We start from the raw sequence: 57,671 nt of genomic DNA, 5'->3' as shown, positions 1-57,671 counted from the left end.
GGTATAAACTACTACTTCAGGTCCTTCGAATTCTACTTTTGAAACCTGAATCTTATTAGGTAGTTTTTGCAAAATCTCTTTTTTAATATCTTCTAAAATATCTGAAGCCATATAATCCCTTCAAAAAAAGTTAGTGTATTAGAATAGTTTATGAAAAGCTTTAAGCCATAATTAGTTAAATTTCATAAACTATATACACATTTTATATAAAAAAATAGTTAGTTATGAAAAATTAGTTTTGCTTATATTTTATCCAAAATCTCTTTTACTTTTTCATTATCTAACATTTCAAAGCCGTCTTTATCTACTTTAGCGACTAAAAATCCGTTTCCAGAATAAGTGTCACGTTCGGCAGCAGCTCTGATAGCTCTTATAGCTAATTCAAGTCCTTCATCAACTGATAAATCATCTCTAAATCTGTCTTCAAGAACACCGTAAGCCACGATGGATCCTGATCCAGTTGAAATGTAATTATCTTTAATCATACCGCCAGCAGGATCTAATGAATAAATGGATGGTTCATCTTCATCCATACCTCCAAGTAATATTTGAACATACATTGGTCCTGAACGTAAAATGTTTGCAGTTAATGATGCTGCGGCTTTAACACTAATCTCATCATTGTTTCTCATTTGATATAATGAGGTTTCTGCACCAATTACTTTCATTAAACTTTGCGCATCTCCAACAGAACCTGCAATGGTTGTTGCAATGTGATCATCAATTTTAAATATTTTTTCTGCTACTTTGTGAGCTACTAAATTTCCCATAGTTGCTCTTCTTTCAGTTGCGAATACAATCCCATCTTTACAAGTAATTCCGACGGTTGTTGTACCTTCTACGATTTTATCTTTCATTTAAATACACCTCATTTAAGTATTTAAAATATCTTATTTCAACTACTCATAGGTTAATATAACAAAATAAATTAACACGACTGTATTAATTTTATTTAAAATCAGAATCAATAATTAGTATAAACTAACAATACTATATTATTCAATTAGAATATATAAACTTTTCTTTCTAAAGGTGACTAAAATGAAATATAAAAAAATTGGTGATATTTTAATTTTAGATAATAAATACTCAGATAATAATTTTGATGAATTATCTAGGAAGCATAATGTAAAAACTATAATGAAAATTGACCATATTCAAGGAACTAAAAGAGAACCAATTTATAAAATTCTTTATGGGGAAGAAACTGAAACAATACACAGGGAAAATGGTTGTTTATTTAAATTAGATTTAAGTAAAGTAATGTGGTCTAAAGGTAATAATAATGAAAGATTAAGAATTGCTAAGTTAGTTGATGATGATGAAACCGTACTTGACATGTTTGCAGGTATTGGCTATTTCTCCATTCCCATTGGTGTTCACTCAAATCCAAAAAAAATTATTCCAATTGAAATAAATCCAAATTCTTATCATTTTTTATGTGAAAATATTAGATTAAATAAATTAACTAATGTAACTCCTATTTTAGGAGATTGTATGATGAAAACTCCTAAATTTAAGGCGGATAGGATTTTAATGGGATATGTAAAAACAACTCATCATTATTTAAAAATAGCTATTGATAGTCTAAATAAAGGAGGAATTCTTCATTATCATGAAACAGTTCCAGAAAAATTAATAAATACCCGGCCCATAGAAAGAATTAAAGCTCAAGCCGGAAATAGGGATGTTGAATTATTAAAAATAAATAAAATAAAAAGATATGCTCCTGGAGTAGAGCATGTTGTTATTGATGCTTTGATAAATTAGATGCTTTTTTTAATAAATTATCATTTAACCATTCGCTATTAATGTATTTTTCATAAATACATAATCTTTCAGTTAATTTAAAACCTGCATCAATTGTTAATTTTTTAAGTTCATTAATCCCTGGCCATGGAGATGTGATATTCACATAATCCCGACTTACTGGTGAAACTCCACCCCAATCATCAGCACCACATAATAAGAATATTTGTGCAGTTTCATTGTTTAAGTTAGGGGGAACTTGAATACTTACATCAGTATCTCCAAATAAAAGAGTTCCTGCAATTACAGTCTTAATCATATCTAAAAAACTTGGTTCTGGCCAATTTTCCATTTCAATTCCAGGTATTGGTGTGAAATTTTGGATAATTACTTCTTGAATATGTCCATATTTGTCATACAAATCTCTAATTGCAATTAACGATTCGGCAATTTCTTCTTTTGTTTCTCCAATTCCAATTAATATTCCCGTAGTATATGGAATTTTAAGTTTTCCAGCATTTGATATGGTTTCAAGTCTTAATTTCGGATTTTTTCCAGGACTTTTATTATGTGCAGGCAATTCCATTAATCTATTTGATGTGTTCTCAAGCATTAATCCTAGAGATGCATTGACTTCTTTTAATCTTTTCAAATCATCAAAACTAAAGTTTCCACCATTTGTATGTGGCAGTAGACTTGTTTCATCTAAAGTCATTTGACATATGTCTATGATGTAGTCTATCATTTTTTCATAGCCATACTCGGCTAATTTGAGTTTAACAACTTCTTCTTTATCAGCATCTTCACCAAAAGTAAAAAGAGCTTCTTTACAACCATATTTCTCAGCTTCTTTCAAACTTTCCAAAACTTCCTGTTTTGTTTTAAGAATTATAGCTTCAGGATCGTCAGATTTTTTTTTAAAATTACAGTATCCACAGTCATTTCTGCAAATTTCAGTTAATGGTATGAATACATTTTTAGAATAAGTAATAAGGTGATTCTCCCTATATTGAACAGTTTTTAACATATAATTGATTATTTCATTATCTGTTGCATTTAAAATATGGAGAATATCTTCTTTGTTTAATTTATTTTGCATTTTAATCTTCATGTTCTGAAACAGTCACTTCCACATATAATGGAGGTAGTTCGTTTCTATCTTCCCATATGGCAATTACCACATCAAAGCCTAAGAGTTCAAACACTTTATATGCAACTACAAGCCCCATTGATTCAAGTTCATCTTTCATTCTGGTAAATCCATGTTCATCAATAGAGGTAGTATTTCCTTCACTTTTTTGGATGTTTTTGTCTCCATACTGCAATATTTCAGAAATCTTTTCAGAGCTTGCATTTAATTCGGTCCCTCCAAGAATTTCTCCGATTTCACTAAGTTTGGAGTCAAATTCATTTATTGGAATGATTTTCCTTGATCTTCCTCTAACAATGAGTATTCTATCATTGTTAATTGCAGGTCTTGAACCTTTAAATGATTCAAAAAATCCCATTACTTGTCCTGCAATTTCATAACTTTTTTTCATTAAATCAGATCCTATTAGATATCTAGTTCAGATTTTAATTCGCCCATTGTAGTTACTTTTTCAGCATATGCATTATGTCTATGGATACTTTCTTGATTTTCCTGACGTGCTGTGATTAATGTGTCATCTGGCAAATTAGCATATTTATTAGCAATTTTTTCCATCATATTTCTAACACAATCTTCAACAAAAACAGGTTTTCTATGTGCATTCATAACAGTTGCATTTTCATCAGGTCTTTTGAGTAATTCACAAACAGGCGAACTCATTGAACTTTCGATAATGTCTATAAGGTCTTCCGCTTTAACTTTTTTATCTTCTGGAACTTCAATTAATAATGTTCCAATGCCTCTTTGGTTATGTGAAGCAAAAGTAACAGTATCTAAAACTTTTTGTGTAGTCTCTTCATCTAAGAATTCTAATAATTTATTTTTATCAGATTCTCTTACAGATTCTTGTGCACATGGACAAACAGTCATTCCAATAACTTCTGCACCAACGCTTTTTCTGATTTTAATGTTTCCCTTTTCATCTCTAAATCCAATAGCTTTTGCTATTAATTTACTCATTTCCTGAGTTTTATTTTTGGTAACAGGTGACTCTTTCATAAACATGTAGTCTGTTGTCATTGAAATTTCAACACGTTTTGCATATTCATGTTTGGTCATCATTTTTTCAACAATTTTTGCACATAATGATTCAATGTCTACAGTTGGATCTTTAGCAACACTTTCAAGTACTTCACTAATAGCTTCCGGGTTTCTAGACATGTGTACTCCTTTTTGATCATTTGGCAAGTCTACAAATGCATCAAATGTAGGTAATAAAATTATTGGTCTTTTATTTGTTCTATCTAATTGTAATAATTTTTTAACTCCTGTAACACCTACTCTAGTTAATTTTATAGGTATACTTGGAGCATCGTCTTGAGTATCGGGTAAGCATACTGCCAATTTCATAACCTCTAAGTTTTATTTCTAATATTATATTGTATTGTGTTTTTTATTTATATAGTTTAACGAAATTTGGTTGTTTTTAGTTATATTTTCATTAGAATTGTAGTTTTATTTTACAAATTTACAATAAAATAAATATATTAAAAAAATTTGAAAATTTTTATATTAAGTAGAAACTATCTTTCAAAAGTAATTTATAAAATGTTTGAAGATCCCATATCTTCTTTAATAACATCTAAAACAGTTTGTGTATAAGTTCTTTCTATGATCGGATCTTTTAGCAATTCTTTAATAAATCCGTTTAATTCGTTTGTGTTTCTGAATTTTGCAATTAAGAATGCATCGTATTCTCCAGTAACGTCATAGATTCCAACTACATTTTTGTTAAAAAAGGTTTTTTCTTCCCAATTTTTGAGTTTTCCACCTTTTACTCTTACTCCGATAATGGTGGTTAAAACGAAACCTAATTTTTCATGATCAATAACTGGTGAGAATTTTTTAATAACTCCAGATTTTACCATTTTATCAATACGGTTATGAACTGTTCCTACTGATACATCTAAGCTACGTGAAATTTGTCTATATGAAGTTCTCACATCCTCATTGATTATTTTTAAAATTTTGATATCAGTATCATCTAACTTGATAACATTATCCTTTGTTTTTACCATTGTTATATACCTCTTATTTTATTTAATATAAAATTGGTTAATTTATTTTAATCAACCTTATCATTCATAATATATTTTTCATGATATTTAAAACTTTATAATATATTTTTTATTTTTTATTTATTTTTTTTAAAAATTAATAATATTTATTTATTTTTTTAGTATTTCTTATAAAAATATAGTTCATTATATTATATTTTTTAAATTTTACTTTGTAATTGGATAAGAATGTTTTTAATATTCTCAATAGATGCATCTGTTTTCATACCTAATGGTTTAAAATGGGTTTTCACTGCTATAAATCCTTCTTTTTTAAGTTCATCTAAAATCAAGTCGAACTTTGGAGCACTAATCTTTAATGTTTTGCAGATGAGGTGAATATCAAAGAATGTTGCCGGAGCATTAGCTTCATCATGACATTTATTTAATAATTTCAAAGCTTCTTTTTCACTATTGATTTTTTTATTTTCAGTTTCTTCAATCATTTTTTGAATAAATTCTCCATTTTGGATAGGGCCTAACCATAAAGGGCCTGCATGAATTAGTTTTTCACCACAAACTGGACAAATTGCATCAATAGAACTAGCTAGGCCATTACTTGTTTGTCTGTGAAGACAATTTTTACAATGGCTAATATAACCAATATTGTTCAATGTTTCATCTGTTCTTTTTGAACCTTTTTTAATTTCAAGGTATAATCTCATGTAATGTTCAGTACTATGAGACATTTTTACATCAATGCATTTTGCATATTTTGAAAGAGTTAGTGCAACAAAACCTGCTAATATTCTAATTCCTGTTTCATGACAGTATTCACTTTTGTAGGGTTTTGCATTATATTTACGTATACACGGTTCTTTATAGGTTCCACATAGGGCAGATGTATCTGTTGCTGTAACACATAATAGGGAATTTCTTTTAGCACAATAACCGGATGAATCAAGAAATGGGGATGGTGTTCCAAACGGATCAATATCAATTACATCAAATTCTCCACGTTTCATTCTTAAAAACATACTTGCATCATGTTGGTATACTTCAATATCTTCTAAATTGTTTAATTTTATGTTGTGTTTTTCGTAATGATTTGCTGTCTCACTTATATCATTAATGGAAATTTCACCTACTCCGTCAATTTCATTCTTATAACGGATGCCTCGTATTCCACTTCCTCCAAATAAATCACAAATATTTATTTCTCTTTTTTGTTCTTTTTGGAATACTTGTATTGCAAGTATTGATAAATCCCTATTTAATTCCATATGGGGATTGTAAAAAACTGGAGCATCAGAAGATACCTTATCAAATTCTGGAAATTCAATTTTTGTTAATCCTTCTTCAATAGTTTTGATTTTATATTCTTCCATTAATTCTCACTCTTAAATTGTTTTATTTTATTAAGTAATGTTTTAAATATTATTAGATTTAAAGATTAGTATAGATAATTTTAATTTATATTAATTGGTGATTATGGTGTCAAACATTAAAGTTCCTATTGCAAAACCAATAATTGGAGAAGAAGAAATAGAAAATGTGGTTGAAGTTTTAAAATCTGGAATGATTGCTCAAGGACCAAGAGTTGCTGAATTTGAGCAAAAATTTGCTGATTGGGTTGGAGCTAAGTATGGTATTGCTGTTAACTCCGGAACTGCTGCATTGCATGTTGCATTGCTCTCTTGTGGTATTGGTGAAGGGGATGAAGTAATTACAACTCCATTTACATTTATTGCAACCGGAAATTCAATTTTATACACTGGTGCAAAACCGGTTTTTGCAGACATTGACTTAAAAACATATACTATGAATCCTGAGTCTATTGAAGCATTAATAACTGAACATACAAAGGCTATTTTACCAGTTCAGTTATATGGACAATCTGCAAATATGGATAAAATCAATGATATTGCAGAAAAACATGGTTTAATGGTCATTGAGGATGCCGCACAAGCTCATGGTGCAACCTGTAATGGTAGGAAGGTGGGCAGTTTAGGGGATATGTCATGTTTTAGTTTTTACCCTACTAAAAATATGACAACTTCTGAAGGTGGAATAATAACAACTGATGATGAAGAATTGGCTGAAAATGCTAAAATATTCAGAGCTCATGGTGCAAGCGTAAGATATCATCACGATGAAGTAGGTTATAACTTCAGAATGACTGATATTTCCGCAGCTATTGGTCTTGCTCAATTAGATAAAATTGATGGATTTAATGATAAAAGAATTAAAAATGCAGCATATCTAAATGAAGGTTTAAAAGATGTTGATGGAATTATCACTCCGTATTGTGCATATGACTCAAAACATGTATATCATCAATACACTATCAGAGTTGAAGGAAATAGGGATGATTGGGTAGATATTATTAATGAATGTGGTGTTGGAACTGGAATCCATTATCCAATTCCATTATATAATCAACCAATTTATAAATCATTAGGAATCACTGGCAATTGTCCAAGAGCAGAACTTGCTGCAAATAGTGTTATTTCTCTTCCAGTTCATCCATCTTTAACAAAAGAAGATTTAGATTTAGTTATTGAAGCTGTTAAAATGGCTTCAGAAAAATTAGCTTAATTGCTAATTTTCTTTTTTTATTTATTTTAACATTTCCTCTACTGTACTTACTTTAGCATCTAAAGTTCTATTTTCAAGGTCTCTTCTATCATCTACTTTTATAACTGTATACACTCTACCAATTCCAAGTTTGAAAATTGCTTCCTGTGCTTTAGCTATTGCAGTGTAAAGTTCTTCTAAATCATCTGCTTCAATTTGTGTTCCCATTCCGGTTAATTGGTAGCTAAGTCCAGAATCTTTTATAGATTGGACTGCTGCAGTCACATACTCTTTACATTCAGTAGTTTCGGTTCCGACAGGCAATATTGCAAAATCACATGTTATCATTTTTTCACCTACTAAAATTATTTATTTATCTTTCTATAAATCAATTTAGTAATGTCTAAATTAAACAAAGATGAATTTAATGATTATATTTTTACAAGGATTAATACATTAATTCATGACTATGAATTGATTAGGGAAGGGGAATTAATTGCTGTTGCATTGTCCGGTGGTAAGGATAGTGTATTAACTTTACATGCACTAAAAAATTATCAAAATCAATTGGATTTTGATTTAGTAGCTATTAGTGTGGATGAAGGAATTGAAGGTTACAGGCAACATGGCATTGATTCTGCTGTTAGTAATGCTAATGAGTTGGGCATTGAATTAATTCAAAAATCATTTAAAGAGGAAGAGGGATTCGCATTAGATGATATCTATCAAGACTTTAAAAGTGCATGCATTCCATGTGGCGTTTTTAGAAGAAATATTTTAAATAAAACTGCATATGAGATAGGTGCAGTTAAAATAGCTACTGGGCACAATTTAGATGATGAAATACAATCTTTTTTAATGAGTTTTGCACGAGGGGATACAATTAAATTCTCAAAATTTGGGCCTGAACTTGATGTTATACATCCAAAATTGGTTCCGAGAATAAAACCATTATGGAACACACCTGAAAAAGAAGTTGGAATGTGGGCTATAATTAATGATATTAATATACATTTAGATGAATGTCCGTATTCTCATTTGTCTCTAAGAGCTAAAATTAAAGAATTTTTAAATGTTAGTGAAGATAAATATCCTGGTGTTAAAAATAATGTGATGGAATCTTTCCAAAAGATATTAACTTTTGAAAATGATATATCTGCAAACCTTAATGAATGTGAATTATGTGGTGAGCCAACTTCATCTAATATTTGCAAGGCTTGCGAACTAAAAGAATTAATTTCTCAGGATTGCGAAAGCCATATATGCAATAAATAATGCTATGAATATAATACCTTCTTTTTTGTCATATTTTTCTTGTGTTTTACCAAATATGAAACATAATAATGTAATAAATATCATAAACATGACATCAACAAGTAAACTTGAATCGAGTGGTATTTCACTTATTGCACTACTTGCACCTAAAACAAATAACATGTTGAAAATATTTGATCCAATTACATTACCTATAACTAATTGATTTTCTCCTTTTTTTAAAGCAGTAAGTGAAGTTACAAGTTCAGGTAATGATGTACCGATTGCTACAATGGTCAATCCTACTAATGTTTCACTCATTCCAAAGGAGATTGCAATAGTTGAAGCACTTTTTACAACTAAATCTCCACCAAGAATAATTCCCACCAGTCCGATAATGATAAAGGATATGCTCTTTTTAGTGCTTAATTTTGGTTTATCTACATCATGTGCATGACTATCTTTTTTTGAAGAATGAATAAGTGAAAATACATAAACAACAATAATTGCAAGTAAAATTATTCCTTCAATAGTGGATATGTTCCATCCAATAATGATAAATGCAGTTAATAGCAATGTAACTCCTATTAGGATAGGCAAATCTCTGTTTAAAACATTTTTTTCCATTAATAAATCGCCAAGTAATGTACCAACACCTATGATGATTAATATATTGAATATGTTACTTCCAATGATATTGCTAACTGCCATTGCATTATTTCCATTAATTGAAGATATTATTGAAACGGCTGCTTCGGGAGCACTTGTTCCAAATGCCACAATAGTTAAACCAACAATTATTGTCGGTACTTTTAGAAGTGATGCAATGCTGCTTGAACCATCAACAAAAATATCCGATCCTTTAATTAAAAATACAAACCCTACAATTAATAATACAACTTGAATAATTATTCCGCTATCCATTTTATTCCTCTTCAATATCTTCTTGTGGTCCTAAATCAGTTACAAGAACTTTATCAATTTGGTGGCCATCAATATCAATAATTTCAAATATGAATCTTCCACATTCATATTTATCTTCTTCATCAGGGATTGTTCCACTGATGCTGAGGATAAATCCTGCAAGAGTAGTATAATTGTCTTCCTCTTCATCAGGTAATGGATCTTCAAATTTAAATAGTTTTTTAAATTTATCAATAGGGTATCTTCCATCAATTAACCAAGTTCCATCTTCTCTTTTAATTGCTTCAGGTTCATCTTCTTCATCAATTCCAGGAATATCTCCTACAATACCTTCAAGCAAATCGTTTAATGTTATTAAACCTTCAACACTTCCGAATTCATCGATTACAAGAGACATATGTACATATCCTTGGTTTTCTTTGAATTCTTTTAATAATTCTAAGGTTTCTAGGTGTTCGGATACAACCAAAGGTTCTTTTATTATAGTATTGATATCAAATTCTTCTTCACTAAACATCACTGAAAGAATGTCTTTTGCTTGCACAACTCCAATAAAATCATCTAATTCTCCTTTTGCTATTGGAAAAATAGATCTTTTACTTTCAACAATTTTTATTTTGTTGATGTCCCTACTATCTTCAAGGTTAATCCAAATAATCTCATTACGTGGAGTCATTATGCTTTCAACTTTTTTATCGTCAAGTTTGAAAACTCTTTTTATAATGTCTTCTTCTTCTTTTTCAATAGTTCCGTCTTCCCTTCCTTCTTTAATCATTAATTCTATTTCTTCTTCGGTAACTATTTCATCATTTTTGTTTTCGATTCTCAATACCCATAGAAGAAAACTACTTGACTTTGCAAGAACAAAACTAGCGGGTTTTGAAATTTTAGAAAGAATTACCATGCTTTTAGCAACTTTAAGAGAAACTTTTTCAGGGTCGTTTAGAGCAATGACTTTAGGTACAATTTCCCCTATTACTAATGTTAAGTATGTAGTTACAAGAACAACCAACACCACACTAATCATGTCACTATATGGTATGAAATAGATTATTTTAGCTAAAGGTTCTGCAAGTGTTATTCCACCAAATGCACCAGTTAAAACACCAATAAGTGAAATTCCAATTTGAACTGTGGATAAAAATTCATTTGGATCTTCTAATAAATCAAAAACAATTTGTGCATTTTTATTTCCATCTTCTAAGTATTTTTGCATTTTTGCTTTTCTTATAGATACAACAGCAAGTTCGGCCATTGATAAATATCCAGTAAGAATAATTAGTATTATAATTATAACTATTTTGAGTGTCGTTCCAATCATTTTAACAAACCATACACTATTATAAATCACTGGCTTTCATAAATCCAGTGTTTCCATATATTTTATCTTGCATTTCTTGAACGGCAAGTGATGCTTCTTCTCTTGTAGCTACTTTTTGAAATATGCGTCTGGATTTTACTTTTATAGTTTTACCACAAACACATTTGCGTGTTGCTACTCCTTCTTTTGCATAAAGTGCACGTCCACAGTCACAACGAAATATAAAATACATGATTTTTTTCCTAAAATTAATAGTAATAATAATATAATTAGTTTAATATATAAAAACTTTCTTTCATCCACCAAATATTTTCATGAATAATGGAATGAAAACTTTTGATGGTAAAATTACTAATGTAGCTATACTAACTCCCAAATTTGTTCCAATAACTACAAGCAATATTCTAAATATATTATTGTTCCATAAATCTTTAAACCCTTCAATTTTAACTAGATTTTTAATATCACTTTGTTTTACTTTTCTGTATTTTGCTTCAGTTAGCCCTGAAAACCATCCTGCGGCAAGTAATGGGTGGATAATAGTTAATGGCGCCACGATACCACCAACAATTGCTGATTGTATTTTGGAACCTGAAAGAATTGATCCAATAAAACCCATTATTACACTAATGACTATAAATTCATAAATATTTCCAGTAATATTTATCCCATTAAAATATGCCAGAAAAAATATCACAACAAATAATATAGGTATCAATGCCAGAAATATTTTAAGCCAAGGGATTCCTTTTTTATCATTTATGATTTCTAGTTCCTTTAAATCAGGCAATGTTTCTGGGTTATCCAAGTATTTTTCAATTCCAGGTTTATGTCCTGCTCCAACGACTGCAATAACTTTATCATAAGGTATTTGCATTATTTTCCCTGCAAGGTATGCATCTCTTTCGTGTACAAGAACTTCATAAACACTAGGGGCTTCATCTTTAAACATTTCCATCATGTCATCAATATTTTCGGAGTTTTTTAGCTCTTCAATATCTATTTCCTCTTCGTCATTATCAAAACCTAATATTGAAGCGATTAGCCCATATGCAAATTTAGCTTTTTCCATAAATCCCATCTTATTCAATGCTCTTTGCAAGGTGGTATTTATTTCACGATCAATAAGAGCAATTGGAATACCTAAATCTTTGCTTGCTTCAATAGCACCAATCATTTCGGAACCTGGGTCTACATCGACTTCTGCTCCAATTTTTGATTGGAAATATCCAAGAAGAGTACTTACTAAAAATAATCCAACTTTATTTTCTTTAATTATTCTAGTAACAGAAATATTGTCATCTTCTTCGATACCATGCATTTTATTTCTTATTTTTGCATATCTTCCCCTATCCAGTTCGATAGCAACAATATCTGGGTGTTGTTCATAAATTGCATCCTTTACTTCATTAACACTTTCTTCAGATACATGAGCAGTACCAATTATTGTTAATAATTCTCTTTTCATTAAAAAAACACTTCTTTGTTAATTATGTTATCATATTATTATTAAATTTGAATATATAAATTTAATCTTTTAATAATGTTAACTCTTGATTTTCATATATGGCGACATTGTTGGAGATATTTTTCAAACTGCAAAGTTCCACATCACTTTCATAGCCCAGTTCGATTAATCGTTTACCAGACCTAGAATTAAAAAATGATTCTTTTAAGGATTCATAATTTCTACTTGCCAATACTGCCGCTTTTGCATATTCACTTAAATTACAATCTGGTAATTCCTGTAAAATCCAGTATAATATTTCACCTGCTGCTAAAAAGTCTTCTATTGCAAATTCTCCTTTAACTCCTGCCATCACAACATCAATGTGGTTATTTGCGATTTCAATACTTTTATTAGCTACTTCACAAGCATTTATAATTGATCCTATAAGAACAGTAGATTTCATGTTTTCAAGTATTCTAGTACCGTTGCTTGTTGTTAAAATGAGGTGATCACTAGTATAATCTTTTATATCGGCTGGTGAATTTCCAAGGTCAAATCCATTGATTTTTTTACCATCACGTTCACCTGCAACAATCCCACCAAGTTTTTCTTTTAGTTTAAATGCTTCTTCTGGTGTAAAACATGGAATCACTTTCTCGAAGTTATTTAAAGCTAATGTTATTGTAGAACTAGCTCTTAGTGCATCAACCATTATTGAGACATCTGAACTTTCACTTTTTTCAAAACTTAATGTAACTTTCATGAGTTAATTTATATCAAAGATTAATATATAATATTATTATGAAAATAGTTACAACACCTATGTGTGAGGAAATTGTTAAATTAGCAGGTATTTCTGATTATTCTATAAATAAAAATCCTGATGATGAAAAAGGGGATTTGGCTATCTTATTATCAGAAAGTAATGTTAAAATGGATAGTTTAACTATTAAAATCAATACTCCTTCACAAGTTTTTGAAAGTATCAAAAAAGTTTCTAAAATCACTAAAAATGAACTATCTGATGAAGAGGTGCTGGTCTTTTTTGAAGATTATAGATTATGTAAAAAATACTTAACTTCTAATTTTAAAAGAGATATCAATGTTAAAGTCTATTCCAATTTTTTAAAGGATATCCTTTTAGATATGGGATTTAATATTGTATTCACTGATTTTAAATATGTAGTTTATCCGGATTATTTAAAAGATAAAGTTGTTGAAAGTGAAAATTTAGTTGAAATTCAGTCTCATGATAATATTTCTAAAAATCCTTTTGAGAAAATTGAGATTAGATATTCCATATTAGAAAATTTAATATAATATATGATGATATAGTTATTAGTAATATTTATTGCATTTTTGAGAGTTGTTGACATGTATGAAACATTAACATTTACTGGTGGAGTTCACAAAAGCGAAGAATTTAAAGAATTAATTGAAGATTTAGGAGGATTTATTCTTCAGGAAAATATTCAACAAATGGAATTAGTTTTAAACATGGCTGTTCCTTTAGAAGATGTGGATAAAGTTGAAGAAAAAGCTAATGAACTTTTAGCAAAAATTTCAATCGCTCCAATGGCAGGTTCTGAAATAGCAATTGTTTCACCAACACTTGCAAGACACCATTTACCTCATGCTGCATGTGACATTTCAGAATATTTGCGTGAATTTGGTGCAAAGGATAACATGTTAGGCCTTGCAAGAGGTGATGGTAAAGGTACTTCTGGAATCACCGAAGAAGAAAAAGATTTAATTAATGAACATGATATTGCTATTTTTTCGTTAGGCAGTTTTGAAAATTGTATTAAAGAAAAAGCATTCTTATATGATGATATTGATATACCGGTGATTGTAACTGGCGCTCCGGATATTCCTGTCGAAGAGCTTCCCGGTGCAGATGCATATGTGGGTGGTTTAGGTAGAATTCCTAGAAGATTGAGAAGAGGACCGGATGTTCGTGCATTGGATAAATTAGTCGAAACATGTGAAAAAATTTTAAATGATAAAAAACGTGAAATGGCTCTTGATCCACCATTAGTTCCATCTATTGTTGTAAAAAATGCAATTGAAAATCAGGTTAGAGAAATTAAAGATGTTTTCTCTCCAGCTCCAGTAACTTCACAATTAGATGGTGTTCGTGTAAAATTGAATTATGATGATTATGCAGATGTAATAAGTAATGTTATTATTGATGATAAAAAATTATCTGAACTTGCTGAGATAAAAAAATCATTCATGTATGATTATATTTTAGTAAAAATTAATAGTGAAAGTTCTCTTGTTGAGAATTCTAACTAACTTCTATTTTTTTCAAATTCTTCTCATTCCAAAGAAATTAATGGCATCTGCTAAATCGTTAAATTGTTCTAGTTCTGTTTCTATGACATTTTCATCAGTCATATCAATACTTAATTCCCCATCAACACTTAATGTGTCTGGGCCACGACCAACAAGTCTTTCAATACCATCAGCACTTAAGATTCTTTCTGCATCAAGTTGATGAACAAAAGATCTTCCAGGAATGATTGCAACATCTTTTATTTCATTCAAATCAAGTTTTTCCAGGTCTTCTTTTGTAATCAAACAAGCTATTTCTTTTTCAACTGCCACTACATTAACACTATCCACTTCTAGTTTATTGAATATTTTGGAAATAAATGGTGCGGCAATTTTTGATGTAATTATAGTTGCTTCACCTGTAATTGGTTTGATAAATTGTAAGAATATTTCATTTTCATCTTTGGCTATTGCAAATGGCCCACCGGTTTCAGGGTCACACAATGGGGTTCCACTCACTCTAAAACTATATTCGCTATTAATTTGTCTAACAAGCTCTGCAAAGTCTTCAACAGGTTGCGATTCAATTCCTTTAAGAATTGGTTCATTTCCAAGAATTAATCCTTCGTTGAATGTATTTGCAAATCTCATTAAAAGCATTCCTTTTGCACCCCATTCTTCTAATATATTGCATGTTTGACGTAATATTTCGCCATCATTAACACCTGGGATTATTACGGCAGCACCAGTTAATTTAATATTTTCACAAAAGATCTTGCATGCTTTAAGAGCTTCTTCAGGGTGCTGATCTTTAACCCATTCTTTTCTAAGTTTAGGGTCTGATGAGAAAATAGTAAATGAAACTTCTTCAACTCCATTATTTATTAATTTTGAAGCAATTTCACTATTTGTTATACCCTTTCCACAAGTATAACTTAAAACAGATGGGATTGATATTTGATTTAAATTTGAGGTTAATGTTTCAAGGTGGGGATAACAACTAATATCTCCACCACCACTTATATTTGCAGTTACTTTGCCTCCATGCATATTCATCATTAACGAATTTCGCACTTCATTCATAACTTGTAATGGTGATTTAAATTCGCTTTGTGTTTCACTAACTCCTTTGCTGCACCTTTCACAACCTATTTTATTAGGTGGACAATATGCACACCCAAAGCTTTTGACTTTTTTTACTTTTCTAAAGTAACAGTATTTACAAAAACCATTACAATCCTTACCAGGTATTCCCCCAACATCTGCTACAATTTGCATATTTTATTATTTGTTATTTCATTTTATTTATAAATTAATAATGATTTTGCACATGGTTATTTGTATTACTTTTTGTATTATTTATTACTTAAATCCCTTAAAGTAATAATTTTTTATTTTTCCTTATTCTTATTAAAAAGCTTAAATATTTTATATTTAATTAAAATATTTATTAAATCAATGTTTTTCTAAAATTATTTTATTTAAATTTGGTTATATCTGTTCTTACTAAATTTAAACAACAATAAAAAGTATTACTTTGAATGTCATTTTTCTTAAATTTAAAATGATTTATTATACTTTATAAAGTTTTCTAAAAAAGTTCAGAGGTAATCTTTATATTATATTTTTAATAAAATAAAATTTGTATACCATATCGCTAGCTATTGCAAAAACATTGTTTTATAGCTTAACTCAATTTGGTAAAAAAGTTTTTTACCATTGGAGTGGTATATTAGTTAAACTCTATTTATTTAGGAGGGAAAAAATGGCAAAGTTTGATGATAAAGTCGATTTATACGACGATAGAGGATCCTTAATTGCATCTGACGTACCAATCGAAGCTATTAGTCCTTTAAGAAACCCAGCAATTCAAAGCATCGTTAAAGGTGTAAAAAGAACTGTTGCAGTAAACTTAGAAGGAGTAGAAAAATCCGTTAAAACCGGATCTGTTGGTGGAGACAAATCTAAAATTTTAGGAAGAGAATTAGATTTAGACATTGTTTCTAATGCAGAAGCAATTTCTGAAAAAATTAAAGGAACTATCCAAGTTTCTGAAGATGACGATACTAAAGTAGAACCTATTTCTGGTGGTAAAAGGTTATTAGTACAAGTACCATCTCAAAGAATTGATGTTTCTGCTGAGTACTCTGTAGCTCCTTTAGCTACTGCTACTGCTTTAGTACAAGCTATCATTGATGTTTGTGACGTAGATATTTACGATGCAAACTTCGTAAAAGCTGCTGTATTAGGTAGATACCCACAATCTGTTGAATACAAAGGATCTAACATTGCAACCATGTTAGATATTCCACAAAAACTCGAAGGACCAGGTTACGCATTAAGAGGAGTAAAAGCAAACGATTTCGCTGCTGCTACTTTGAAAAATACTTTCCAAGCTACTGCTTTAGCATCTATTTTCGAACAAACTGCTATGTTTGAAATGGGTGATGCAATTGGTACTTACGAAAGATTACACTTATTAGGTTTAGCTTACCAAGGTTTAAACGCTGATAATATGGTTATGGACTTAGTAAAAGACAATGCGGCTGAAGGTACTGTTGGTTCTATTGTACAAGCTACCATTGCTCGTGCAGAAGCTGACGGGGTAATTGCTCCACAAAAAGACTTAACCGACTTCTCTATCTACAACACTGATGATGCAGCTAAATGGAACGCATATGCTGCTGCTGGTGCTGTAGCTGCAACTATGGTTAACATTGGTGCTGCTCGTGCTGCTCAAGGTGTACCATCTACTTTATTATACTTCAACGATAACATTGAATTCGCTACTGGTTTACCAAGTATTGACTATGGTAGAGCAGAAGGTGTAGCTGTAGGATTCTCATTCTTCAGTCACTCCATCTACGGTGGTGGAGGTCCTGGTTTATTCAACGGTAACCACGTTGTAACTAGACACAGTAAAGGATTCTGTATACCTTGTGTAGCTGCTGCTATGTCCTTAGATGCAGGAACACAACTCTTTTCACCAGAAGCAACTTCTGGTTTAATTAAAGAAGTATACAGTCAAATTGATGAATTCAGAGAACCTATTAATGCTGTTGCAATTGCAGCTGAAGAAATTAAAGGTGACATCTAATTAATTTAAATAAGTCTAATTTCGAAGGTTAAAAAAATGGATATTGAAATATTTCCTCATAGAATTCTTGGAAGTGACACAACTGAATTATTATTAAATGAATTAGAATCTATTGATGATGTTCAAAGAACTGTCATTCATGGTCCAAGATTTCCAAAAGGCGAAGCTACTTTGCCTGATAAATATAAAGAACGTAGAGTCATTAATATTAATGGTGAAGATGTAGTTTTACAAGTTAAAACTGCTAGAATTTTCATTGAATTAACTATGGAATCTACAATCAAGGAAATTGAAGAAGTCTGTAAAAAGCATATTCCGTTTGGTTTTGATATTAATCAAGATAGAGCGAATTATATTAGAAAACATAAAACTGTTACTGATAGAATCAAATATGGTTCTGCAGATTTACCTGATGATTTAGTAGGTATGACTGATCAATATTCAGATTTTGAAAGCCATGTGAATATTATCAAAAGAGATAACTTAGATTAATATGATAGGACGCTGTACTCACGTAGTAGATTGTAGGGAAACAAGTGGTATGGGAAAAGGTGGAAGCCTTGCTCAAAGAGGAACTTTCGCTGAATGTGGCACTGATGTATGTGCAGTAGCTATGTCCCCTGGACGTAGACACATTACTAAACCAGTTTGTGAGATTACTTTCGGGTTACGTGAATCAAATGTTTTAACTAGTACCGTTGTTTTAAATGCAGGTGCTGGTGTTCCTCATGATGCTCCTGCTAGTGGAGGAACATTATTTGGAATTACAGAAAAGGAGATTGACCAATTAAATAATTTTAAATTGCTTGTTATTCACTTAGGTGGAGTTGCAAATCATATTATTTATAAAGCAAGATTAATCTTAAGGAATGTCAATAAACCTTGTGTGATTATTTGCGAATCACCAGTTGACTGTGAAGATTTTGCTAAAATTGGAGTAAAAACTTCAAAAGTCATGCCAGCAGATGAAGATATTAAAACTCAAGGAACTATTAAAGATATCGTAACAGGAGTTATTCGTGGTGAAACAATTTCACAAGAAAAATTAGATGAAATTATTAGAAAAGTTAAATTAGCATTAGGAGATGCATAATTATGGTACAATTTTATCCAGGTACTTCTCAGGTTGCTCAAAACAGAAGAAACTTCTGTAATCCAGAACATGAATTAGAAAAGTTAAGAGAAATCTCTGATGAAGACGTAGTAAAAATATTAGGTCACAGAGCTCCAGGTGAAGAATATAAATCTGTTCACCCACCATTAGATGAAATGGATGAGCCTGACGACATTGTAAGAGAATTAGTAACCCCTATTGATGGTGCAAAAGCAGGAGACAGAATTAGATATATTCAATTCGTAGATTCCATGTACTTCGCTCCAGCTCAACCTTACTTAAGAGCTAGATCTTACTTAAACAGATACAGGGGAATTGATACCGGTACTTTATCCGGAAGACAAGTAATCGAAGCAAGAGAAAGAGATATTGAAAAATTATCCAAAATCCTCTTAGAAACCGAATACTTCGATACCGCAAGAACCGGTATTAGAGGTGCAGGTGTACACGGTCACTCTTTAAGATTAGATGAAAACGGTTTAATGTTTGATATGCTCAGAAGACAAGTATTCAACAAAGAAACCGGTAACGTTGAAATGGTTAAAGACCAAATTGGTAAAGAATTAGATGAACCTGTTGTATTAGGTGAACCATTAGACGAAGAAACTTTAAAAGCAAAAACCACTATTTACAGAGTAGATGGTGAAGCATACAGAGAGGATGTAGAAGCTGTTGAAGTATGTCAAAGAATACATGTTTCCAGATCCTTTGGTGCATATGATCCAAACGCAGGATGGTAATTAATATGGCTGATAAAAAATTCTTAAATGCAATGAAACAAAAATTCAGTGAAGATCCAACTGAAAAGTCAACCCAATTTTATAACATGGGTGGTTGGACTCAATCTGAAAGAAAAACTGCATTTGTAAACGAAGGTAAAGAAATTGCTGAGAAAAGAGGAATTCCAATGTATAACCCAGACATTGGTACTCCTTTAGGTCAAAGAGCTTTAATGTCTTACCAATTATCCACTACTGATACTTTCGTTGAAGGTGATGATTTACACTTCATCAACAACGCAGCTATCCAACAAGCTTGGGATGACATTAGAAGAACAGTAATTGTAGGTTTAAACACTGCTCACAATGTTCTTGAAAAAAGATTAGGTATTGAAGTAACTCCTGAAACAATTACCAATTACTTGGAAACTGTAAACCACGCTATGCCTGGTGCAGCAGTAGTTCAAGAACACATGGTAGAAACTGACCCATTACTTGTAGCTGATTCTTACGTAAAAGTTTTCACTGGTGACGATGAATTAGCTGATGAAATTGATTCTGCATTTGTATTAGACATTAATAAAGAATTCAATGAAGAACAAGCTGAAGCTTTAAAAGCTGAAGTAGGTAGTGCGGTATGGCAAGCTGTAAGAATCCCTTCCATTGTAGGAAGAGTTTGTGACGGAGGTACAACCTCCAGATGGTCTGCTATGCAAATTGGTATGTCTATGATTTCTGCATACAACCAATGTGCTGGTGAAGGAGCTACTGGTGACTTCGCATATGCATCTAAACACGCAGAAGTTGTTCAAATGGGTACTTACTTACCTGTAAGAAGAGCAAGAGCAGCAAACGAACTTGGTGGAGTTCCATTCGGATTCATGGCAGATATCTGTCAAGGTTCTAGAGTTTACGCTGATGACCCTGTAAGACAAACCTTAGAAGTAGTAGCTTTAGGTGCTGCTTTATACGACCAAATTTGGTTAGGTTCTTACATGTCTGGTGGTGTAGGATTCACTCAATATGCTACCGCTGCATACACAGATAATGTATTAGATGACTTCACCTACTATGGTAAAGATTATGTCGAAGACAAATATGGTGATTTATGTGCTGCACCTAATAACATGGACACTGTTCTTGATGTAGGTTCTGAAGTAGCATTCTATGCATTAGATCAATACGAAGAATACCCAGCTTTACTTGAAACTCACTTCGGTGGATCTCAAAGAGCTTCAGTTATTTCTGCAGCTGCTGGTTGTTCCACTGCATTCGCTACTGGTAATGCACAAACTGGTTTAAGCGGATGGTACTTATCCATGTACTTACACAAAGAACAACATTCCAGATTAGGTTTCTACGGTTTCGATTTACAAGATCAATGTGGTGCTGCTAACGTATTCTCCATCAGAAATGATGAAGGTTTACCACTCGAAATGAGAGGACCAAACTACCCTAACTACGCTATGAACGTAGGTCACCAAGGTGAATACGCAGGTATTGCACAAGCTCCTCACGCAGCTCGTGGAGACGCTTTTGCTTTCAACCCATTAATCAAAATCGCATTTGCTGATAAAAACTTATCATTCGACTTCAGTAAAGTACGTGCAGAATTCGCTAAAGGTGCTTTAAGAGAATTCGAACCAGCTGGTGAAAGAACTGTTATTACCCCAGCAAAATAGATAGATAAATAAACACGTAGATAGGTGTCTTTTCACCTATCTATTTTTATAAATTCACGATTATCCGAATATTTATTCACAAAACATTTATATTAATAATTTAAAAAAATATACTATATAATTGTCAATTGCAATTTAGATTTTTGTATGGAACAAAAATCAAATCATTTCACGTTTATTAAATGATCAATTTAATAAAAAATATGGAGGAAAAAAATTATGGACCCTGTAACATTAGGTGTTGTTGCATTAATGGGTGCAGTTGCTACTATCGGAGGGGCTGCTGAGGATTTGGAATCTGATATTGGTTCTCAAAGTAACCCTAACTCTCAAGTTCAACTTGCTCCACAAATGGGACATTTACACCGTATGATAAACAAGGCGGCTTCTGGTGAACCAGTCGCTTATGGTGTTTGGTGTGGTGTTGCTGGTGCTATTGCATATATTGTAATGTCTTTAGGTATGTTACCTATCGTTGCTATCGCAATGGGTGCTTGTGTCGCTGCTTTTGTTCACGCTATTTATACTGTTACATCCCACATGGGAAGGATTGTTGGACAATCTCAATTTGAACAACCATTGTTTATGGATGTATTAACTCAATCTTTAGGACCTATCGTTGGTCACGGATTTATAACTAGTTTTTGTATTGTTGGAATTTCATACTTAATGACTATTCCAATTAATGGTACTGCATTACATGTATTCCCATTACCACTCTTAGCAATGCTTTGGGGTATTGCTCTTGGTGCTATCGGTTCTTCTACTGGGGATGTTCACTATGGTGCAGAAAGTGAATATCAAAAATTCGAATTTGGTGGAGGTACTCCTGTAGCTATTCAAGGAGATATTGTTACTAAAGCTCCTATGGGTGCTAAAAACTCTATGGATGTAGTAAACTTCTGTGCTAAATTCGGTGGACCATTAACTGGTTTCTGTTTCGGTCTCGTTGTATTCTTTAGTTTCTGGAATACAGTAGTATTTGGAGTATATGGTGGTATTATTGTAGGTATTATCATTGTTATCCTATTAGTTATTATGGATAATTATTTAGAAGTATTTGCAAGAAACCAATATGGACCATATGAGGAAGAATAAGGAGGTTTCGATTATGGATCCAATTAGTTTAATTTTATTCATCGCAATAGGCGGTATTATGATTGGTGCAGGTGTGCACTTTATTCCTGTAGGAGGAGCTCCTGCAGCTATGGCTACAGCTACTGGTGTAGGTACTGGTACTGCTATGTTAGCTGCTGGTGCTGGTTTAACAGGTCTTATTACTGCTGCAACTATGACAGGTGAACCATTTTATATAATCGGTATCGGTGGTGCAATAGGTGCTATGATTATGATGGGTATTACTATGCTCATTGCTAACATAATTTATATATTTGGTGTAGGTATTGTTCCTGCAGCATCTAAGGTACCTGTTGACTGGATTACAAAACGTAACCAAGAAGCTTACAAAACTCCTGGTACTGAAGGTCACGGTGTACCAGTTACTTCCTTTGTAAGTGGTCTTATCGGAGGTCTTCTTGGTGGTTTTGGTGGTGGATTAGTATACTATGGTATTGACACTGCTATTAACCAAAGTAGTTTTGTATCTGACCCTGCTGTAAGTATTGGTTTAGCTGCTATTATTGGTGTAGGTGTATTCTTTATTAACTCTGTAATTGCTTCTTACAATATCGGAGGTACTATTGAAGGTATGCACGATCCAAAATTCAAAAGAATTGGAACTGGAGCTATTGCATGTGCAATTGCATCTATTGTTGTAGCAATCTTTTGTATTATTTTAACTGGAGGTATCTAAATGTCTGCTGGTGGAAGTGCAGATGGTGCAGCTGCAGGTGCAGTTGACTCAATGCATTTATTAGTTTTAGGTATAGTTGGTGGATTACTCGGTATTTACTTAACTGCTTTCTTAGGAGAAACTATCGGATCATTATTCGCAGGTCTTGGTGCTGTATGTGCTATTGTCTGGGGTGCTGATGCTATCCGTAGAGTAGCAAGTTACGGTTTAGGTACTGGTGTACCATCTATTGGATATATGTCTTTATCTGTTGGTGTTATTTCTGCTTTTGCAGGTATCAGTTTAGCTGCTATCTTAAAAATGCCAATGGTAGGACCTATCGCAGCTTTATTAGTTGCTGTAATTATTGGTGCGGTTATTGCTCTTGTTGCAACTAAAATTGTAGGTATGAAAATCCCTATTATGCTTCAATGTACCATCGAAATCGCTGGTGCTGCTGCATTATCTATCTTAGGATTCTCTGCTGCAATTGCTGGTAGTTTCGATATGGCTGCAGTTTATGAAAATGTTGTTGCAACTGGATTTATTGCTGTATTATTTATTTTATGTACTATGGCTATCCAACACCCATTCAATGCATGTTTAGGACCTAACGAAGATCAATTAAGAACACTCAAATGTGCAGCATCTACTGCATTTTTATCCATGACTATTGTTGGTCTCATGTCCATCACTACTGGTGGATTAGGTTGGTTTATTGTATTCATCGTTGGTTTAATTGGTTGGATTATCTCATTCAAAGCATTTGTTGTTGCTTCTATGAATGATGCTGCATCAACCAAATGGGCTGGATTATGGCCTAAAGTTGAGAACTAGATTTGGAGGAATTAAATATGGCTCAAATGTTACCTATGGTACAAGTTGTACCTGAAATGAATTTCGCATATGACCCTGTCTCTGGGGTTATCGGATCATCTTTAGGTTCAGGAGTTGTTCTCCTATCTATGGATGAAGTAAACGAACAAGTAGCAAAAGTAGAATTGGCTGCTGATGAATTAATGGCTTCTTTAGACCCATACACAAGTCCTGTTGGATCTTATCCTGGAAGGGAAGGTTCCTATGTTACTGCAGGATTATTAACTAACATTGTATATGGTTTCTTATTAGCATCATTCATTATATTTGCTGCATTACCAATCTTACAAGCAATGGGGGTTTTATAGATGGCTGATAAAAAAGCTCCTGCAGATGGCTGGCCGGTTATTAGTGGGGATTACATAGTAGGTGATCCTGAAAGCCCTGTTGCAGTAACAACTTTAGCTTCTCATATTGAAGCTGAACTTTCTGGAGCAGCTATTGCAGGTCCATGTAAAACAGAAAACTTAGGAATTGAAAAAGTTGTTGCAAATATTATTTCTAACCCTAATATTCGTTTCTTAATATTAGCTGGTGCTGAAGTACAAGGTCACATCACTGGTCAAAGTTTTAAAGCTTTACACGAAAATGGTGCTGATCCTGACAAAAAGAAAATTGTTGGAGCAACTGGAGCTATTCCTTTCGTAGAAAATGTTCCACTTGAAGGTGTTGAAAGATTCCAACAACAATTAGAAATTGTTGATTTAATCGACACTGAAGATATAGGAGCAATTCAATCAAAAATTAATGAATGTGTAGAAAAAGATCCAGGTGCTTTTGAAGAAGAAGCTATGGTTATTTCTGTAGAAGGCGACGACGCTGATGAAGAAGAAGGAGAAGCAATTAGGGTTGTTTCTGCTGAAACTGGTCTCATCGAAGCAAGAATTAGGGATATTAACACTAAAATCGATATGGTCGGTGCTGTTCAAAGAAATATGGCTGGTAATTATGCTGGTAAAGTTCAAGGTATAATGATCGGATTAGCTTTCACTTTAATCATTGGAGTTTTATTCTTGTTATTCTAAGGAGGAATGAATTATGGTACAAATTTCTAATAAACCAAATATAGGTGGAATGAAAACTGCAGCAGATGATGCTGAATACAGTTCAAAACTCCTTGCAAGAGAAGGTAAATTATTCGCTGGTTTACTCGCAACCAGATTTAAAGGATTTGCTATTGGTATTTGTATTGCAACTCTTTTAATCGTAATTATTCCTTTCATTGCAAAAGCAGCAGGATTATAGAGGTGTTATTATGAGTGAAGAAAATTCAATACCTCAAGTAATGGTTTCCTCAGATGAATTTAACGATGTTGTAGCTAAATTAGATGCAGCAGAAGAAAAAGTTGATTTCACTGTTGGAGAATATTATCAACGTTTAGGCCAACAAACTGGTAGAGATGTTGGTATATTATATGGTATTATACTTGGATTAATGATTTTAATTGTAGCTATTAAATTCGGTGTAGCTTCAATGTTATCTACCTTATTATAGAGGAGGATTATACTTATGTTTAGATTTGATAAAGAACAACTCGTAGTTGATGTTGCTGGTATGAAAATGGGGGGTCAACCTGGTGAATACCCTACTGTGTTAGCAGGAACTATCTTCTATGGTGGACACAATATTATTAGTGATGAAAAAGCTGGGGTCTTCGATAAAGATGCAGCTGAAGAAAGAATTAAAACAATGGAAGAAATGTCTGATGTAACTGGAAACCCTTGTGTTGTACAAACTTTCGGTGCTACTGCAGAAGCTATGGTAAAATACTTAGAATTTGTAGGAGACGTCTGTGACAAACCTTTCCTTATAGACTCAACTGCAGCTGCAGCGAAAATTGCAGGTGTAGAATACGTACAAGAAGTCGGATTAACTGAAAGAGCTGTTTACAACTCTTTAAGTATGGCTGCTGAACCTGCAGAAATTGAAGCAGTTAAAAACTCTGACATCGATGCATCCATTCTCTTAGGTTTCAACCCAATGAATCCTGGTGTTGCAGGTAAAATTGAAATCTGGGAAACTGGTGGAGATGTTATCGACAAAGGTATTCTCGAAATGGCTGAAGAATGTGGAATTACTAAACCATTCATGGATGTAGCAGTAACTCCTTTAGGTCAAGGTGCTGGACCTGCTGTAAGAACTTCTTTCGCAGTTAAATCCAAATGGGGTTACCCAGTAGGATCAGGTATCCATAACGTTCCATCTGCATGGGATTGGTTAAGAGGATACAAAAAAGAACACAAAGAAGCATGGCCTGTTTGTGATATCGGTTCTAACATCGTTCAACAAATGGCTGGTGGAGACTTCGTACTCTTCGGACCTATCGAAAATGCAAGACTTGCATTCCCTGCTTGTGGTATGGCAGATATTATGATTGCAGAAGCTGCTAAAGATATTGGTACTGAACCAGTGGAAGACCACCCAATTAACAAATTATTATAAATAAATATATGGGGTCTTGATTAGATGATTAATTTCATCTAATCCTTTATTTATATTTATTAGACCATTAACTAATTTTAAAACACTTTTTTCAGGAATAATTTATTGCATTAAATTATTTTAATAAGATTTATATTATTATAAAAAGAGATTATAACTTAAGTATAATTGAGGTTATAATATGTCTTTTTTAAGTAAAATTTTTAACAAAGGTCCTAAACCTGTTATTGCTAAATCCCGAGAAGGCAATTTAGCTACATTAACTGCTCAAAAAGCAGGTCCTGCAAGTCCAGGTGTTGTTAAAAAACCTGACACTTTTTATGTAACTGCTTCTGTTGAATTGGGTAACACTACCACTAAGTGTATTGTCATGGCAACAAATTTGAACACTAGTGAGTCTTATTTACTTAATAAAACTGTTAAAATGACAAGGGATATTAGACAACCTAAACCTGGTGAAAAAGTATTTGGTAAAACTGTTTGGGGTATTGAACTTTCCAAAGAAGCTGTAACAGAGTTGGTTAAAGATACTGTATTGGAATCTTTAAGAAAATGCAATGTTGATAAAGATAAGGATTTGGATTTTGTTGTAAGATCAACTGGAGTAACAGCTGGTTTTGCAACTGCTGAGGAAGCTGGTCAACTTATTATTGCACTTGCAGACGGATGTCTTGAAGCAGACATTCCTCCGCGTAAAATGTCCCCTGCTATGAGTATTTCTCAACTTCCTGAAAGATTACAAAAGCATTCCCTTTTAGAGAATATCATGTTTGATGGGGCAGTTGTAAGTGTAGTTCCTCCTGAAGGAAAAGAAACTGTTGCAAATGAGATGGAGGGAGAACTTGTTACTGCAGGTATTAAGTTAGGTGCTAAATGGACTGATGTGGATTATAGGAATCCTTGTGTTTCCCTTGATTTCGGTTCTACGTTAGCAGGTCGTATTGTAAATGATCATGAACCATATGCTAATACTATCGGAAACTTTTTAGGTTTAGCAGGGGTTGTTAGTGATTCATTAGCTAAGGGCTCTGGTTTAATTGATAAAAAAAATGGTGCTGCACTTGATTTATATTCTGATAAAGCAATGAAAAAAGCTAATCATAAAAAAGCCCAAGTCAATGCCTTAGAAGCACATAAATTAATTAATATCCGTAAAGTTCCAATGGATGTTGAACGGTTCGGAACTGTTCCATTAAATCCTGAAGCTGCTGAAAAAGCAGGAACTACTTTAATAGGTTGTGATGTTGGTTTTAATGGTGATAAGTTAGATGAATTAATGGAATTGGGTGCGCAATTCTATGATTCTGATGGTCTTCCAACATTACTATCTACTTTGGATTATGTAAGTACTAATATTGTTACAAGATTATTGGATGTTGCATTTGAAGAAGATGTAATTGTTCCAGGTTCTTCTTTAGGAATTACAGGAAGGGCAGGGATTACTGGTCGCAAACCTCAGCTTATTTTGGAATCTGTCCAAGATAAATTTGAGAATGTTGTATTTGTTGAAGATGGTCTTGCTTTGGGTTCTGCAATTATGGCTCGTTGTATGAATTCTATGGGCACTCCAAAAGTTCCTATTGGTGGAAAACAGGGTGGTAGATGTATTCTTAAAGACCGTATGAAAATGAATGGTGGCAAATTCGCTTAAATTTATTGTGGTTTTTCATGATTTATGCAATTTTGATGGCTGGAGGTAAAGGAACTAGACTTGAGACTCCATGTGAAAAGCCACTTTTTAGATTACATGATAAGCCTTTAATAAAATATGTGCTTGATAATTTAAAGGAATCCAAATTAATTGATAAGATTGTCATAGCTGTTAGTCCCCATTCTTGTGAAACTACTAAATATTTAAAATCATTAAATGACGATTTTGAAATTTTAGATACTTCAGGTAAAGATTATCTGGTTGATTTATCATATATTTTAGATTACTTTGAGCAAAGATCTAAAGAAGATATTTTACTTTTTATTAATGCAGATTTACCATTTATTTCTGCTGAAACAGTGGATATTGTTTTGGAGTATTATTTAAAATCAGATAAAGATGCACTTTCTGTTTTGGTGCCAGTAGAAATTTTTAATGATTTGGGGTTGGATTATTCTTATGAATTTGATGGTAATGTTCCCTCAGGATTAAATGTTTTGAAAAGTATGAATATAATTCAGGATGAAAATCAAATTGTTATTCCAAAAGTGGAATTGGCATTAAATATTAATACTCTTTTGGATAGTAAAGTTGCAGAAGAATTATACAAAGAATATTATATTTAAATATAATGAAATTAAATATTTATATAACTAAATTTAATTTTTATCAGGTGGTTTAATGGAAAATAAACAAATTCCTAGAAGAGAAGAGAAATTATGGAGCGAAATTAAAAACTATCAAGTAGCTACCAACAATGCACGTATTCTTGGTGTTCTTGATGAATTAATTATTAATGAAAAAACTGGTAAAATCGTGGATATTGCTATTAGAGTTGAAAGTGATCGTAATATTCATGTTAAAGGTGCTAAAAGAAACGGTGATTTGTTATTAGTTCCTTTCGCTAAAGTTGAAAAAGTTGGCGAATTTATCATTGTAACTGAATAATTTCAGTTATTCTTTTTTTATTTATTTTACTTTTTTTAATTTATTTTTAATGTTTTCCTCTTATGTGATAACTATTTATAGGTTATAATCTAAAAACTATATTATTAAAAGTTCATATTTATAAAAGGTGATTATATGTTACTTGAAATAGAAAATTTGGCTGTTGAAGTAGCCGGAAAAAGAGTTTTAAAAGGTGTTAACCTTTCAATTGCTGAAGGCGAAACTCATGTTCTTTTAGGACCGAATGGTGCTGGTAAAAGTACATTATTCTTAACTATTTTAGGTTTTCCACAATATGATGTTGTAGAAGGATCTATTAAATTTAAAGGTCAAGATATAACTAACTTAACTACTGCTGAAAGAGTTCAATTAGGCATTGGTGTGAGTTTTCAAACTCCTCCTGCAATTAGGGGAATTTCTGTTGGAGATTTATTAAAGATTATATCTAATCAAGATGTTAGAGAAGAATTAAACCCAAGAATGAAAGAATTAGCTAATCAGCTTAAATTTAGTGATGAATTTTTAGATCGTGATGTTAATTTAGGATTTTCAGGCGGTGAAGTAAAACGTTCTGAAATATTACAATTACTTGCTCAAATGCCTGATTTCACCATGTTTGATGAACCTGATTCTGGTGTGGATATTGAAAATGTAGAGTTATTAGCTTCTGAAATTGGAACTTTATTAGATAAGGATAAACCACAACGTATTAGACAAAGAAGTGGTCTTTTAATTACTCATTTAGGTTATATTTTAAACTTTGTTAGTGCAGATAAAGCGCATGTTTTAATTGATGGAGTAATTTCCTGTTCTGGAAACCCTAATGAAATTCTCGAAGATATTAGAAAAAGCGGTTTTAACGGATGTGTTGAGTGTGCGCAATGTTTATGAAGATGCTGAAAGGGCAAAAGATAAAAAAGCAGCAATTGGTGCTGATATCACTATTGAAAATTTTACTGATGAAACAATCAATGCAATTGATATGATTGATGATTTAGATGATTTAAGTAAACAGACTAAAAAAGATTTATTAAAAGTTGGTGTTGACACTAATGAAGAAAATAGGGCGGGTTCATTTTTACAAGTTGATCAAAGTAATATTTTTACCAACAATTCCATTTCAGATTCAATTGAAGTAATGAATATGGGTATAGCATTGGAAAAATATTCCTGGTTAGAAGATTATATGTGGAATGTTGTTAAGCCAGATGCTGATAAATACACTGCTAAAACTGCATTAAGAGAAAAAGAAGAAGGTGTTACAAGCGGTTATTTTGTTAGATCTCTTCCAAGCACTAAAGAAGTAATGCCTGTTCAAGCTTGCATGTTTATTAGTGATGCAGATATTATGCAAACTGCTCATAATGTAATAATTGCCGAAGAAAACTCTGAATTACATTTAATCACCGGTTGTGCTACTGGTGATGACATTTCATCTGCAATGCATGTTGGTGTTTCTGAAATGTATTTAAAACCAGGTTCAAAAATTACTTTTACAATGGTTCACAATTGGGCAGAAGAAGTAGAAGTACGTCCAAGAACTGGTATTAAATTAGAGGATAATTCAACTTACATTAATAATTATATTTTAACAAGTCCTGTTAGCACTATTCAATCTTTCCCTACTGCATACTGTGATGGTAAAAATTCTCGTGCTATTTTCCAAAGTATTCAAGGTGGTAAAAAAGATTCCATCATTGATGTAGGATCTAGAGCATTATTAAATGCTGAAGGTGCTAAAGCAGAAGTTATTTCAAGAGCAGTTGCTCAAGATGAATCTAAAATATATGCTAGAGGACATTTAGCAGGTATTGTTCCTAATGTTAAAGGACACTTAGAATGTCATGGTTTAGTTTTATCAGATGACAGTTTTATTTATGCAGTTCCTGAACTTGAAGCTAGTTCCACCAATTTGGAAATGTCTCATGAAGCTGCTGTGGGTAAAATTTCTGAAGATGAAATTAATTATTTAACATCTCGTGGAATACCTGAAGAGGAAGCCGAATCCATGATTGTTAGAGGATTTTTAAACATGGACATCACTGGCCTTCCTGATGAATTAGCACAACAAACTCAAAACATGATTGACATGAGTCTTGATGGAATGTAATTCCATCTTGTTTTTCTTTTTTTATTTATTTCTAATTTTATTTTCATTTTTCCAAAAACCTTTTTTAGTATATAAAGTTTTTGGCTTTATTCTCTAAGTAACCTTTATATTAATTATAAATGAAATATATTATTCAGTACATAATGTAATGCTGAGCTAGCTCATTACGTACAGAAATTGTGTTTTTAAGGCGTACCTAAACGGTATTCTTTAAAAAAAATTTTAAAATTTTTTAAAAAAGTTTAAAATTGATTTAGAATGACAAAAATGTTTTTCTAAATTGGAGAAATATTTATAGAGGAGGAGAAACTCTATGGCTGATGATGTAAAAATTGTAATGTTTTGTTGCAACTGGTGTTCCTATGGAGGAGCAGACACAGCAGGTACTGCACGTATGCAATACCCACCGAATATCAGAGTTATTCGTGTAATGTGTTCTGGAAGAATTGACCCACAATTTATTTTAAAAGCATTTAAAGAAGGTGCTGATGGTGTATTTGTAGCTGGATGTCACATGGGTGACTGCCACTATGATGCTGGTAACTATAAATTAGATCGTAGAATGAGATTAGTTTATAAATTAGTCGAAGATATGGGAATTGGAAAAGAAAGACTTCACCACGATTGGATTTCCGCATCTGAAGGTGAAAAATTCTCTGAAGCTGTTAAAATGATGGTTAGCAGAATCAAAGGATTAGGTCCAGCTCCATTGAAAAAACAATTAAATGCTGAAGGATAAATTGGAGGAATGAATATGGCAGATAAAGTAAAAATAGGAACTATGTGGTTTGGCGGATGTTCCGGTTGCCACTTATCCATTGCAGATTTCCACGAATCTTTAATTGATGTTATGGAATTCGCTGACTTCGAATTCTCTCCTGTACTCATGGATACTAAATATGATGAAGTACCAGAATTGGACATTATTATTGTCGAAGGTGGAATCAGAAATGATGAAAACAGAGAATTATCAGAAATGTTAAATGAAAAATCAAACATGGTTATTGCTTATGGAACTTGTTCTTGCTACGGTGGTATTCCAGGTCTTGGAAACTTATGGACTGTTGAAGAATTAGAAGAAGAAGCATACATTAATTCTGTATCTACTGTAAACCCTGAAGGAATTATTCCTCATGAAGATGTACCTCATCTCGAAAGCAGAGTAAGACCTATTGGTGAAACTATGGATATTGATTTAATGATTCCAGGTTGTCCACCTCGTTCAGATGTTGTAGCTGAAGCTATTCTAACATTATTAAAAGGGGAAACAATTGAACTACCATCTACTAACCTTTGTGAAGTATGTCCTAGAGAAAAACCACCTGCTGGTTTAGCTATGGACTTCATTAAAAGACAATTTGAATTAGGTGCTCCTGAACCTGATTTATGTTTAATTAGTCAAGGATTAGTATGTATGGGTCCTGCAACAGTATCTTTATGTGGAGCAGAATGTCCTGCAATTGGTATCCAATGTAGAGGATGTTATGGTCCTACTGCAAAAGTATTGGATCAAGGAGCAAAAATGATCAGTGCAATTGCATCTGATTATGGTGTACAAGAAGATAAAACTGTTGATCCTGAAACTGTTGCTGACCAATTAGATGATATTGTAGGTACTTTCTACACTTATACATTACCTGCAGCATTAGTTCCAATGAAAATGCAGAAAGGAGGAGAATAATATGGTTAAACTTACTATGGAACCTGTTACTCGTATCGAAGGACACGCTAAAATTACCGTGCATCTTGATGATGCTGGAAACGTTGAAGAAACAAGATTACATGTTATGGAATTCAGAGGATTCGAAAAATTCTTACAAGGTCGTCCTGTAGAAGAATTAGCAAGAATCGTACCAAGAATCTGTGGTATTTGTGATGTACAACACCACTTAGCAGCAGCTAAAGCAGTTGACCAAATTTTTGGATTTGATGATTATGACATTTTACCTGCTGCATACAGAATGAGAGAAATTATGAACTGGGGTTCATACATGCACTCCCATGCTCTTCATTTCTACTTCTTAGCTGCACCAGATTTAATTATTCCTAACGGAACCAGAAAAACTAGAAATGTTTTCCAAGTTATTAAAGACATGCCTGAAGTTGCACTTCAAGCTATTAATATCAGAAGAAACGGTTTAGAAATGGTTAGAAAAATAGGTGGTCGTCCAATTCACCCTACTTCTTCTACTCCTGGTGGTATTTCTACCGAATTAGATGATGAAACTCAAAAAGATTTACTCAACAGAGCTAAACAAAATGTTGAATTAGCACAAGCTACTTTAGATTTAGCTATTCCTGTATTTGAAGAAAATATTGACTTAATTTCTTCATTAGGTAATTTTGGAGATACTAGACACTGTGGTCTTGTAAAACCTGATGGAACTTGGGATGTATACAATGGTAATGTAAAAATCAAAGATAAAGATGGAAGTGATCTCTTAGAATACAGAAATGAAGAGTACACTGACATTGTTGCTGAGCATGTAAAACCTTACTCCTGGTTAAAATTCCCATACATTAAAGAATTAGGTTATCCAGAAGGTATTTACAGAGTTGCACCATTATCAAGAATTAATGTTTGTGATGACATGCCTAAAGAAGCACCTCTTGCAAGAGATGCTCTTAAAGACTTCCGTTCAGCTTTCGGATATGCACAAGCACCATTATTATTCAACTATGCTAGACTCATTGAATTATTAGCATCTGCTGAATGTGCTGCTGCTGCATTAGAGGAAGATTTATCTGGTCAAAAATTCCCAGAAGAATTAGAAAGAACTGAAGGTAAAGGTGTAGGTATTGTAGAAGCTCCTCGTGGTACTTTAATCCACCATTACGAATCTGATGAAAATGGATTAACCACTAAAGCTAACATTGTTGTTGCTACAATCCAAAACAACCCTGCTATGGAAATGGGTATTCACCAAGTTGCTAAAGATTACATCAAACCTGGTGTTGAAGTAGATGACAAAATCTTCAACTTGATGGAAATGGTTATCAGAGCTTACGACCCATGTTTATCTTGTGCTACTCACTCAATGGATAGTCAAATGAGATTAGCTGAAGTAGATATTGTAGACAGTGAAGGAAACCTCATTAAAAAATTCTAAATTTAAGGGGGTTTATTAATGATTGTATTTAATGATGATGGCTGTATTAAATGTGGGGCATGTCAAGGTACTTGCCCTACTTCAGCTATTGAAGTAACACCTAATGCTATTGTACATTGTGACACTTGTGGTGAAGAACCAAAATGTGCTGATGTTTGTCCTAATGGTGCATTAAAAGTAGAAGAATATGAAATTGCTGAAGGTATTTCCCAAGCAAGATTAGTGTTTAACTCTATTTTATGTGACCAATGTGGTAAATGTGAAGAAGTTTGTCCACAAGAAACTATTAAAGTCACTGGTACAAAATTAAAAGAAGTTGAAGGTTTCTGTGTAATGTGCCAAAAATGTGTTGACATTTGTCCAGTTGATGTAATTGGTGTTCCTGGTGTTAAAGAACCTGCAGAATATGACTTAGATCTCAAAGGAAAAGGTCCAGTATACATTAAAGATTGTGTTGGATGTGGAACCTGTGTTGATCCATGTCCTGTAGGAGCTATCACTCTTGATGAAGTAGGAAGTCCAGTTACTGTAAATGATGATTGTATTAGATGTGGATTATGTTCCCAAACTTGTCCATGGAATGCAATATTCATTGCTGAGAAAAAACCTATCAAACGTACAAAAGAAATTAAATCATTTACTTTCGATTCAGCTAAATGTATTGGATGTAATACTTGTGTAGAAGCATGTCCTGGTGATTTCATTGCTGCTAACAGTTCTAGTTTAACTGTTGCTATTCCTAGTGTATGTGCAGCATGTAGTTTATGTGTAAACCTTTGTCCTGTTAATGCATTAGAAATTGATGTTGAATGGGGTGAAGGTTCACCTGTGGATGCGGAAGGTATTGGAAGAGATGTAGAAAAATGTGACTTTATTGGAGCATGTGCTAACAAATGTCCTACTGAAGCTATTCGTGTAGTTACCAAAACTGGTATGTCCTGTCCAGCTTTAGTAGAAACTGATGCTGAACCATCTTTCACTAGTTGTATTAGATGTGGAGCTTGTGCTTCTGTATGTTCTAATGATGCATTAAAAGTTGAACAATACGAAGTAACCATTAATGGTGAAGCTGTTGCTAGGGATAGAATTGCATTCAACCCATCTAAATGTAATCAATGTGGTGACTGTATCGAAGCATGTCCTTATGATATGATTCACAAAACAGAAAATCCTAAATTACCAATTGCAGGATTCTGTACTTTATGTGGTCAATGTCTTGAAGCATGTCCTGAAGATGCATTATGCTACAAATAGGTGTGATAACACACACCTTATTTTTTCTTTTTTTTAAAATTCTTATTTTGTTATAATTATTTGCTTTTATTAAAAATGGTAATTCTACTGTTTTTGATCGTAATTTGTAGATTTTTTGTGCTTTGGGTATTTCCATTTTTCGTTGCATTTTGATTTTATGGGTCATATATTTGGAATATCTATTATCTGCACTATTTAATTGCAAAAATTCCGAATAAAATAAAAATAAACATGATTGAATACCAATCAATAAATTGCCAATCATACATCGAAGAAACTAAAAAAATCAAATGCATATACCTTTTTAATATCATTATGTAAATTCCACCACAAAGAAAAGAAAATAAACATTGTTTTAGGCAATGCAATGATCCATACTGCAAAAATGGTTCAAAAAGCTGCAGAAATATTAAATATAAATTTAATATTTTTAAGACAATACTGTCCAGATTTAAATCCAATAGGAGACATTTGGAGAGCAATTAAAAAAATAACATATAAAACAAATTACAACTCCACAAAAAATTTAATAAACTTATTTAAAGATAAATTCTATGAAATTATTGGATTAAAATCATTTTATGAAAATTGGCTAGAACAAAATGTTATAAATTTTTAAAGAGGAACTATATTTTTTTATAATTTATCCATTACTGGGTTTCCGTTTACTATTGTCATTACTGGTTTTCCAATATAATTCCAACCGTCAAATGGAGAATATGTTGCTTTTGTTTTGAATTCATCTATATTGAATTTACCTTCTTGTCTCAAATCAATTACTGTAAAATCAGCATCTTTTCCAATAGCTATTTCCCCTTTATTTTTAAGTCCATAGGCCATTGCAGCATTTTTAGAAAATATTTTTGGAATTATATCTAACTTAATATTTCCTTTATTTACTTCAGTTAATATTAATGGTACAACAGTTTCTAAATTTGGTATTCCTGGTGATGAATTCCAAACTCCTTTTGTTTTATCTTCGATTTTATGTGGTGCATGATCAGTTCCTATTATTGAAGTTTCATCTAAATCCTCTATCCTTACGCTTTCATTTTTTGGTCTTAATGGAGGATTTGTTTTTATGAATGTTCCATATGTATTGTAGGCGGTGTTATCTAATAATAAATGATGTGGTGTGAATTCCCATGTTACATCCATATTTTTACTTGCATTTTTTGCTATATGCAATGATTTAGCTGAACTTAAATGGCATATGTGTAATTTTAAATCATTTTTTTTTGCAAGTTCAATAGATTGTATTACAGATGCGTCTTCACTTGTTGTAGGTCTAGCATAAGTATAATCAATAGGAATATTTTCTTTCTTTTCTTTTAATTTTGCAGTTTCATTTTCAACAATGGATTTTTTTTCACAATGTACTGCAACAAGACCATTATATTTTGTATTTTCTTTTAATATTGATAAATTTTTAAATATCTCTTCTAAACTTTCATCGTTTTCTAAATCCATAAATATCTTGAAAGAAATAGGATTCAATTTTATCATCTTTTTCATTTCTTCAAGATTATTAGGTCCTGCTTGAAGCTCAAAATTAACAACGGATTTCTTTTTTGCAATTTCAATTTTTTCTTTAAGTGCTTCATAGGTGTTTGTTTTAGGGATGGTGTTTGGCATATCAATCACAGTTGTAAATCCTCCATTTGCAGCACTTTTGCTTCCTGTTTTAAAGTCTTCTTTTTGAGTTAATCCGGGATCTCTAAAATGGATATGGGGGTCAATAAAACCAGGCATTATATAGTTGCTTTTAATATCAATTACTTTATCTGCTTTTAGTGGTGTTTTTGATATTTTTGTTATTTTACCATTTTCTACTTTAATTGAATACTCTCCAATTTTATTAACTAGTTTACAATTTTTAATTACTAAATCCATTGTTAATCTCCTATGATTATTGATTTCATATTTGTTTTTTTATATTTTTAAATCATAAGTTTTTTTAATCTAAAAGTTATATTTATTTTCATGTCCCAAGTTTTAGATATTCTCAAAAGAGATAAGGAATTATTTTTCAGTGATGTTGAGATGGAATGTAATAATTCAGATACTTCTTCAGATATGAATTTGATAGCAGATTTCACTGAATATAATCCTTTACATAATGGTCATTTTCATTGTATGAAAACTGCAAAACATATGTTTCCTGATTCATTATTTGTTGCTATTGTACCTGGACTATTTGAAAGAAGTGGTAGAGGTATTCCATATATATTACCAAGAGAAATTAGGGCAGAGATCGCAATTTCAGTTGGAGCGGATATTGTTGTTGAAGGTCCACCAATGGGTATTATGGGGTCTGGTCAGTATTCATTATGTCTTTGTAAGATGTTTAAATCATTAAACACAGATTATATTCCAAGAGGATACAAACCAAAAGAAGGTTTTGATGAAATTTTAAAAAGGATAAATTTAGGACATCATATAGCTCCAAAACCTTATAAAATTGTAGACAAAACGGCTCATGAGACTATTTTAAATGATAAACTTGAAGAGGATAATTATGTTATAACATCATTTTCAAATTCTTTAAGTAAAATAGGATTTGATTATACAAATAAATTTATTTTTGTTAAAAGAATTGAAGGTGTAAGCGGAACTTTAATTCGTGAAAGTATTCAAAAAGATAATTTTGATAATGTTTTAAATATGATGCCTTCAGAAACTATTGAAGTTTTAAAAAGAGAAATCAAAAATAATTCAATAATTTATGGAATTCGTGATGTTGAATCAATCTTGGATACTGCCAATACATTTAATTTTGAAGAATTATCTGCATTAAACTTATTTAATGAAAAACTGGCTAAAAATATTGTTAATAATAAACCTTATGAGAATTTGGATGAATTGGAAAAAGTGATTTTACATGGATTTTCATCTCATTTTCACCAAAGAGTTTTAAGTATTTTAGAAAATCCCATTCCTAAAAAAATTATTTCTAAATATATTGAAAAATATCCATCAAATATTAGGGTTTTAGGTTATAGAAATAAAGAAATTCTGGAAAAATTCATAAAAAAAGTAAATAATGAAAATATTTCATTATTATAATTGTGTTAAAATACTATTAATTACATTTTGCGGATTTCTAATCGCAAATACTGCATCCATAAATGTTGGATAAGTTGAACTTAATAAGAATAAGTAAACGATGTAGTATATTACAATTAATATTACAATAACTAAAATTATTGTTAATAATATGTCGACAACACCCATTGGTTCTTTTTCGTCTTTATAATTTAAATTATGGATGTTTTTATCTTCACTTGCAGTTATTAATTCCTCTTCATTATTTTTGTTCCTTCTTAAACCAAAGAGTTTTTTACCTTTACTGGATTCTAATTCTTCTTTAAGAGTTGAATCAATGCTTTGTGTATCTGTCATTAATCCTTGTTCTTTTAAAATTTCAGCTCTAATTCTTGCTTCCATTTCTTCGGGGGTTTCTATTATTGGTTCATCTTTTTGAGTTGGTATTTGTGGTTCAACAATGTTTTTAGGTTTAGAAGCATATTCTTTTCTAGTTAATGATCCGTATTGGGCTTCATCTTTTGCTAATTGTTCGCCTAATGGAACTTCATTTTCATCGAAGTACAAATCATCAAGATATTTTTCATATTTATCTTCTAATTCTTGTCTGGCACTAGTTGTTGGTGGTTCATAATCATGATCAGGATATATAAAATCATCCTTGTTCATTGAATTCAATGTTGGTTGTTTTATGTCTAATTCATTTTGAGCAACTTGTGGTTGTTGTTCTACTTGAGGTTTTTGATAAATATCGGAATCTATTGTGTAAGATGATTCAAGTCCTCCAGTATATTCGATATTTTCTTTTATATTGTATGGTGAATCATCACTTATTCCTTTAAATTCCTTTGAAGGAACTTCCTCTTGAGGAGTATATGGTATCTCAAAATCTGTTTCCTCTTGTGGTTGGTATATATTATCATCTACACTTTGAGCATTAACTTCAGGTGATTCTGTTACGATTGGGTTTTGTTCATCAGATTTATTTTCTTCCGGAATATTATTTTGAATTCCAAGACCTACAATTTTCTCTAAACATTCTTTACAGTAAACTTTACCTGCAATTTCTAAACTACATTCTCCACAAACAGATTTTCCACATATTGCACAATTAGCTGTACTTTCTTTTTCAGGATGATAATAACATTCCATAAATTACACACTCTAAATGAATTAATTAAACTAATATAATAAATTAATATATCTTTTTTGTAATTATATAAAACTTTTTATAATCAATTATTTGTTGAACATTTTATGCTATTATAAATAAAATAAGTGGTTTGTTTCATGTCTAAAAATGTTGATTTTAAAGATTATCTGATGAATATGTCTAATAAAATTATTGTGTTGCATCTAATATTTTTTCAATAACAATCTCAGATGCAATTAAATCATCTGCTGTTGCTAAAAAGCTACCTAATGTTTCACTATTAATCTCATAAATTATTTTATCTTCTTTTAATTTTGATTTTAAATAATTTTTATTATCTATTTCCAATGAATTAAATATTAATTCTGCAGATTCTTTATTATTGTAATCTAAGTATATTTTTCCTTTAACATTCATTTTTCCACTTTTTTAATTTCTACTTTTTTTAATATTTTTTCAAGATTATGGTAACATTTATTAATAACTTAATTAATATATTTAAGTATTCTATCTATTACGATATATAATTTTTATATAGCTATTATGGACTTTGATTATATTATAGCTATTTTTAATTAAAACATGTTTTTCATGTCATATTTATTTCGGAGGAATTATTATGGTTCGTGCTTATACAAGAAGAGATTATATTAGAAAAACCCCAAATTCAAGAATTGTACAATATGATATGGGTAATTTAAAAGACGAATTCCCAGTATCTGTAAGTTTAGTTGTTAAAAAACCAGCCCATATTAGACACAACTCTTTAGAAGCTGCAAGGATTGCTTCTAACAGATTAATGCAAAGGGCTGCAGGTAGGTTGGGCTACCACTTAAAATTAAGAGTTTATCCTCACCAAATCGTAAGGGAAAACCCAATGGCAACTGGTGCAGGTGCGGATAGGGTACAAAGCGGTATGAGAAATGCTTTCGGTAAACCTATCAGTGTTGAAGCTATTGTTAAAAAAGGTCAAAGAATTGTTACTATTGATTGTAATGAGAAAAACTTTGAACAAGCTAAAGTTGCATTAAAAAGAGCAGGCATGAAATTGCCAGTTCCATGCAGAATCGTTGTTGATAAAGGTGCAGATTTAGTTAAATAGATTTTTTAACTATTTTCTTTTACTATTTTTATTTTCTATTTTATAGTTTTCTACTAATTTTTTACTTTTTGTAATTCAACTTGAAATTTTAGATATATAACTTTTTCGCTGCAGAAATCCTCTATTTTTCATTATATTGATTTAATGTTTAATTGTCTTTTTTTTAAAGGATTAATTTTGTTTATTTATATTGTGCGTATGTAGAATTGATAAAAACAAATATTCAGATATTTATTAATTAGAATAAAGAATTCATGTAACAATGTTGAAGTATATTTATTGCAATAAAATAAAATGTAAGGAAATAGGAATAAACTCCTAAACACTATTTTTTTTAATATTGTTAATTTTAACAAAATTTCTCAATGGATTTCAACATAGTCTGTTTTATAATTAAATATTTAAACTTTAAATTTTATATTATTATATAATATTGACTATATTCTTTATTTTAAAATATTTGTCAATGTATTAATTTCAAGCCAAGAGGTTATATTTCATGTATGTTAAAAAATTTGAGGATTTAAATAAATCCGATATTCCAATTGCTGGAGGAAAAGGAGCTAATTTGGGTGAATTAACTCAAGCAGGCATTCCAGTACCTCCGGGTTTTGTTGTAACTGCACAAACTTATGAAAAATTCATGGTGGAAACAGGAATTAATGATCAAGTTTTAAGTATTCTTGATGAAATTGATATCAATGATACTAAGGCTCTTCAAGCAGCTGCTGAAGAAATTAAAGCTATTATTAATGAAGTTCCTATTCCAGAAGATATGATTTTAATTATTACTGAAGCTTACAATCAGCTTTGTCAAAGATGTGGCGAAGAGGATGTTGAAGTAGCTATTAGATCTTCTGCTACTGCAGAAGATTTACCGGAAGCTTCATTTGCAGGTCAACAAGACACTTATTTATATGTTTCTGGCACTGATTCAGTATTAGAATATGTGAGAAAATGTTGGGCTTCATTATTTGAAGCAAGAGCTATATTTTATAGGGAAGAGAATAACTTTGAACATTCAAAAGTTTTAATTGCTGTCGTTGTTCAGAAAATGGCAAATGCTGACAAAGCAGGTGTAATGTTTACTGTAAATCCCTCTACTGGTGAAGACATCGCTTTAATTGAAGGATCTTGGGGTCTTGGAGAATCTGTTGTATCTGGTGATGTGACTCCTGATAATTATCAAGTTGCTAAAAAAGATAATGATATTATCAATGTTACTGTAAGTGACAAAAAAGTCATGTATGTTAATGATGAAAACGAAACAAGTGTGAAAGTTGATGTTCCAGAAGACATGAGAAATGAAAGAGTATTGTCTGATGAGGAACTCATTGAATTAACAGAAATGGGTAAACGAGTTCAGGCTCATTACGGTGAGCCAATGGATACTGAATGGGCATTTGAAAAAGGAGAATTATTCTTATTACAAGCAAGGCCGATCACTACATTAGGGGATGTTACTGGAGAAAGTGTTGAAACTTCTTCTGATACTGGTGAAGTTTTAGTAAGAGGTCTTGGTGCAAGTCCGGGTATGGCTTCTGGTAATGTTAAAATTATTTTGGACATTGATGAATTAGATAAAATTAAAGATGGGGACATAATGGTTACTACGATGACTACTCCAGACATGGTTCCAGCTATGAAAAGATCAAGTGGAATTGTAACTGATGAAGGTGGAGTAACATGCCATGCATCTATTATTTCCCGTGAACTTGGAATTCCTTGTGTTGTAGGTACTGGTGATGCTACAACTATTTTAAAAGAAAATACTGGTGTAACTATTGACGGTAAAAAAGGATTAGTATTTGATGGAATTTCAGAAATTAAAGAAGAAGCAGTACAGGTAAAAGTTAGTGCTGAAGCAGCTCCAGTTATAACTGTCACTGAAGTAAAAGCTAATGTGAGTATGCCTGAAGCAGCAGCAAAAGCAGCTGCAACTGGTGCAGATGGTGTTGGATTGCTTAGAACTGAACACTTAATGTTGACTGCTGGTATTCACCCTGGAAAATTCATCGCTGATGGGAGGGAAGATGAATTGATTGATACTATTGCTGAGAATGTTATGATAGTGGCAGATGAATTCTATCCAAAACCTGTATGGTATAGAACATTAGATGCACCTACTGATGAATTTATCACATTGGAAGGTGGAGAAAATGAACCTGAAGAACACAATCCAATGCTCGGTTGGAGAGGAATCAGAAGAGAATTGGATCAGCCTGAAATTCTTAAATGTGAATTCAAGGCTATTAAAAAATTACATGAAAAAGGATACACTAACATTGGAATCATGATTCCATTATCACAGAGTCCTGAAGAACTTAAACAAGCTAAATCACTTTGTTCTGAAATTGGTTTAGAACCTCATAAAGATGTTGATTTTGGTATGATGGTTGAAATTCCAGCTGCAGCATTAACTATTGAAGATTATATTGATGTAGGAATTGACTTTGTAAGTTTAGGAACCAATGATTTAACTCAATATACTCTTGCTGTTGACAGGAACAATGAATATGTTGCAAAGCATTATTCTGAAGAACATCCTGCAGTAATGAAATTGATTGAGATGACAATCAAAAAATGTGTTGAAGCAGGTGTTAAATGCAGTATTTGTGGCCAAGCGGGTAGTGTACCGCGTATTGTTGAAAAACTTGTTGAATTTGGTATCACAAGTGTATCTTCAAATACTGATGCAATAGCTGAAGTCAGAAAAACTGTTGCTAGGGCGGAACAAAAAATTATTCTTGATGCTGCCCGTAAACGTTTAGAATAATTTTCTTATTTCTTTTTTTTATTTTTTTATTTTTATTAAATTTTAAATTTAGGTTATTTTATGGATGAAAAATCAATAGATAAAGATGTTATTTTAAAAGAATTGGATGAACTCCACAATTTGGATCATAATTATGCAGATGGTAGGATTTTAGGATCTATGTGTACTGAAGCACATCCTTTTGCAAAAGAAATTTATTATAAGTTTTTAGATACAAATTTGGGTGATCCGGGTCTTTTTAAAGGTACAAAATTAATAGAAAATAAAGTTATAGAATCTATGGGTGAAATTTTATCTATTGAAAAACCGTATGGTCATGTTGTAACTGGAGGTACTGAAGCTAATCTTATGGCAATACGTGCTGCTAGAAATCATGCAAGGAAATATAAAGGAATTGTGGATGGGGAGATAATCATCCCTGAATCTGCTCATTTTTCATTTAAAAAAGCTGCTGATATGTTAAATTTAAAGATTGTTGAAGCAGATCTTGATGATAATTATAAAATTAATGTTGGATCAGTTAAACGTTTAATTTCTGATAAAACAGTTGCTATTGTTGCTATTGCAGGCACTACTGAATTAGGTTTAATTGATCCAATTGAAGAAATCTCAAAAATTGCTTATGAAAATAATATATATTTTCATGTTGATGCAGCTTTTGGAGGATTTTCTATTCCATTTTTAAGAGATATGGGTTATGATTTACCTGTTTTTGATTTTTCATTAGATGGGGTTTGTTCTATAACTATTGATCCTCATAAGATGGGTTTGGCACCGATTCCTGCAGGTGGTATTCTTTTTAGAAAAGAAGAATACTTGGATGTTATGGCTGTGGATTCTCCTTATTTGACTGTTAAAACTCAGTCAACAATTGTTGGAACACGTTCCGGTGCTGCTTCTGCAGCTACTTATGCAGTTATGAAATATTTTGGAAAAAAGGGATACTCTAAATTAATTAAAGAATTGATGGACAATACTCAATTCTTAAAAGAAAATCTTGAAAAAATTGGTTATGAGATTGTTTGTGAACCAGAATTGAATCTCATTGCTTTTAATCACCCTAATATGGAAACTAATGAATTTGCAGAAAAATTAGAAGGATTTGGTTGGAAAGTTTCTGTTGCTAAGTGCCCTGTAGCTATTAGGGTTGTATTAATGAATCATATTAAATTAAATCATTTAAAAGAATTGGTGGAAGATTTAAAAGAAATATTTTAACTTTTAATCTTCTGTTATGTTTTCTACATACATTAAAGGATAATTGAGTTCTTCAATGAATTCTATCCTAATTATAGCTTTAACATTATCTACTTTTGCATATATTTTAACATCTAACATATCACCGTTAAGAGAAGTATAATCAAATTCAGTCATTGATTCTTTAAGTTTATCAAATCTGATTTTAACATTAACATCTTCGATTGCTGGTTGTAATCTTAAAGAATCCTCCATACTTTTCTCTAAGCCATTTTTGGTATATTTATTCACTGGGGTTCCTACAAATTGATGGAATAGTGCACCCATACTAATTGCACCTTCAAAAATTGCTCGTTCTCTTGTTGTTATGTTTGAGAAATATTTTTTATCAACATCCATTTATAATCCTCCATTTAAAAATATTATTTTTTCGTAAATTATTTCAGAAGGGATTGGATTTATGCAGGAATAGAATAATAATGCCGAAATTATTAAAATAACTGCTAAGATATATATTCTATTGTCTTTTGGATAGAAATAGCTGAATATACATCCAACTATAAAGAATATAGCTGTTATTATTATTGCATTTGATTCTTGTGGATTTTCTTTAATAATTTCATTATTAATAGGATTTTGTTTTTCTAATGTTCCTTCAATTATTATTCTATTTGCAGTAGACCCAATTGGATCACATGTTATTAGGAACAATGAATCGTTTCCACCTATAGGTACATCAGCAGTTCCAGGCACAATTGTTGTATTTGTTATTGTGTAATTTAATTCTCCAACTCCTGGCCATTCTAATAGTATTGAATCTCCAATTGAAAGTTCATTTAATCTGAAAAATGGTGAACCTTGAAGAGTTCTATGCCCATATAATGCTACATAATCTTTAGTGGGGATGTTTTCTCCAGGATCACTTAATACTCCTTGATTTAATGATACATTATTGATTTTTTCATTCACTCCAATGCTAGGTATCAGAATAGTTGGTGAATCTATGTTTCTTTCCACAGCTATTTTAGATGAAAAGTAGTTCACTTCTCCCATTGCATATAATCCAATTATTAATATACAAATAATAATGACTATAGTTGAAATAGTTGGTTTATTCATAGTATCACTTTTGTTAAATCTAGTATAATACTTTTCTTAATCTTGGTATGTTGAACTTATTTCATTTACCATCCAATTAGGAGCTTTTGTTGTGGGGATTGTTAATATGATATTTTCCATATTATTTATTACATATTCCACTTTATCTTGTGGTGTTTCAATTAAAAGCATATACTGTGCATTTAAATCACCTAAATTTATTTGTCTTTCGTAATTTGATAGTTTTATTCCATAATTTTTAAGTATTTCAATGGTTTTTTCTTCATCATAACCATTAATTATCGATCCTTTTATTAATTCAAGAACATCTGAGGAAAATTCTTTCGTATTTTCTTTTGGATTGGTATGGTTTCCCTTTATTATTGTATTTGATTTAGAATATTTGGAATCAATTTCTCCATTGTCTTCATATCTCATTATGGCTAAAACTGTACATCCACTTATATTTGGACTTGTATTATTTGGAGTATAATTTTCATTTGTATTATTGTTGTTTGTGTAAATGTCCACCACGCTTCCAACATTTACAAGGCCTGCTCCTGCCTGAAGTCTTGAGATTAAAATGGGAACTGATACTGTATTTGGTTCTTCAAATTTAATTTTTGATAAAACTTCTGCATTATTCTCATTTACAATTTTTATGGCTTTTGTTGTTGAAAGAATTATGTTTTTACTTTCATTTGAATATATTGCCATAGTTCGATTATATTTATCTTTATTTGTGTAAATCGATTTTTTGTGAAATGATTGCCAGTCTTTTGTTGCTGGTGTTAATATGTTTATTCGCTCAATTTCTTCGGGAGTTTTTCCATCATTAATTTGGTTTTCTAATAAAATGGAATTCTGGGAGGTTGTTAATGGTCCATTATATATTTCATGTAATTCATTTAGTTTTGTTGTTTTTGCAAGGGTTAATTCTTCTTGAGCGGGTTCATAGATTAAGAAATAATATGCTGATGAAATTAATGTAATTAATATTAATGTAGTTATTATTATGCCTATTTTCTTCTTTTTTTCATCATTTGATATTTCAACAGAATTTGGGCTTAAATAAACTCCAAGTTTATGATTTAGTTTTTTAAGTGGTGTTAGTTCATCTTCTTTTTTATTTGGTTTTGAGTATTCTTTTGTTAGTTGATTTTTTAATTTTCTTGTCTCTTCAAAACCTTTTGGATATAATGGATCTCTTGGTTTTTTATCATTCATTATTCATACTCCTAATTTTGAATAAATTTAGATGGATAATTTAATTATGGGAGCGATATTGCTCATTTTTTAATTAAATTGATTATTAGGTAGTATAAGCAGAAGAATAGTAATAGTATTGCGGGAATATTTATATTAAATAAAATCATGTCAATTGGAAGAATTAATATTATTATTAATATGCAGGATATTCCAATTAATGCCATGTTATCGAATTTAGGATATTTTATATTACTTATCATAAGTAATGAAACTATTATACTCAATAAAATTGCAATATGGGGATTGAATATTCCACTTAGATAAAATGAACCTATCATTAATGACATTCCTGGAATTGGAAATCCAATAAAATCATTAGTGTTTATTTTGCCTGCAATTACATTATATCTTGTTAATCTTAAAACTCCACAAACAACAATTAATAAGCAAACAATTGTTACTATTATTTGAAAAATGCCCGGGGTGGTGTTAATGCAACTGTAAAGAAATATTGCTGGTGCAACTCCAAATGAGACGATATCAGATAATGAATCAATATTTTTCCCAAAACCTAATTCGTCTTGCCTATTTATTTTACGCGCTACCCAACCATCTGCTGAGTCGAACATGATTGCAATAATAAGAAGGATTGCAGCTATATTGAATTCATGATTAAATGAAAAGATTATGGATAAAAATCCAGATGTCATATTTAGTAAAGATATGATATCTGATAATGCAATAAACCTTTTCATATTTGTGTTTTCAATTTTCATATTCAAACTCCAGTATTACTTTTCAATTTATTTCTTATTAATTTTATCTTTTATTCCAGTTTATTTTTATGCATGCTTGTAGTTAATTCTTAATACTACTTATTTTTATTTGTACTTATTAATTATTTTAGTTTTTTATTATTTAATTAGATTATTCTTAATGTTTTTGTTTTTAGTTATTAATTTGCTTTGATATGTCTTCAAATTACTTTTTGTTATATTTTTTTGATTATTGCCCTATAAAAGATAAAATATATATAACAATTTTTTTATAAATAGTAATGGTTAAACTTTAATAAATAGCTTATGCATTCTTTAATTTAAAATATTAAATTTGCATTTTATTTGTTTTAATTTAATATTTTTTAATAAAGGCAATGTTTATTTATATAAATTGAATTCAAATAATATTAAGTGAGTAGTTAAATGATAGAAGATAATATACGTGTTCTTAGACAAGCAGCAAAAGTTTCTTCCAATAGTGGCTATGAAATTGAAAAAAATTGGTGCGTTATTGCAGGAAATGCTGAAATAATTGATAAAATAGCTTATAAAGCTATTGCATCTAATCATCGTGTTAAAATAATATTTAGGGAACATGTAATGTTAAATGATGGTAAATTGGATAAAAAATTTGATTTTATCATGCTTTATGGCAATTCTATTGTTATTGATGAATTTAAAAAACTTGCAGATCAATATGGTGGAGCTTATGTGAGGATATTGCATAAGTATTTGATTGAAGAGCCGAATCTAATGGTATTTGTTGCTCCGGATAATGTTATTAAGAAAACGGTTTCTGTAATTGAAAAATCAAAAATATCCTTTGCAATTTTACAAGATTCACAGACTACTGCATTTATTGATGTTGACTTAAGTAATGAAGTTAAATTACCCAATTTTATTAAATCTGCATTGAAACCATTTTATAATGCGAATGAAGTTGTTTTATCAACAATTTTAATTTCCGTCGATAAAAAAGAAGAAATTAAAAAAGTTCAAAGTATAGCTACATCTAACAGAATTTTCGTCATTGACTTTAAAGATATTGTAACGGAGGATTATTCATGAACATTTTTGGAAAAGAAGAAGAAGAACCACAGATTAATGATACCAAAGTGATTAGCAATAGTTTAGGAATTGATTTAGGAACATTAAACACTGTAATTGCAAAACCTTCAGGTGATAAATTTGACTTATATCAGATACCATCTGTTGTTGCTGTTAAAAAAGATGACCCTTCAGAAGTTTTGGCTGTTGGGGAGGAAGCTAAAAAAATGCTAGGAAGAACTCCTGAAGATATTCTCGCTGTAAGACCTTTGAAAAAAGGAGTAATTGAGAATGTTGTTCAAGCTCAGGCATTATTAATTAAAGCAATGCAAATTGGTATTAATGAAGGGGAAAGTGTTGGAAGAATTGTTATTGGTATTCCTGGAGATGCTTCTGAAGTAGAAAAAAATGCTGCTGAAGAAATAGGTAGGAAAGCTGGGGCTCAAAATATTCTAGTTATTAGTGAAGGATTAGCTGCTGCTATTGGTGCAGGATTACCTATTGCTGAACCAAATGGAACTATGGTTGTTGATATTGGTGCAGGATCAACTGATATTGTTATCATTTCTCTTGGTGGTATTAATGATATTGAAACTGTTAGATGTGGTGGAGATGACATTGATAACAAAATTGTTGAACTTGTAGCTGAAAAATATGATGTAGCTATTGGTATTCATGATGCGGAATCTGCTAAAATTGAAGTAGGTATGGTTCACTGTTCTGAGCAATTAGAAAATCTCAGTGTTGAAATTATTGGTAAATCTTTAGAAACTAATAGGCCTAAAAAAGTCATCATTGATTCTATGCTTGTTGCAGAGGCAGTTGAACCTTATATGCAACAAATAATTAGTGGATTAAATATTGTCTTGGAAAGATTATCCCCTGAGTTGATGATGGGGGTTTACAATAATTCTGTTGCGGTTGGTGGAACTTCAAGACTTCGTGGTATGAAGGAAAGAATTTTTGATGAAATATCTATTCCAATAGAAGTTTCTGATGATCCTATGACTGTTGTAGCAAAAGGTACTGCAATTGTTGCTGCTGAACCTCTTGCATTAGAACCTGAAGTACGTCTTAGAGCTATGAAATAAATATTTTTATTTATTTCTTTTTACTTTTTTTTTAACTGATTTTTATGGATATTTTAGGAATTGATGAAGCGGGTAGAGGGTCTGTTTTAGGTCCAATGGTTATTGCAGGAGTTATTGTTCCTGAAAAAATGGATAAAGTTCTTGAAAGAATGGGTGTTAAAGATTCTAAAAGACTTACTCCTAACAGACGTACTATTCTATCTAGAAAATTAAGAAAGATGTTTGAATATGAAATTGTAGTAATTTCTGCTCGTGAAATTGATGAATTAAGGGCGAATGGTATTAATCTTAATGAAATTGAAAAAAATGCTATGGAAAGCATTATTTTAAAATTAAAACCTGAAAAAACTATTGTTGATGCAGTAGATGTTAAAGCTGAACGTTTCCAAGAGAATTTGTGCAATGACACATGTTGCAATGTTGTTGCCGAACATAAAGCTGATGATAAGTATATTGAAGTTAGTGCAGCATCTATTATTGCTAAAGCTGAAAGGGATGCCCATATTAATGAGATTAATATGGATTATGTTAATTTTGGAGGTATTGGTTCAGGTTATCCTTCAGATCCAACTACAAAAAAATTTTTAACTAATTATACTTATGATGAAATGCCTGATTTTGTTAGAAAATCATGGGCTACTGTTGCAAAAATGAAGTAATTAGACACTTTTTTTAAACAATATTTAAGTATATGAATTTATAAAATAATTCTTATAACAAATTTTCAATTTAATATTTTATAGAGGATGAAAATGATTATTGAGAGTATTATGCCATTTGTTGATGGGATAGTGGATATTTTTACTCAAGGGGGATTTATTACATATATAATTCTTTTCATTGGGATTTATGGTCTTATTATTGGATTAAGAAAGATAGCATATCTTAGAAAAATTAGTAAAGTGGACACAACTGAAATATTTGGGGTTGTAACTGCATCTATGGAAAGAGGAGGGGCTGTAGAGGCTTTAAAACAGATAAATGGTTTTAAAAATCCTATTTCTAGAATTATTTCTGAAACTTTAAAAATTGGTTATAAAAATAAGACTGAAGTTGAAGAAAGTATGGAGCAAATATTCATTGTTGAAGTTGGAAAAATGACTAAAGGATTAAGTACTATTAAAACACTTACGGAACTAGCACCATTTTTAGGATTAATCGGTACTGTTATCGGTATTTGGTTGACTTTTAAATCATTAGGTGTCCATCCGGATTCTGCTGCAATGGCAGAAGGTATTTATGTTGCATTGACTACAACAATCATGGGTCTTTTAGTTGCAATTGTTTTATTGCCTATTCATACTTATATCCAAGGTCTTATTGAAGTGGAAATGGATAAAATTGAACTGGCTACGAAAATGACCAATTGGGGTTATGCTGTAGTTAAAGTTAGAGTTGATTCAAATGTTGAATGTGCACTTGAAGCATTACAGGAAGCGGAAGGTGTTGTTAATACAAGATTGATTTCTGATCCATACGCCAATATCAAGGTTTCTTTTAAACCAAGCATGTTGGATAAAAGTATTTCTAATATTATATTGGAAAAATGTAATGTTAATGCTGAAATTACTGAAAGTAAACTAAAACAATAGGTGATTGGATGGCAATTGATGTTGGAAAGCATAAAAAGAAAATTTCGGACAGCAAACCAAGTATCAATTTAGTTCCGTTTATTGATATTTTATTCACAATAATGATTTTTTTAGTAGTAACAAGTAATTTTTCAGCTGATGTTCAAACGGATGATTCGGATGTTACAGATGGTGGAAGTGGAAAACCTAATGTTACTTCTGTTTCAGGTGATTCTGAATACTATGTAATGCCTGTAGCTAATTTACATAAAGTTACAGTTAATGGTGTTGATAAGTCAGACACGATTCTGAATAGTGCTGTTGGTGTTCAAGCAAATGTAATTGATAATGGTAAAATTACAATTAAACCTGGCGAAATTGATATTACAACTCCTGATGGAGTTTCACCGGATAAAGCTGTTCAGCGTCCACAACTTTAAAAATTGAGGAATAAAAAATGTATACAGGTAGAATTTTATCAACTGGAATGAACTGTGAAGGTAAACCTTTTATAGCATATAGGGTATCAAGCAGATCATTTCCAAATAGGCAATGTCTTAAATTTGAAAATCGTGCAGCTATTGTTCCAAAAGAAGGATTTGAAAAAGATATTTTTGAAAATCCTTATATTACATACAATTGTATTCGTATTGTAGATGATGTTGCAATTGTATCTAATGGATCTCAAACTGATGTTATATCAGATAAAATTTCTTTGGGAATGAATTTGAGAGATGCAATGGCATATTCATTACTTACTATGGATTATGAAAAAGATAGTTATAATACTCCAAGAATTGCAGCAGTCGTTACAGCCAGTACTGATGAAGATGGATACGGATGTTATATTGGGATAGTTAATGATAATAAAATTTTAGTTGAACAAGTTCCACATGGTAAAGCAGCATTCATTTCAACATATGGCAGTCAAGTTCCAGATACAGTTGATTTCGATGCAAAAACTGCTAATGAATGTGCCAAATTTATTTTTGATGAAGGTGCTTTTGCAGATTACGAAAAACCGGTAACTTCTTCTGCTGCGATTTTTGATGGGGAATGGGCAATTGATGTCTATAATCCATAACTTTTCTTTTTTTAACTTTTTTTAGATGATTATTATGAGTATTGAATTATTTGGTTTAGAGAATATTCCTATTATTGACGGCAATAGTGATATTTCAAAAATTATTAAAGAAGCTATTGAAAAACAGGGCTGTAATCTTTGTCATGGAGACATTATATTAATTGCAGAGACTTTAATTTCAAAAGCTGAAGAGAATTTTATAAAATTAGATGAATTAACTCCATCAACTCAAGCTATTGAATTGGCTAAGAAAGCTAAAAAAGATCCAAAATTAGTTGAATCTATAATTCAACAATCTAATGAAATTGTTGCTGTCGGTCCAAAGTTCATCATAACTGAGACTGTTCATGGTTTTGTTTGTGCTAATGCAGGTATTGATGAATCAAATGTAGGTGATGGTTTAGTTACTCTAATGCCTAATGATGCTGATATTTCTGCTTTAAATATTCGTAAATATTTGGAAAATGAATTTGATGAAGAAATTGCAGTTATTATAACTGATACTCAAGGAAGAGCATTTAGGTTTGGTGCTGTTGGTACTGCAATTGGATGTTCTGGTATTTCGCCGATATGGAAAAGAGTTGGTGAAAAAGATTTGTATGGTAGGGAATTGGAAACTACTGAAATTGCAACATGTGATGAATTGGCTTCAGCAGCATCTCTTATAATGGGTCAAGCTGATGAAGGTCTTCCAGTTGTTGTTATTCGCGGTTTTGATGGTTTTGATAAATTAAGAGATGTTGATTCAAATATCAAATCAGTACTTATGCCAAAAGAATTTGATGTATTTAGAAACTAAGTGATTTTTATGATTACTGTTTTATCTGGTGGAACAGGTACTCCAAAATTATTACAAGGATTAAAAGAAGTTGTTGACCCTAAAGATTTGACAATTATTGTTAACACACTAGAAAATGATTATTTTTCTGGTGTTTATGTCTCTGCAGATATTGATACTGTATTATATACTATGGCAGATATAATTAATGATGAATTTTGGTATGGTGTTAAAAATGACACTTTTATCACTCATAATCGTCTTGAAGAACTTGGATGTTCTGAACTGCTTAGAATTGGGGACATTGATCGTGCAACTAAAATACAAAAGACTCAATTGATGGAAAAATATGGTCTTGGCAAGGCATGTGAAATTCAGGCAAAAAATATGAATATTCAATCAAAAATTATTCCAATGAGTGAAGAGGATTCTGATATTAAGATTATTACTGATATTGGAGAATTGGAATTCCATGATTTTTTAATTAAACATCAATCTGAACCTGAAGTGTCGGATCTTAAATTTTCTAAAGTTTCTCCAACTGAAGGAGTCATTGAGGCGATTGAAAATTCGGAAGCAGTAATTATTGGTCCGTCAAATCCAATTACTTCAATTTCACCAATATTGTCTTTAGATGGTGTTTGTGATGCTTTAAAAGATACTTACGTTGTAGCTGTATCTCCAATTGTTGGTTCAGACTCTGTTTCTGGACCTGCAAATAAATTCATGAAGGCATTAAATATTGATGTTTCATCTTATGGTGTTGCATCAATATATGAAGATTTTTTAGATACAATTGTAATTGATGTACAAGATAATGATAAAAAAGATGAAATAAATCAAATAGTTAATAAGGTGATAATTACAAATACAATTATGAATAATTTAGATGCTAAAAAAAATTTGGCTGAAATTATTATTGATAGTATTCCTTAATATGGAAAGAGGTTATTCAATGATACAAATGACATTAATACAAATTGATAATTACGGTCCTTGGACTGTTACTCCAAGACCAAGAACTGAATCTGACTTACAAATTCTTCAAGCAAGATTATTCGCTGATTTAAATAGTTATTTTGGATCTAAAAAAGGTTTAGTTTTCTTTACTCGATTTGATAACTTACTTGCAATTTCAAATGGTATAGATGAAGAAGACCATTTAAGAATTCAAAGATCTATTAGAAATAAATATCCTATTACTGTAAGTATGGGTGTGGGTGCTGCTGAAACTCCACATGAAGCTCAAAAATTAGCTACTATTGCTCTTCAGAAAGCAGGTAGTGCTCAATCTGGAGAAAGAAAAGAAATTTTGGCTATTGATAGTTTAGTTGATGAGGAAAATAGCTTTGTTCAGGCAGCGCATATTGATATTAACAGTGTCACAGAAACTTTCACTGATATTGAATCTGCTTTTGATACAAGTTTTAGTGTTAATAAGGCTCAACATTACTTAATGACTAAATTGATTAAAAAGGGATCATTGCTATTCTTTATTGGTGGGGACAATTTTATGGCTCCATGTAATGGATTATCTGAAAAAGAGATTGAAAATTTAATGATTGAAATTGATGAAGAGATTGGTATTAAACTTAAAGCCGGTATTGGAAGAGCTAAAAATGCTGAAGATGCTGCATATATGGCAGATATTGGATTAGAAGAAATTCGTGCACACAATAATGGAATGTGGACTTGGGTTGTTGAAAAAGAAGATTGAGGAATTCTATGCTTAAGGTAGTTGCTCCAATGGCAGGTATAACTAATGCTGCTTTTTTAAATAAAGTTATTCCTTATGGATTTAATGTAGCTACTTTGGGAGGATACAGTTTAGATTCCCCAACTATTGAAGCAAGTAAAAAAATTATTCAGCGAGGAAGGAAAGAATTTGATTTTCCTTTGGATGTGATTTTTAATCATATTGAAAATGAAGTGGATTTAATTAAAAAATATCATAAGAATGTAAAAGTTTCGGCGAATGTACGTGCATCAAATCCTCAACCGATAATTCATGTTGGAAATATTAAAAAGTTGGATATTGTAGAAATTAATTGTCATTGTCGTCAAAAAGAAATTTTAGATGTTGGTTGTGGACAGGAAATGTTAAAACGGGATGATTTAAAAAAATTCATCTCTCAAATTGTTGATAATGTTGATAGTGAAGTTTCTGTTAAAATTAGGGCTAATGTTGACGGTATTGATACATTAGAAATAGCTAATATTATTGCAGATGCCGGAGCAGATTATTTGCATGTTGATGCAATGAAAAAAGGTGTTTTTGAAGCCGATTGGGAACTTTTACGAAGTATTTGTAATGATGTTGATATTAATGTCATTGGAAATAATTCTGTAAATTCTGAGATTAATGTTAGAAAAATGATTGGCACTGGTGTTGATGGTTTTTCAATAGCTCGTTCAGTTATTTCTGGAAATTTGGAATTTGATATCTCTGATTTTTAATTTTTTTAAAACAATTGTTATTTAAAACAATTGTTATTAGAAAGTATTATTAATACTTGAATATATAAATTAGTTTAATAGGTGATTTCATGGATTTTATAACACTTAAAAATATTACTAAAACTTTTGATGGTGTTGATGTTCTTAAAAATATAAATTTGAAAATTAATGAAGGGGAAACCTTAGGTATTTTAGGTCGTAGTGGAAGTGGAAAGTCTGTTTTAATTAATATGCTTAGAGGTACATCAGACTATAAACCTGATGCAGGTCAAATATTAGTTAATGTAGCAGTTTGTCCTGATTGTTTAGCAGTAGATTCACCATCTCATGTTGGTGAAAAATGTAGTTGTGGAGCTACTTTAGAAGCGAAAGAAGTAGATTTCTTTAATTCTGAGAGAAAATTATTTGCAAGTATTAAAAGAAGAATTTCCATCATGTTACAACGTAACTTTGCATTATATGATGAAGAAACTGTAATTGAAAATGTAATGAGGGCAATGCCCGAGGGCAAAGATTATGATGAGAAAATCTACGAAGCATTGGAATTATTAGAAATGGTTCAAATGAATCATAGGATTACTCATATCGCTCGTGATTTAAGTGGAGGGGAAAAACAAAGAGTCGTACTTGCAAGGCAATTAGCTAAGTCTCCAATGATGTTTTTAGCTGATGAACCTACAGGAACTTTAGATCCTCAAACTGCAATTAAACTTCATAATACCTTGAAAGAAGGCGTTAAAGATAAAGGAATCACCATGTTAATCACTTCTCATTGGCCAGAAGTAATGATTGAATTAGCAGATAGTGTAATCTGGTTGGAAGAGGGTCAAATCAAAGAGGAAGGCGAACCGGAGAAAGTGGTAAATGAATTTGTAGCTACAATCCCTATTCCTGAAAAACCAGAAATTCCTGAATTTGGAGAACCAGAAGTTGTTCTTGAAGATGTTAAGAAGCATTATTACTCTATTGAACGTGGGGTTGTTAAAGCAGTAGATGGTGTGAGTTTAAATATCAATAAAGAAGAAATTTTTGGTATTGTGGGCTTAAGTGGTTCTGGAAAAACCACTACAACTAGAATGTTAATGGGATTAACTGAACCAAGCAGTGGTAATATTCAAATTAAACTTGGTGATGAATGGATTGACATGACTAAAGTTGGACCTCTTAACCGTGGTCGTATCATGCCTTATATTGGTTTATTACATCAAGAATATTCTTTATATCCTCATAGGACTGTTCTTGGTAACTTGACCGATGCAATCAGTTTAAATTTACCTGCAGAATTTGGTAAAATCAAAGCTATTCATGCATTGACTACTGTAGGTTTTGCAGATGATGTCGCTGCAAGCATTCTTGATAAATATCCTGATCAATTGAGTGTAGGTGAAAAGCATAGGGTTGCTTTAGCTCAGGTTTTAATTAAAGAACCTAATTTAATTGTTTTAGATGAACCGACAGGTACTATGGATCCAATTACTCGTGTCATTGTATCAGATTCAATTCTAAAAGCACGTACTGAATTAGAACAAACATTCATTATCATTTCTCACGATATGGATTTTGTTTTAGATGTCTGTGATAGGGCTGCTTTAATGAGAGGAGGTAAACTTTTGGATATTGGTACTCCTGAAGAAATAGTTGATAAATTGACTGCTGATGAAAAAGAGGATATGCTTAAAGAAAATAGATAATTTTCTTATTCATTCAATTCTTTTTTTATTTTTTTCCAGTCCGGACAGAATTTGTCTATTAATTTTTTAAATTTTTCACCGTGATTGAATTCTATTAA

Annotated in this window: 65 protein-coding genes (2 of these 65 cut by a window edge); 43 read left to right on the top strand and 22 right to left on the bottom strand. The window is 31.4% G+C overall.

The annotated features are described in order from the left end of the window. Both EDC42_RS00885 and psmB read right to left on the bottom strand, forming a co-directional pair. Positions 1-111, bottom strand: the start of a protein-coding gene (locus tag EDC42_RS00885; RefSeq protein WP_069575681.1) for a beta-CASP ribonuclease aCPSF1. The gene continues 1,803 nt to the left of window position 1, outside the view; only the first 111 of its 1,914 coding nucleotides appear in the window; the start codon lies at positions 109-111; its stop codon lies beyond the left edge, outside the window. A 131-nt stretch (positions 112-242) separates the two neighbouring features. Next, positions 243-857: an archaeal proteasome endopeptidase complex subunit beta gene (gene psmB / locus EDC42_RS00880; protein WP_069575680.1), complete on the bottom strand. Its 615-nt coding sequence runs from the start codon at positions 855-857 to the stop codon at positions 243-245. A 184-nt stretch (positions 858-1,041) separates the two neighbouring features. Between psmB and EDC42_RS00875 the strand changes: the two genes are divergently transcribed. Beyond that, on the top strand, positions 1,042-1,770 hold the full coding sequence (locus EDC42_RS00875; protein ID WP_069575679.1) for a class I SAM-dependent methyltransferase: 729 nt from the start codon (positions 1,042-1,044) through the stop codon (positions 1,768-1,770). On the opposite strand, the gene cofG is transcribed toward EDC42_RS00875, so the two are convergent. From cofG to EDC42_RS00850, 5 genes are all read right to left on the bottom strand, one after another. Beyond that, positions 1,748-2,848: a 7,8-didemethyl-8-hydroxy-5-deazariboflavin synthase subunit CofG gene (gene cofG / locus EDC42_RS00870; RefSeq protein WP_069575738.1), complete on the bottom strand. Its 1,101-nt coding sequence runs from the start codon at positions 2,846-2,848 to the stop codon at positions 1,748-1,750. The two genes, EDC42_RS00875 and cofG, sit on opposite strands and share 23 nt — an antisense overlap. 1 nt (position 2,849) lies before the next feature. Then, entirely contained in the window at positions 2,850-3,290 is a 441-nt protein-coding gene (locus EDC42_RS00865) for a DUF2120 family protein (RefSeq protein ID WP_069575678.1), read from the bottom strand. Between the two features lie 14 nt (positions 3,291-3,304). Next, entirely contained in the window at positions 3,305-4,243 is a 939-nt protein-coding gene (gene mptA, locus EDC42_RS00860; protein ID WP_069575677.1) for a GTP cyclohydrolase MptA, read from the bottom strand. A 197-nt stretch (positions 4,244-4,440) separates the two neighbouring features. Then, positions 4,441-4,917 (bottom strand): Lrp/AsnC family transcriptional regulator, encoded by a 477-nt coding sequence (locus tag EDC42_RS00855; protein ID WP_069575676.1) that lies wholly within the window; start codon positions 4,915-4,917, stop codon positions 4,441-4,443. Positions 4,918-5,117: 200 nt separating this feature from the next. After that, positions 5,118-6,284, bottom strand: coding sequence for a tRNA (guanine(10)-N(2))-dimethyltransferase (locus tag EDC42_RS00850; RefSeq protein WP_069575675.1), 1,167 nt, complete (start codon positions 6,282-6,284; stop codon positions 5,118-5,120). Between the two features lie 106 nt (positions 6,285-6,390). Here EDC42_RS00850 and EDC42_RS00845 point away from each other — a divergent pair, with 106 nt between their 5' ends. After that, positions 6,391-7,494, top strand: a complete 1,104-nt coding sequence (locus EDC42_RS00845) for a DegT/DnrJ/EryC1/StrS family aminotransferase (RefSeq protein WP_083234910.1) — start codon at positions 6,391-6,393, stop codon at positions 7,492-7,494. Positions 7,495-7,515: 21 nt separating this feature from the next. Here the strand turns inward: EDC42_RS00845 and EDC42_RS00840 are convergent, their stop codons facing one another. Continuing rightward, the gene (locus tag EDC42_RS00840) at positions 7,516-7,821 is read right to left on the bottom strand and encodes an MTH1187 family thiamine-binding protein (protein WP_069575673.1); all 306 of its coding nucleotides are present in this window, start codon (positions 7,819-7,821) and stop codon (positions 7,516-7,518) included. Positions 7,822-7,872: 51 nt separating this feature from the next. Between EDC42_RS00840 and EDC42_RS00835 the strand changes: the two genes are divergently transcribed. Further along, a complete protein-coding gene (locus EDC42_RS00835; RefSeq protein ID WP_069575672.1) occupies positions 7,873-8,748 on the top strand; it encodes a TIGR00269 family protein in 876 nt (291 codons plus the stop codon). Here EDC42_RS00835 and EDC42_RS00830 read toward each other — a convergent pair. From EDC42_RS00830 to comB, 5 genes are all read right to left on the bottom strand, one after another. After that, positions 8,707-9,651 (bottom strand): calcium/sodium antiporter, encoded by a 945-nt coding sequence (locus EDC42_RS00830; protein ID WP_069575671.1) that lies wholly within the window; start codon positions 9,649-9,651, stop codon positions 8,707-8,709. The two genes, EDC42_RS00835 and EDC42_RS00830, sit on opposite strands and share 42 nt — an antisense overlap. A 1-nt stretch (position 9,652) precedes the next feature. After that, entirely contained in the window at positions 9,653-10,972 is a 1,320-nt protein-coding gene (locus EDC42_RS00825) for a hemolysin family protein (protein ID WP_069575670.1), read from the bottom strand. Positions 10,973-10,991: 19 nt separating this feature from the next. Then, positions 10,992-11,204 (bottom strand): DUF1922 domain-containing protein, encoded by a 213-nt coding sequence (locus EDC42_RS00820; RefSeq protein ID WP_069575669.1) that lies wholly within the window; start codon positions 11,202-11,204, stop codon positions 10,992-10,994. A 63-nt stretch (positions 11,205-11,267) separates the two neighbouring features. Continuing rightward, positions 11,268-12,440 (bottom strand): TraB/GumN family protein, encoded by a 1,173-nt coding sequence (locus EDC42_RS00815; protein ID WP_069575668.1) that lies wholly within the window; start codon positions 12,438-12,440, stop codon positions 11,268-11,270. A 61-nt stretch (positions 12,441-12,501) separates the two neighbouring features. Then, positions 12,502-13,185: a 2-phosphosulfolactate phosphatase gene (gene comB / locus EDC42_RS00810; protein ID WP_069575667.1), complete on the bottom strand. Its 684-nt coding sequence runs from the start codon at positions 13,183-13,185 to the stop codon at positions 12,502-12,504. Between the two features lie 38 nt (positions 13,186-13,223). Here comB and EDC42_RS00805 point away from each other — a divergent pair, with 38 nt between their 5' ends. Continuing rightward, positions 13,224-13,742 (top strand): hypothetical protein, encoded by a 519-nt coding sequence (locus EDC42_RS00805; RefSeq protein ID WP_069575666.1) that lies wholly within the window; start codon positions 13,224-13,226, stop codon positions 13,740-13,742. A 54-nt stretch (positions 13,743-13,796) separates the two neighbouring features. Continuing rightward, a complete protein-coding gene (locus EDC42_RS00800) occupies positions 13,797-14,720 on the top strand; it encodes a methanogenesis marker 7 protein (RefSeq protein ID WP_069575665.1) in 924 nt (307 codons plus the stop codon). 12 nt (positions 14,721-14,732) lie between these two features. On the opposite strand, the gene mmp10 is transcribed toward EDC42_RS00800, so the two are convergent. Beyond that, positions 14,733-15,977 carry a methyl coenzyme M reductase-arginine methyltransferase Mmp10 gene (mmp10, locus tag EDC42_RS00795; protein WP_069575664.1) on the bottom strand — a complete coding sequence of 415 codons (1,245 nt, stop codon included), beginning with the start codon at positions 15,975-15,977 and terminating at the stop codon, positions 14,733-14,735. 487 nt (positions 15,978-16,464) lie between these two features. Between mmp10 and mcrB the strand changes: the two genes are divergently transcribed. From mcrB to EDC42_RS00675, 23 genes are all read left to right on the top strand, one after another. Then, the gene (mcrB, locus tag EDC42_RS00790) at positions 16,465-17,796 is read left to right on the top strand and encodes a coenzyme-B sulfoethylthiotransferase subunit beta (protein WP_069575663.1); all 1,332 of its coding nucleotides are present in this window, start codon (positions 16,465-16,467) and stop codon (positions 17,794-17,796) included. 36 nt (positions 17,797-17,832) lie between these two features. Continuing rightward, complete coding sequence (gene mcrD / locus EDC42_RS00785; RefSeq protein WP_091698736.1) at positions 17,833-18,288, top strand: methyl-coenzyme M reductase operon protein D; 456 nt, start codon at positions 17,833-17,835, stop codon at positions 18,286-18,288. A 1-nt stretch (position 18,289) separates the two neighbouring features. Beyond that, the gene (gene mcrC / locus EDC42_RS00780) at positions 18,290-18,889 is read left to right on the top strand and encodes a methyl-coenzyme M reductase I operon protein C (protein WP_069575661.1); all 600 of its coding nucleotides are present in this window, start codon (positions 18,290-18,292) and stop codon (positions 18,887-18,889) included. Between the two features lie 2 nt (positions 18,890-18,891). After that, positions 18,892-19,650, top strand: coding sequence for a coenzyme-B sulfoethylthiotransferase subunit gamma (gene mcrG / locus EDC42_RS00775; protein WP_069575660.1), 759 nt, complete (start codon positions 18,892-18,894; stop codon positions 19,648-19,650). Positions 19,651-19,655: 5 nt separating this feature from the next. Next, a complete protein-coding gene (gene mcrA, locus EDC42_RS00770) occupies positions 19,656-21,311 on the top strand; it encodes a coenzyme-B sulfoethylthiotransferase subunit alpha (protein WP_069575737.1) in 1,656 nt (551 codons plus the stop codon). 219 nt (positions 21,312-21,530) lie between these two features. Further along, complete coding sequence (gene mtrE, locus EDC42_RS00765; protein ID WP_069575659.1) at positions 21,531-22,409, top strand: tetrahydromethanopterin S-methyltransferase subunit E; 879 nt, start codon at positions 21,531-21,533, stop codon at positions 22,407-22,409. 13 nt (positions 22,410-22,422) lie between these two features. After that, a complete protein-coding gene (gene mtrD / locus EDC42_RS00760; protein ID WP_069575658.1) occupies positions 22,423-23,124 on the top strand; it encodes a tetrahydromethanopterin S-methyltransferase subunit D in 702 nt (233 codons plus the stop codon). Further along, on the top strand, positions 23,125-23,940 hold the full coding sequence (gene mtrC, locus EDC42_RS00755) for a tetrahydromethanopterin S-methyltransferase subunit MtrC (RefSeq protein WP_083234909.1): 816 nt from the start codon (positions 23,125-23,127) through the stop codon (positions 23,938-23,940). It begins immediately after the preceding gene. Positions 23,941-23,957: 17 nt separating this feature from the next. Beyond that, the gene (locus tag EDC42_RS00750) at positions 23,958-24,287 is read left to right on the top strand and encodes a tetrahydromethanopterin S-methyltransferase subunit B (protein WP_069575657.1); all 330 of its coding nucleotides are present in this window, start codon (positions 23,958-23,960) and stop codon (positions 24,285-24,287) included. Then, positions 24,288-25,004: a tetrahydromethanopterin S-methyltransferase subunit A gene (mtrA, locus tag EDC42_RS00745; protein WP_069575656.1), complete on the top strand. Its 717-nt coding sequence runs from the start codon at positions 24,288-24,290 to the stop codon at positions 25,002-25,004. A gap of 13 nt (positions 25,005-25,017) precedes the next feature. Next, the gene (locus EDC42_RS00740) at positions 25,018-25,224 is read left to right on the top strand and encodes a tetrahydromethanopterin S-methyltransferase subunit F (RefSeq protein ID WP_069575655.1); all 207 of its coding nucleotides are present in this window, start codon (positions 25,018-25,020) and stop codon (positions 25,222-25,224) included. Positions 25,225-25,234: 10 nt separating this feature from the next. After that, entirely contained in the window at positions 25,235-25,474 is a 240-nt protein-coding gene (mtrG, locus tag EDC42_RS00735) for a tetrahydromethanopterin S-methyltransferase subunit MtrG (RefSeq protein WP_069575654.1), read from the top strand. A gap of 15 nt (positions 25,475-25,489) precedes the next feature. After that, positions 25,490-26,422, top strand: coding sequence for a tetrahydromethanopterin S-methyltransferase subunit H (mtrH, locus tag EDC42_RS00730; RefSeq protein WP_069575653.1), 933 nt, complete (start codon positions 25,490-25,492; stop codon positions 26,420-26,422). 181 nt (positions 26,423-26,603) lie between these two features. Next, positions 26,604-28,073: a methanogenesis marker 14 protein gene (locus EDC42_RS00725; protein ID WP_069575652.1), complete on the top strand. Its 1,470-nt coding sequence runs from the start codon at positions 26,604-26,606 to the stop codon at positions 28,071-28,073. Between the two features lie 17 nt (positions 28,074-28,090). Beyond that, the gene (locus tag EDC42_RS00720; RefSeq protein WP_069575651.1) at positions 28,091-28,699 is read left to right on the top strand and encodes an NTP transferase domain-containing protein; all 609 of its coding nucleotides are present in this window, start codon (positions 28,091-28,093) and stop codon (positions 28,697-28,699) included. Positions 28,700-28,754: 55 nt separating this feature from the next. After that, positions 28,755-29,021 (top strand): PRC-barrel domain-containing protein, encoded by a 267-nt coding sequence (locus tag EDC42_RS00715; protein WP_042692144.1) that lies wholly within the window; start codon positions 28,755-28,757, stop codon positions 29,019-29,021. 135 nt (positions 29,022-29,156) lie between these two features. Continuing rightward, positions 29,157-29,912, top strand: coding sequence for an ABC transporter ATP-binding protein (locus EDC42_RS00710; protein WP_069575650.1), 756 nt, complete (start codon positions 29,157-29,159; stop codon positions 29,910-29,912). Further along, positions 29,845-31,131, top strand: a complete 1,287-nt coding sequence (locus tag EDC42_RS00705; RefSeq protein ID WP_069575649.1) for a SufB/SufD family protein — start codon at positions 29,845-29,847, stop codon at positions 31,129-31,131. The genes EDC42_RS00710 and EDC42_RS00705 overlap by 68 nt, the downstream gene beginning before the upstream one ends. Positions 31,132-31,444: 313 nt before the next feature. After that, positions 31,445-31,870 carry a hydrogenase iron-sulfur subunit gene (locus EDC42_RS00700; RefSeq protein ID WP_069575648.1) on the top strand — a complete coding sequence of 142 codons (426 nt, stop codon included), beginning with the start codon at positions 31,445-31,447 and terminating at the stop codon, positions 31,868-31,870. Positions 31,871-31,885: 15 nt separating this feature from the next. Then, positions 31,886-32,812 (top strand): NADH-quinone oxidoreductase subunit B family protein, encoded by a 927-nt coding sequence (locus EDC42_RS00695; RefSeq protein WP_069575647.1) that lies wholly within the window; start codon positions 31,886-31,888, stop codon positions 32,810-32,812. Position 32,813: 1 nt separating this feature from the next. After that, positions 32,814-34,241: a Ni/Fe hydrogenase subunit alpha gene (locus tag EDC42_RS00690; protein ID WP_069575646.1), complete on the top strand. Its 1,428-nt coding sequence runs from the start codon at positions 32,814-32,816 to the stop codon at positions 34,239-34,241. Between the two features lie 18 nt (positions 34,242-34,259). Further along, the gene (locus EDC42_RS00685) at positions 34,260-35,495 is read left to right on the top strand and encodes a 4Fe-4S binding protein (RefSeq protein WP_069575645.1); all 1,236 of its coding nucleotides are present in this window, start codon (positions 34,260-34,262) and stop codon (positions 35,493-35,495) included. 253 nt (positions 35,496-35,748) lie between these two features. Beyond that, the gene (locus EDC42_RS00675) at positions 35,749-36,114 is read left to right on the top strand and encodes a transposase (RefSeq protein ID WP_083234908.1); all 366 of its coding nucleotides are present in this window, start codon (positions 35,749-35,751) and stop codon (positions 36,112-36,114) included. Positions 36,115-36,131: 17 nt separating this feature from the next. Here EDC42_RS00675 and EDC42_RS00670 read toward each other — a convergent pair whose 3' ends face one another. Further along, positions 36,132-37,388 carry a dihydroorotase gene (locus EDC42_RS00670; protein ID WP_069575643.1) on the bottom strand — a complete coding sequence of 419 codons (1,257 nt, stop codon included), beginning with the start codon at positions 37,386-37,388 and terminating at the stop codon, positions 36,132-36,134. Positions 37,389-37,478: 90 nt separating this feature from the next. Here EDC42_RS00670 and EDC42_RS00665 point away from each other — a divergent pair, with 90 nt between their 5' ends. Beyond that, on the top strand, positions 37,479-38,561 hold the full coding sequence (locus tag EDC42_RS00665; protein WP_069575642.1) for a nucleotidyltransferase family protein: 1,083 nt from the start codon (positions 37,479-37,481) through the stop codon (positions 38,559-38,561). Here EDC42_RS00665 and EDC42_RS00660 read toward each other — a convergent pair. Beyond that, positions 38,556-39,692 (bottom strand): LIM domain-containing protein, encoded by a 1,137-nt coding sequence (locus EDC42_RS00660; protein WP_069575641.1) that lies wholly within the window; start codon positions 39,690-39,692, stop codon positions 38,556-38,558. The genes EDC42_RS00665 and EDC42_RS00660 overlap by 6 nt on opposite strands. Before the next feature lie 190 nt (positions 39,693-39,882). Further along, positions 39,883-40,110: a KEOPS complex subunit Pcc1 gene (locus EDC42_RS00655; RefSeq protein WP_069575640.1), complete on the bottom strand. Its 228-nt coding sequence runs from the start codon at positions 40,108-40,110 to the stop codon at positions 39,883-39,885. 202 nt (positions 40,111-40,312) lie between these two features. Between EDC42_RS00655 and rplJ the strand changes: the two genes are divergently transcribed. The 3 genes from rplJ (at position 40,313) to mfnA (ending at position 44,789) form a co-directional block, all read left to right on the top strand. Beyond that, positions 40,313-40,795 carry a 50S ribosomal protein L16 gene (rplJ, locus tag EDC42_RS00650; RefSeq protein WP_069575639.1) on the top strand — a complete coding sequence of 161 codons (483 nt, stop codon included), beginning with the start codon at positions 40,313-40,315 and terminating at the stop codon, positions 40,793-40,795. Between the two features lie 499 nt (positions 40,796-41,294). Further along, entirely contained in the window at positions 41,295-43,571 is a 2,277-nt protein-coding gene (gene ppsA / locus EDC42_RS00645) for a phosphoenolpyruvate synthase (RefSeq protein ID WP_069575311.1), read from the top strand. Positions 43,572-43,631: 60 nt separating this feature from the next. Then, complete coding sequence (gene mfnA / locus EDC42_RS00640; protein WP_069575309.1) at positions 43,632-44,789, top strand: tyrosine decarboxylase MfnA; 1,158 nt, start codon at positions 43,632-43,634, stop codon at positions 44,787-44,789. Between the two features lie 3 nt (positions 44,790-44,792). Here the strand turns inward: mfnA and EDC42_RS00635 are convergent, their stop codons facing one another. From EDC42_RS00635 to EDC42_RS00620, 4 genes are all read right to left on the bottom strand, one after another. After that, positions 44,793-45,167 (bottom strand): dihydroneopterin aldolase family protein, encoded by a 375-nt coding sequence (locus EDC42_RS00635; protein WP_069575307.1) that lies wholly within the window; start codon positions 45,165-45,167, stop codon positions 44,793-44,795. Continuing rightward, the gene (locus EDC42_RS00630; protein WP_069575306.1) at positions 45,168-45,887 is read right to left on the bottom strand and encodes a class E sortase; all 720 of its coding nucleotides are present in this window, start codon (positions 45,885-45,887) and stop codon (positions 45,168-45,170) included. It lies immediately after the preceding gene. Between the two features lie 36 nt (positions 45,888-45,923). Further along, positions 45,924-47,093, bottom strand: coding sequence for a DUF515 domain-containing protein (locus EDC42_RS00625; protein WP_069575304.1), 1,170 nt, complete (start codon positions 47,091-47,093; stop codon positions 45,924-45,926). 62 nt (positions 47,094-47,155) lie between these two features. Then, complete coding sequence (locus EDC42_RS00620; protein WP_069575303.1) at positions 47,156-47,851, bottom strand: archaetidylserine synthase; 696 nt, start codon at positions 47,849-47,851, stop codon at positions 47,156-47,158. 426 nt (positions 47,852-48,277) lie between these two features. On the opposite strand from EDC42_RS00620, the gene EDC42_RS00615 reads away from it, so the two are divergent. The 11 genes from EDC42_RS00615 (at position 48,278) to atwA (ending at position 57,573) form a co-directional block, all read left to right on the top strand. Continuing rightward, positions 48,278-48,922, top strand: coding sequence for a hypothetical protein (locus EDC42_RS00615; protein WP_069575301.1), 645 nt, complete (start codon positions 48,278-48,280; stop codon positions 48,920-48,922). Then, complete coding sequence (locus EDC42_RS00610; protein ID WP_069575300.1) at positions 48,919-49,992, top strand: rod shape-determining protein; 1,074 nt, start codon at positions 48,919-48,921, stop codon at positions 49,990-49,992. The genes EDC42_RS00615 and EDC42_RS00610 overlap by 4 nt, the downstream gene beginning before the upstream one ends. Positions 49,993-50,036: 44 nt before the next feature. Then, positions 50,037-50,651 (top strand): ribonuclease HII, encoded by a 615-nt coding sequence (gene rnhB, locus EDC42_RS00605; RefSeq protein WP_069575299.1) that lies wholly within the window; start codon positions 50,037-50,039, stop codon positions 50,649-50,651. A gap of 93 nt (positions 50,652-50,744) precedes the next feature. Further along, entirely contained in the window at positions 50,745-51,584 is an 840-nt protein-coding gene (locus EDC42_RS00600; protein WP_069575298.1) for a MotA/TolQ/ExbB proton channel family protein, read from the top strand. 8 nt (positions 51,585-51,592) lie between these two features. Beyond that, positions 51,593-52,003 carry an ExbD/TolR family protein gene (locus EDC42_RS00595; protein WP_069575297.1) on the top strand — a complete coding sequence of 137 codons (411 nt, stop codon included), beginning with the start codon at positions 51,593-51,595 and terminating at the stop codon, positions 52,001-52,003. Between the two features lie 17 nt (positions 52,004-52,020). After that, positions 52,021-52,647: an IMP cyclohydrolase gene (locus EDC42_RS00590; RefSeq protein ID WP_069575294.1), complete on the top strand. Its 627-nt coding sequence runs from the start codon at positions 52,021-52,023 to the stop codon at positions 52,645-52,647. A gap of 25 nt (positions 52,648-52,672) precedes the next feature. Further along, on the top strand, positions 52,673-53,446 hold the full coding sequence (locus EDC42_RS00585) for a coenzyme F420-0:L-glutamate ligase (RefSeq protein ID WP_069575292.1): 774 nt from the start codon (positions 52,673-52,675) through the stop codon (positions 53,444-53,446). 9 nt (positions 53,447-53,455) lie between these two features. Next, entirely contained in the window at positions 53,456-54,361 is a 906-nt protein-coding gene (gene cofD, locus EDC42_RS00580; RefSeq protein WP_069575290.1) for a 2-phospho-L-lactate transferase, read from the top strand. Between the two features lie 19 nt (positions 54,362-54,380). Further along, positions 54,381-55,142 (top strand): GTP cyclohydrolase III, encoded by a 762-nt coding sequence (locus EDC42_RS00575; protein WP_069575322.1) that lies wholly within the window; start codon positions 54,381-54,383, stop codon positions 55,140-55,142. A gap of 29 nt (positions 55,143-55,171) precedes the next feature. Beyond that, positions 55,172-55,882, top strand: coding sequence for a tRNA-dihydrouridine synthase (locus EDC42_RS00570; RefSeq protein ID WP_069575320.1), 711 nt, complete (start codon positions 55,172-55,174; stop codon positions 55,880-55,882). An 89-nt stretch (positions 55,883-55,971) separates the two neighbouring features. Continuing rightward, positions 55,972-57,573: a methyl coenzyme M reductase system, component A2 gene (atwA, locus tag EDC42_RS00565; RefSeq protein WP_069575288.1), complete on the top strand. Its 1,602-nt coding sequence runs from the start codon at positions 55,972-55,974 to the stop codon at positions 57,571-57,573. A gap of 5 nt (positions 57,574-57,578) precedes the next feature. Here the strand turns inward: atwA and EDC42_RS00560 are convergent, their stop codons facing one another. Continuing rightward, positions 57,579-57,671, bottom strand: partial view of a M48 family metallopeptidase gene (locus EDC42_RS00560; RefSeq protein WP_069575287.1) — the 3' end only. 594 nt of this gene lie beyond the right edge of the window; only the last 93 of its 687 coding nucleotides appear in the window; the start codon falls outside the window, past its right edge — the gene reads right to left on this strand; the stop codon is at positions 57,579-57,581.

The organism is Methanobrevibacter gottschalkii DSM 11977 (assembly GCF_003814835.1).
GTDB classification, from domain to species: Archaea; Methanobacteriota; Methanobacteria; order Methanobacteriales; family Methanobacteriaceae; genus Methanocatella; species Methanocatella gottschalkii.
This window is presented reverse-complemented; position numbering and strand designations above follow the sequence as displayed.

Excerpts from the sequence above, each read along its gene's own strand:
- mtrD (WP_069575658.1), top strand. The coding sequence starts at position 22,423 with ATGGATCCAATTAGTTTAATTTTATTCATCGCAATAGGCGGTATTATG.
- mtrH (WP_069575653.1), top strand. The coding sequence starts at position 25,490 with ATGTTTAGATTTGATAAAGAACAACTCGTAGTTGATGTTGCTGGTATG.
- EDC42_RS00705 (WP_069575649.1), top strand. The coding sequence starts at position 29,845 with ATGAAATTCTCGAAGATATTAGAAAAAGCGGTTTTAACGGATGTGTTG.
- EDC42_RS00840 (WP_069575673.1), bottom strand. The coding sequence starts at position 7,821 with ATGATAACATGTGATTTTGCAATATTGCCTGTCGGAACCGAAACTACT.
- ppsA (WP_069575311.1), top strand. The coding sequence starts at position 41,295 with ATGTATGTTAAAAAATTTGAGGATTTAAATAAATCCGATATTCCAATT.
- EDC42_RS00590 (WP_069575294.1), top strand. The coding sequence starts at position 52,021 with ATGTATACAGGTAGAATTTTATCAACTGGAATGAACTGTGAAGGTAAA.
- EDC42_RS00875 (WP_069575679.1), top strand. The coding sequence starts at position 1,042 with ATGAAATATAAAAAAATTGGTGATATTTTAATTTTAGATAATAAATAC.
- EDC42_RS00630 (WP_069575306.1), bottom strand. The coding sequence starts at position 45,887 with ATGAATAAACCAACTATTTCAACTATAGTCATTATTATTTGTATATTA.
- atwA (WP_069575288.1), top strand. The coding sequence starts at position 55,972 with ATGGATTTTATAACACTTAAAAATATTACTAAAACTTTTGATGGTGTT.
- EDC42_RS00625 (WP_069575304.1), bottom strand. The coding sequence starts at position 47,093 with ATGAATGATAAAAAACCAAGAGATCCATTATATCCAAAAGGTTTTGAA.
- mcrD (WP_091698736.1), top strand. The coding sequence starts at position 17,833 with ATGGATATTGAAATATTTCCTCATAGAATTCTTGGAAGTGACACAACT.
- cofG (WP_069575738.1), bottom strand. The coding sequence starts at position 2,848 with ATGCAAAATAAATTAAACAAAGAAGATATTCTCCATATTTTAAATGCA.
- EDC42_RS00670 (WP_069575643.1), bottom strand. The coding sequence starts at position 37,388 with ATGGATTTAGTAATTAAAAATTGTAAACTAGTTAATAAAATTGGAGAG.
- psmB (WP_069575680.1), bottom strand. The coding sequence starts at position 857 with ATGAAAGATAAAATCGTAGAAGGTACAACAACCGTCGGAATTACTTGT.
- mtrE (WP_069575659.1), top strand. The coding sequence starts at position 21,531 with ATGGACCCTGTAACATTAGGTGTTGTTGCATTAATGGGTGCAGTTGCT.
- EDC42_RS00615 (WP_069575301.1), top strand. The coding sequence starts at position 48,278 with ATGATAGAAGATAATATACGTGTTCTTAGACAAGCAGCAAAAGTTTCT.
- EDC42_RS00700 (WP_069575648.1), top strand. The coding sequence starts at position 31,445 with ATGGCTGATGATGTAAAAATTGTAATGTTTTGTTGCAACTGGTGTTCC.
- EDC42_RS00655 (WP_069575640.1), bottom strand. The coding sequence starts at position 40,110 with ATGAATGTTAAAGGAAAAATATACTTAGATTACAATAATAAAGAATCT.
- cofD (WP_069575290.1), top strand. The coding sequence starts at position 53,456 with ATGATTACTGTTTTATCTGGTGGAACAGGTACTCCAAAATTATTACAA.
- EDC42_RS00750 (WP_069575657.1), top strand. The coding sequence starts at position 23,958 with ATGGCTCAAATGTTACCTATGGTACAAGTTGTACCTGAAATGAATTTC.
- EDC42_RS00855 (WP_069575676.1), bottom strand. The coding sequence starts at position 4,917 with ATGGTAAAAACAAAGGATAATGTTATCAAGTTAGATGATACTGATATC.
- EDC42_RS00660 (WP_069575641.1), bottom strand. The coding sequence starts at position 39,692 with ATGGAATGTTATTATCATCCTGAAAAAGAAAGTACAGCTAATTGTGCA.
- EDC42_RS00740 (WP_069575655.1), top strand. The coding sequence starts at position 25,018 with ATGGTACAAATTTCTAATAAACCAAATATAGGTGGAATGAAAACTGCA.
- EDC42_RS00710 (WP_069575650.1), top strand. The coding sequence starts at position 29,157 with ATGTTACTTGAAATAGAAAATTTGGCTGTTGAAGTAGCCGGAAAAAGA.
- EDC42_RS00600 (WP_069575298.1), top strand. The coding sequence starts at position 50,745 with ATGATTATTGAGAGTATTATGCCATTTGTTGATGGGATAGTGGATATT.
- EDC42_RS00575 (WP_069575322.1), top strand. The coding sequence starts at position 54,381 with ATGATACAAATGACATTAATACAAATTGATAATTACGGTCCTTGGACT.
- mcrB (WP_069575663.1), top strand. The coding sequence starts at position 16,465 with ATGGCAAAGTTTGATGATAAAGTCGATTTATACGACGATAGAGGATCC.
- EDC42_RS00635 (WP_069575307.1), bottom strand. The coding sequence starts at position 45,167 with ATGGATGTTGATAAAAAATATTTCTCAAACATAACAACAAGAGAACGA.
- EDC42_RS00690 (WP_069575646.1), top strand. The coding sequence starts at position 32,814 with ATGGTTAAACTTACTATGGAACCTGTTACTCGTATCGAAGGACACGCT.
- EDC42_RS00800 (WP_069575665.1), top strand. The coding sequence starts at position 13,797 with ATGTATGAAACATTAACATTTACTGGTGGAGTTCACAAAAGCGAAGAA.
- EDC42_RS00865 (WP_069575678.1), bottom strand. The coding sequence starts at position 3,290 with ATGAAAAAAAGTTATGAAATTGCAGGACAAGTAATGGGATTTTTTGAA.
- EDC42_RS00570 (WP_069575320.1), top strand. The coding sequence starts at position 55,172 with ATGGCAGGTATAACTAATGCTGCTTTTTTAAATAAAGTTATTCCTTAT.
- mtrC (WP_083234909.1), top strand. The coding sequence starts at position 23,125 with ATGTCTGCTGGTGGAAGTGCAGATGGTGCAGCTGCAGGTGCAGTTGAC.
- EDC42_RS00835 (WP_069575672.1), top strand. The coding sequence starts at position 7,873 with ATGTCTAAATTAAACAAAGATGAATTTAATGATTATATTTTTACAAGG.
- mcrG (WP_069575660.1), top strand. The coding sequence starts at position 18,892 with ATGGTACAATTTTATCCAGGTACTTCTCAGGTTGCTCAAAACAGAAGA.
- EDC42_RS00715 (WP_042692144.1), top strand. The coding sequence starts at position 28,755 with ATGGAAAATAAACAAATTCCTAGAAGAGAAGAGAAATTATGGAGCGAA.
- mmp10 (WP_069575664.1), bottom strand. The coding sequence starts at position 15,977 with ATGCAAATTGTAGCAGATGTTGGGGGAATACCTGGTAAGGATTGTAAT.
- EDC42_RS00620 (WP_069575303.1), bottom strand. The coding sequence starts at position 47,851 with ATGAAAATTGAAAACACAAATATGAAAAGGTTTATTGCATTATCAGAT.
- EDC42_RS00665 (WP_069575642.1), top strand. The coding sequence starts at position 37,479 with ATGTCCCAAGTTTTAGATATTCTCAAAAGAGATAAGGAATTATTTTTC.
- EDC42_RS00695 (WP_069575647.1), top strand. The coding sequence starts at position 31,886 with ATGGCAGATAAAGTAAAAATAGGAACTATGTGGTTTGGCGGATGTTCC.
- EDC42_RS00805 (WP_069575666.1), top strand. The coding sequence starts at position 13,224 with ATGAAAATAGTTACAACACCTATGTGTGAGGAAATTGTTAAATTAGCA.
- rnhB (WP_069575299.1), top strand. The coding sequence starts at position 50,037 with ATGGATATTTTAGGAATTGATGAAGCGGGTAGAGGGTCTGTTTTAGGT.
- EDC42_RS00850 (WP_069575675.1), bottom strand. The coding sequence starts at position 6,284 with ATGGAAGAATATAAAATCAAAACTATTGAAGAAGGATTAACAAAAATT.
- EDC42_RS00720 (WP_069575651.1), top strand. The coding sequence starts at position 28,091 with ATGATTTATGCAATTTTGATGGCTGGAGGTAAAGGAACTAGACTTGAG.
- comB (WP_069575667.1), bottom strand. The coding sequence starts at position 13,185 with ATGAAAGTTACATTAAGTTTTGAAAAAAGTGAAAGTTCAGATGTCTCA.
- rplJ (WP_069575639.1), top strand. The coding sequence starts at position 40,313 with ATGGTTCGTGCTTATACAAGAAGAGATTATATTAGAAAAACCCCAAAT.
- mcrA (WP_069575737.1), top strand. The coding sequence starts at position 19,656 with ATGGCTGATAAAAAATTCTTAAATGCAATGAAACAAAAATTCAGTGAA.
- mcrC (WP_069575661.1), top strand. The coding sequence starts at position 18,290 with ATGATAGGACGCTGTACTCACGTAGTAGATTGTAGGGAAACAAGTGGT.
- mfnA (WP_069575309.1), top strand. The coding sequence starts at position 43,632 with ATGGATGAAAAATCAATAGATAAAGATGTTATTTTAAAAGAATTGGAT.
- EDC42_RS00595 (WP_069575297.1), top strand. The coding sequence starts at position 51,593 with ATGGCAATTGATGTTGGAAAGCATAAAAAGAAAATTTCGGACAGCAAA.
- EDC42_RS00610 (WP_069575300.1), top strand. The coding sequence starts at position 48,919 with ATGAACATTTTTGGAAAAGAAGAAGAAGAACCACAGATTAATGATACC.
- mtrA (WP_069575656.1), top strand. The coding sequence starts at position 24,288 with ATGGCTGATAAAAAAGCTCCTGCAGATGGCTGGCCGGTTATTAGTGGG.
- EDC42_RS00685 (WP_069575645.1), top strand. The coding sequence starts at position 34,260 with ATGATTGTATTTAATGATGATGGCTGTATTAAATGTGGGGCATGTCAA.
- EDC42_RS00815 (WP_069575668.1), bottom strand. The coding sequence starts at position 12,440 with ATGAAAAGAGAATTATTAACAATAATTGGTACTGCTCATGTATCTGAA.
- EDC42_RS00830 (WP_069575671.1), bottom strand. The coding sequence starts at position 9,651 with ATGGATAGCGGAATAATTATTCAAGTTGTATTATTAATTGTAGGGTTT.
- EDC42_RS00725 (WP_069575652.1), top strand. The coding sequence starts at position 26,604 with ATGTCTTTTTTAAGTAAAATTTTTAACAAAGGTCCTAAACCTGTTATT.
- EDC42_RS00585 (WP_069575292.1), top strand. The coding sequence starts at position 52,673 with ATGATTATTATGAGTATTGAATTATTTGGTTTAGAGAATATTCCTATT.
- EDC42_RS00825 (WP_069575670.1), bottom strand. The coding sequence starts at position 10,972 with ATGATTGGAACGACACTCAAAATAGTTATAATTATAATACTAATTATT.
- EDC42_RS00820 (WP_069575669.1), bottom strand. The coding sequence starts at position 11,204 with ATGTATTTTATATTTCGTTGTGACTGTGGACGTGCACTTTATGCAAAA.
- mtrG (WP_069575654.1), top strand. The coding sequence starts at position 25,235 with ATGAGTGAAGAAAATTCAATACCTCAAGTAATGGTTTCCTCAGATGAA.